Genomic DNA, 57144 nt, shown 5'->3' with positions numbered 1-57144 from the left:
TTGCTAAGAAGTAGTGCCAGTGCAGATTGTTGCGCTCCAAGTTCCATGCCATTATTTTTCACCTTCGGAGACAGGTTTGTCACCAATCAAGGTGCGAAGTTCTCGCTCAAGCTCAAGCTTTGCTTGCGGCGCTTTCTCCCGGAAGTATTTCCAGGCCGCATCCCAAGCTTCAAACTTCTTCTCCAGTGCAGCCTGTGGCAACTTGGACTCCTCGTACTTGATGAAGCCGCCGGCGCGACTTACGTGATCGCCCATTTCATCGATAACGGAATCAAGTGCTGAGCAAACTGCTTCGGGGAGATAAATTCGATTCTTGTCAAAAAATCCATTGAATGCGCCGAGGGCATTGATCGCGGCACCGAATTTAATTTTCATCTCAATCTCACCACCCGCGTCACTTCTAGATGCGAACTCAGTACCGCGCCAATAGGCCTCAACAAGCAATCCGTAAGCATCTCCAATGACGGTCGCCCGTCGTTCTTGAAGCTTAGAAAAAGTGATCTGACGCTCGCTCGCCACGAGTTGAAGATCGTGCCGCAATCGCTCAGTCGCTAACTGAGACTCGCGCGCTAGCTCCGCTTTATGCCGCTCAAGTTCGCGGCTGAGGGTCCCTTGCACATACTGTTGCCCCAGCCAGCCTAGAACGGCCAAGAGAACCGTATTGCCTCCAATTGCCAGCAGAACGGATTGCCAAGCTTCCATGACTATCTCTCATAGTGGATCGTGTGGGAAGTGACCTTCGACTACTAGGGAACGTCATAAAGCTGCCGAATAGACGGGCTTGCTGGCGCTGGTTGCAGGAGTTAATATCAGGACGCCTACCCGCTGAATTTACTCACGCGAGGTCAGGCATAGGATGTTGCTGACACACAAGGTAATCGACTAGATGCGATCTACATGTTCAACGGCCAAGTCGATTAAACGATCAAAATCAATCGCGAAGCGCTGCTCGCTCTCGGGGAAGTCACTGAACATCCATATCTGCTCCCAAGTTGCGACCAACCCCCAGCGAAGCCGCCGCATAGCATCTGATGGCAGCGCTGATTTTTCAACCGAAGATGAGTCCTTGAGTTGGTCCGCCGCTCCGTGTGGTATGTGAGTCCGAATCTTCTCAATTGCTGGACCAATTCCTTCGATAAAGCTCTCGGCCCATTGCGTCACCATTGAAGTAAGGCGCAACTCAACCTCTTCGGGGTTGAAGAGGTCGAGATTTGCCGCCTCAACTGCTAACCCAAGCTCCTTTTTGTCGATCAGTAGACCTCGATACAGTTCTAGAAGCGAGAACTTCAAAGACATCACGGAAACAGTACTGGTGTAGCCAATGGCGGCTACGAACGGAATGGGTTGGCCGGGGTGCGCACTTAGTAATAAGCCTTCGCCGTAGCACGCGGCTCCAACAACAAGGAGATTTAGTCTAGATTCGATGTTTAAGGGGCGAAGTACATCCCCCAAGTGCTCCCACGTGACAAGGGCGCTCCCCCCCAGCCCGTCAGGACCAATGAAGCCGGCGGGAATATCACCGGGTAGCGGCTCCTCACCATGCGCCTCAAAATGCACGATAGGGGGGCCCTTCAGAGACACGTCACGCTGCGCCTCGCCCAGGCTTTCCGCCAAGTCCTTCGGAGAATGGCACTTTACATACTTGACCTTCCCCTCTGGAAGCCTCTCCGATAGCCACTGATAAAGCGCAAGTCCAGTTTTCTCATCTTCATCGAACAACCATTCGATGATCAGAAGATAACCAAACCGCAGGCTTAGCACTTGGTTCTTCAGTATTCCGCCCAGGTCGAAGCTTGTTTCCTCTTCGCTAGATTCTTTTGGCATCTGAGTCATTCGTGGACAGGGATTCGCAATTGCGCAGGCAATCGGCTAATTGATTCACGTGGCCGGCGCTAGCCGTAGTGGCGGTCGTAGACAAGTGAGCAGTCTTCGCAGCCGAAGGCAGTTCTGGCTTGCTTCAGCACGTCGCGCGAACTCTCCGCTGAAATACCGGAAGCCCTCCGACCGTCCGACACCCCGGCTTTTCGCAGCCAGGACCATTCTTCGCCAGACCTCTTCTTGGTTAACCTTTCCGGACCATTCATTCAACATTTCCCTGTCGATCGATGACTTGCATTTCGGCGCCAGTGCGCTGGGACACTCTATCTCGACATTGCGCTTGCGGACATTGAGTTTGCCTGCCCCGAGCCGGTGTCATTGGTCGGATCAAGCAGTTTGATGTCGTGCCGGGGTCAAAGCGTCAAAAAAACTGTTGACTCAGACCATTGCTAAGTCACTGATTCGTATAGGCGCCCATTGGTCGGCCGACCACAGGTCCGGAGAAAACGGCCCGGAGAGAGGCGAAAAAATGGCCAAACAGCCCCCTGTGGATAACTCGCCGACCAATGGAAAACGCCAAAAGCCTCGGAAATAAGGCCTTTTTCGTCATTGCGACGAGGCGTAGAAAAAGTTGGAACGGGAAGTTTGGCGCGCCTGGAGGGATTCGAACCCCCGACCAATGGCTTCGGAAGCCACTACTCTATCCGGCTGAGCTACAGGCGCGTTGTCGGTGCGCACGGAGCAGATCGTCGTGCGGCCGGGCATTCTAACGGAATCCGGCGGTTTGGTGAGGGTCGGGTGCGATGAGGTGACTGCGCAGGCGCGCGGGGCCGGGCTCGCAGGGTCGCGGGGCTCGCGGGACAGGTCGTGGGGGCCGGGCCGAGGCGTCGGACGGGGCTTGGCCAGGCCTGCGCATCCGACCCGCGCGTTACTCTATGCGTCTATGGAACACGCCCATTCCCCCATCCCCGCGCCGGATTGGCGCCGCCGTTTGTCGCTGTACTGGAAACTGACCCGCGGCGACCGGCCGATCGGCTGGCTGCTGCTGCTGTGGCCGACCTGGTGGGGGCTGTGGATCGCCGCCGAGGGCGTGCCGCCGCTGTGGACCTGGTTCGTGTTCAGTGCCGGGGTCTGGCTGACCCGGGCGGCCGGCTGCGTGATCAACGATTACGCCGACCGCTGGCTCGATCCGCATGTCGAACGCACCAAGCATCGGCCGCTGGCGACCGGCGAGGTGCGCGGCCGCGAGGCGCTGGCGGTGTTCGCGGCGCTGATGCTGGCCGCGTTCGCGCTGGTGCTGACGATGAACCGGCTGACCATCGCGATGAGTGTCGTCGGCGTGGTGCTGGCGGCCAGTTATCCCTACCTCAAGCGCTACACCTATCTGCCGCAGGTCTACCTGGGCATGGCCTTCGGCTGGGGCATCCCGATGGCGTTCGCGGCGGTGCGCGGCGAGGTGCCGGCGCTGGGCTGGCTGCTGTACGCGGCCAACATCCTGTGGTCGACCGCGTACGACACCTGGTACGCCATGGTCGACCGCGAGGACGATCTGAAGATGGGTTCCAAGTCGACCGCGATCCTGTTCGGCGACATGGATCTGGTCGCGATCGGCGTGTTGTACGCGCTGATGTTCTGGACCTTGTACCTGGTCGGCCAGCGCGCCGAACTCGGGGGCTGGTACTACGCCGGGTTGGCGGTGGCGGCGGCGTTGGTGGCGTACGAATTCGTGATCACGCGCCATCGCGAACGCGAGCCGCTGTTCCGCGCGTTCCTGCACAACCATTGGGTCGGCTTGACGATTTTCGCCGGGCTGGTGACGGACTACCTGGTGCGTGCCCACGCGGCCGGCGGCTGAGCCCGGATGGGCGCCATGTGAATCTGGCGTGGTCAAGATTTCCAAACCGGTTTGGCACACTTCCGGCGTATGCCGATGATCCGGCGGCAGTCGCCGGGTCGCGGTTCGTGCAGGGCCCGCGTCCTGCCCGAGCATTCTGTCCAAGCCCGCCGGGAACACGTGATGCCAGCAGTCGCCGTATCGCCCACGCCGCGCCGTGGCGCGCGCCCGTTATCGTTGTTCGCCGTGATGGCGCTGGCCGGTTTGGCTGTCGCGTTGCCGCAATCGGCCCAGGCGCAGTTCGCGACCGGCGGGGCGGGGCGGTTCCGGCCCAACATCCTGTGGTTCGACTGGGGCAACAACACGGCCAATATTCCGCAGGCCGGCACCTCGGTGACCAACGTGTTCAACGTGTCCGGGCAGGAGCTGCGGGTCACCTGCGCGCTCAGCAACATCAGCGGCGGCACCGCGCCGTCGCTGCGCATCTACCGGCCCGGCGGCTGGAGCGGCGACGGCCTGGACGATCTGTACAACGTCGGCGGCACCGGCGGCGCCAACACCATGGACATCGGCCTGCGCAATCGCGTCGATGCGACCACGGTGAACTTCAACTTCGCCTGTTCGGCGACGATCGGCGCGCCCGGCCAGGCCAATCCGCCGACGTTTCCGCTCGACGGGCTGGTGGTGGCCGACGCCGAGCAATCGGCGGGCAGCGAGTACCTGCAGGCCACCATCGGCACCACCAACGGCGGCCAGCCGACCACCTGGCGCATCATCGATCGCTTCCGCACCGCCGGCTGCACCACCGGCACGCCGACCACGCTGACCAACAACGCCGGTTCCAGCACCCTGCGCTTCGGCGCCTCGACCAACTGCGCCAGCGGGCCGATGGGCGTGGCCTTCATGGAGAACGCGACCAGCGCGGCGGTCGAGTTCCGCGGCGGCGGCGGTTCGGCGGTCGCGCTGGGCGTGTTCATCGTCGACGCGAGCGATCGCGGCGACGCGCCGGCCAGTTACAGCGAGCCGGTGCATCTTTCGCAGTTCACCTGGAGCGGCGGCACGCTGACCGCGGGCACGACCACCGACATCAACGCCAGCGGCTTCACCCTCGCCAGCCTGGTGCCGCCGAGCACGCGGCTGGGCAACGCCTTGGATTCGGAAGCCAATACGCCGTTCTCGGCCAATGCCGACGGCGACGATCTGGTCGGTACGCCCGACGATGAAGACGCGTTCGCCGCGCCCTTGGGCACGATCGCGACGTTGCCCGGACAGACGTATACCTCGCCGGCGGTGGCCTGCACCGGCCCGGGCACGGTGCGCGGCTGGATCGACTTCAACCGCGACGGCGACTTCAACGATCTGGGCGAAGTCTCCAGCAACAGCCCGGTCTGCACGGGTACCAGCACGGTCGCGCTCAACTGGACCGTGCCGGCCGGCGTGCAGGCCGGCCTGAGCTATATGCGGCTGCGCATCGCCAGCAACGCGGCGCAGATCGCCACGCCGGTCGGCACCGCCAGCGACGGCGAAGTCGAAGATCACCTGCTGACCCTGGCCACCGCGCGCCTCACCCTGGTCAAGCAGGTCGCCGCGCGCGCCGATGCGGCCGACCAGTTCACCGTCAGCCTGTTGCAGGGCGCGAGCGTGCTCGGCAGCGCCGCGACCTCCGGCAGCGGCAGCAGCGCCAGCACCGCGGCGATCGCGATCAACGCCGGTACGGCCTACACCTTGCGCGACGCGCTCAGTGCCGGCGCGACGCCGTTCGCGCGTTATCTCAAGTCGGTCGCCTGCCTCGCCAACGCCGGCAGCAGCGGCGCCGTGCCCGCGCCGGGCGCGCCAAGCGGCAGCGGCCCGGTCGACTGGAGCCTGACCCCGAACGCCGGCAACGACCTGACCTGCACCATCACCAACCGCGCCGTACTGACCGCCCTGCAGATCAGCAAGGACGACGGTGGCCAGGCCAGTTACACGCCCGGTTCCACCCGCAGCTACGTGGTGACGGTGCGCAATACCGGGCCGGACCCGGTGGTCGGTGCGCAGGTCAACGATCCGCTGCCGGCCGGGGTGACTTTGACCGGCGCTTGGAGTTGCAGCGCCAGCGTGGGTTCGGCTTGCGGCGCGGTGTCCGGTGGCGCGGCCGGTGGCAACAGTGTGAGTCTCACCGTCGATCTGCTGCCGGGCGGTTCGGCGACGATTACGGTGCCGGTGGTGTACAGCGCGAATCCCGCGGATTACTGATTGCGGGTGGGTGCGGCGGGGCTTGGGGTTTGTCGCGATCCGGAGTATCGGGTTGTCCGCGCGCGGGCTTGGCGTGATTGCGCCGTAGTCGATGGGGCGCGGTCGCGGATGGTGACCGAAGGCAATCCAGTAGGACGCCGCTCCTACAGGGGGCGGGTGTAGTCGGTCTATCTGCGCGCGGGTTTGGTGTGATTGCGTTGTAGTCGACGGGTCGCGGTCGCGGCTTGCGCCGCTCCTGCAGGGGCGGGTGTGGGCGGCGACGGCGAGTGAGGTCAGGCGAAACCGCGATCGCGGGCAATGACGGCGCGGCGCGGGTGGCGTGCAATGCGGGTTCCCGTCGTTGCCGAGTGCTGCCATGCGCGATTGCCTGCGTCTGTTCGTCCTGCCCATCGCGCTGTGTTGCGCGAGCGCCGCGTCCGCCCAATCGGCAAGCACGCCGACGCGCGAGCATTTCGCGCCGAAGGATTGGGAAGGCTCGTACCACGATCTGCACTATTCGCCGGTGGTGAAGATCGGCGATCGGGTGATCGTGTCGGGCATTCCCGCGCTGGAGGGCGCCGACGACGAGGCCAAGGCGCGCTGGCTGTTCCAGCAGTTGCAAGCGCATCTGCGCGCGGCCGGGGCGAGCCTGGACGATGTGGTGGAACTGCAAAGTTTCCATGTCGCGCGCGATCACGAGGAGTTCCGCCGCCGGCTCGCGCCGGTGCTGAAAGTGCATCGCGAGTTCTTCAAGGATCACTACCCGGCGTGGACGGCGGTGGCGACGCCGGGGTTGTATTCGAAGGACGCGAGCTTCGAGTTGCGCGCGGAGGCGATCATCGGTTCGGGGCGGGCGGCGAGGGCGCAGATTGCGGCGCCGAAGGGGCCGTAGGGCGGGTTGGCATGGGGTGTGTCGAACGTCCAGGGCGCATCAATGTCATCCGTCGGAATTTCTTTCCTGCGCAGTTGGGAGCGAGGCGTCTTTAGCCTCCTCTTTCGAGGACGTCATCTCCGCGAAGCGGGATCGACAGTCACCAGCGTCATCTCACTGGAGCGTCATTCCGCGAAGGCAGGAACCCAGAGCCTTCAGCGCCATCTCCCCAGAACGTCATTCCCGCGAAGGCGGGAATCCAGAGCCTTCAGCGCCACCTCTCCAGTACGTCATTCCCGCGAAAGCGGGAATCCAGAGTCTTTAGCGTCATCTTTCCAGAACGTCATTCCCGCGAAGGCGGGAATCCAGAGCCTTCAGCGCCACCTCTCCAGTACGTCATTCCCGCGAATGCGGGAATCCAGTGACTTCAAGCGTTCTCGCACGAAAGACCCTGGATTCCCGCGTTCGCGGGAATGACGTTGCTTCGGATAACTTTCAAATTAGATGACTTATGGCAATGAGTGACTTGCGGAAGAAGCACAGAGCGCTACGCTCTAACCGATTCCCGATTCCCGATTCCCGATTCCCGATTCCCGATTCCCGATTCCCGATTCCCGATTCCCGATTCCCGATTCCCGCCAACCCGCACCCTGCGACTAAAGTCCAAGTGGTCCCGGCCGCGCGCGCCTCGACAATCGCCTGGCCCAAGTTGCGCCCTGTCGAAGGACTACCGCCATGACCCCAGCCGCCTCCGTCCCCGCCGACGGCCCGCTCGCGCGCTTTGCCCTGCGCAGCGCGGCCTGGGCCGAACGCTGGTTTCCCGACGCGTACGTGTTCGCCGCGCTCGGCGTGGTGATCGTCGCGCTCGCCGCGCTCGCGTTCGGCGCGACCCCGACCGCCACCGCGACCGCGTTCGGCGACGGCTACTGGAGCCTGATCCCGTTCACCATGCAGATGGCCTTCGTGGTGATCGGCGGCTATGTGGTCGCCACCGCGCCGGCGGTCGCGCGGGTCATCGATGCGCTCGCGCGGGTGCCGCGCAGCGGCCGCGGCGCGATCTGCTACGTCGGCCTGATCAGCATGCTGACCTCGCTGCTGAGCTGGGGGTTTTCGCTGGTGTTCGGCGGCCTGCTGGTGCGCGCGCTCGCTCGTCGCGACGATCTGGACATGGACTATCGCGCCGCCGGCGCGGCGGCGTACCTCGGCCTGGGCGCGGTGTGGGCGATGGGCCTGAGCTCCTCGGCCGCGCAGTTGCAGGCCAATCCGGCCAGTATGCCGCCGGGCCTGCTGGCGATCACCGGGGTGATTCCCTTCAGCGAAACCATTCTGCTGTGGCAGTCGATCGTGTTGACCGCGGTGTTGATCGTGGTGTCGCTGGTGGTGTGCTTCGTGACCGCGCCGCGCGGCGGCTCGGTGCGGCGCGCGCGCGATTTCGACGGCGCCGAGCGCTTCGCGTCGGAAGAGAAGAACGCCGCCACCCTGCCGCCGCGCCAGCGTCCGGGCGAATGGCTGGAATACAGCCCGCTGATTACCATCCTGCTGGCGGCGCTGAGCCTGGGCTGGCTCGTTTACGAGTTTTCCGCCAAGCCCGCGGTCAGCGCGATCGCCAACCTCAACACCTACAACTTCGTGTTCCTGACCGTGGGCCTGTTGCTGCACTGGCGCCCGCGCAGCTTCCTCAACGCGGTCGCGCGCGCGGTGCCGAGCACCACCGGCGTGCTGATCCAGTTCCCGCTGTACGGCGGCATCGCCAGCCTGCTGACCGCGGCCAAGGGCGGCGACGGGCAGAGCCTGGCGCATCATCTGTCGAGCGTGTTCGTGCATATCGCCAGCACCGAGACCTTCACTCTGGTGATGGGCGTGTACTCGGCGGTGCTCGGTTTCTTCGTTCCTTCCGGCGGCGGCAAGTGGATCATCGAGGCGCCGTACGTGATGCAGGCCGCCAACGACTTGCAGGTCCACCTGGGCTGGGCGGTGCAGGTCTACAACGCGGCCGAGGCGCTGCCGAACCTGATCAACCCGTTCTGGATGCTGCCGCTGCTCGGCGTGCTCGGACTGAAGGCGCGCGACATCGTCGGCTTCACCTTCATCCAGTTGCTGGTGCATATCCCGCTGGTGCTGGGCCTGCTGTGGCTGCTGGGCCTGACGCTTGCGTATCACCCGCCGGTCATGCCCTGAGCGCAGCGGCGCCCGCGCGACAACGGAAAAATCCTACCCGCGCCCGCGACGATGCCCGACTGACCCGGGCCGCGTCGCGGGCGATTCTATGGGCGTGGAAACGTCGCGTGGGATGACGCGGCGACAGGCCCGACACGGAGGTCGGGCTGGCTTCCACGCCGCGCGGCAACGCGGGGCATCGCGCTTCGCACGCTGGGTTTCTTAATGGGTGCGACGTGCGGACGCGATAATGGTTCACCGCAAAGGGAAGGGACGCCCAAGGTCGGGCACGGATCAGGGAAGCATCGCAAGCGACAAGCGTCCTCGTCGGCACAGGCGTTTGCGATCGAGATCCGTACCGACATGGCAGGGATCGCCAGTCAGGAACCCCCGCCCGATTCGATCAGGCTCGCCAGGAGGCGACGCGCAGGGAAACGACCGCCATGGACGGCGGACGATCGGAATCGGGGATGCGCCCGGGATGGCGCGCGTGGCGGAAAGGATTCCGCCATCGGGTGGGGGCTGGGGAGGGCTGTAACGGGAGGCGGACGACGCGCGGCCGAGATGCCGAATGTCATTCGACGGTTCGCGGGCCGGTTTGTGTTTATTCCGCCGTCGCGCTTTTCGCGTCCTTGGCCGGCACCGAGGTCATGCGTTGAAACAGGGCCTCGCGCTCGGGCAGGGTGTATCCGGTGAACACCACGGCGCCGGAAAACACGCCCCGGATCATGCTGATCCGTACCGGTTGGTCGCCGATCATCACCGCCATCTGGTGGCTGATATGCTCCAGGCTCAGGTTGCGGATCTTCGCATCAGCGTTCGGGGCGAAACGCAGTTCGATCCCCTTGTCGTGTTGCTCATCGTAACGGCGCAGACCGACGATGTCCTCGGCGCGGATATCCCGGCGTGGCAGGCCGTAAAACGTGGTCGAATTGCCCGGCTCGTGGAACTCGCAGCAACCGGTGCATGGTTCGGTGTACAGGATGCGGAAATTCAGGTCCGGATTCGGCGCGGTCAGCGCCGCCTCGTCGCGGTCGGTTGCACGCTGGCAACCGGCGCTGGTCAGCAGCAGGCCGATGAGGGCCGGTAGCAGCAGCTTGCACGCCATGCGATGGGTGCGGCCGTGAGCGCGGACGGCTTCGGTCTCGAGCGGGGAATCGGGCTGGTTCACGAGCAGGAATATCCGGGTTGAAGCGACGGATTGGGCGCATAGCCAACGATCGGGTGGACGCAGCGCGCCATGGTCGAGTCGACTGCTCATGCGGGTGCAGTGAACTCGAATTCTAGCGTAGACAGCGGTGTGTCGCCGTTCGGTGCAACTGCGCTGGCTTGGCACTCGGCGGGTGATCCGCCGGCGCGTGCGCCGTTGTGGCTGGTATTCGCATGCTGGCGGAGAAAGCCGGCGCGCCAGTGTTCTGTAGTGGCAGATCGTTGCCGCACATCAGGGTCATCCTCTGGACGCAGCGATAGGTGCGTTTCGCGAGAAACTCTGCGCATCAGGCATCCGCATCGCCAGTGGGCGCCTCGGGCGGGGTTTTATGTGAATTCCTGAGCACCCATCACAGATCGCCCTCCGCCGCGAGCGCCAATAGTGCGACCCGTGCGTGGATCGGTCCGTGCCGCGCGCGCTAGCGTGCAGCCACCGTCGGAGCGTCGATCGCGTCATCGGCGTCCGTCGCCGCCGGCCCGGGCCTGCCCGGGTCTTCCGACACCGCGCCGCCCAGGGATCGCCCATGAAACCTTCCACCTTGTTGCGCACCGCTGCCGTGTGGCTGCTGGCCAGTTCATGCGCCCATGCCGCCGTGCCGGCTCATTACGTCGTGTTCGAGATGGACGCGCAAGGCCGCGCCGAACCGGTGTTCTACACCCAGGTGCAGTTGTCGGACCCGCAACGCGACCGCCAGGGCGCGCGTCAGGCCGAACGCGGCGTGCAGCGCATCGCCTATCGCGCCTCGCGCAACGGCGCCAAGAGCGCGGAACTGTACGAAACCCAGGTGCCGAACTTCATCCGCGCCGAGTTCGCCCACGATCCCGAACACGGCGACGGCACGATCGACGCGCATCCGATGGTGCCCGATCCGCATCGTGCCTTCGTAGTGCGCGTGCCGCTGGCCGAAGCCGATGAAATCGAATTGATCGGCAACGGCGCGGCCAAGTCCGCGCAGCGCATCGATCTGCGCGAACTGGCGATCCGTTCCTCGCAGTTGCCGCTCGCGGCGACCGCACGCGCCAGCGCGCCGTGGTCGGCCGACTCGCAATCGGCCGCAGTCAAGGCGAACTCGGCCAACCGGCTCGACATCCTCGTGCTCGGCGACGGCTACACCAGCGCCGAGCAGACCACCTTCAACAACAACGTCGCGGCGCTGAAGACCGCGATGTTCAACGTCAGTCCGTACAAGGACTACCAGAGCTTCGTGAACTGGCAGGCGGGCTTCGTGGCCTCGGCCCAGTCCGGCGCCGACCATCCGCCCTACCAGGCTGGCTGCACCGGCACCAGCTGCTGCGCCGACACCGCCGCGCGCACCGATCCGCGCGCCGGCCAGTTCGTGACCACCGCGCTGGATGCGACGTTCTGCACCAGCCAGATCCATCGCCTGCTGACCGCGCGCTCGTCCAAGGTGATGGCGGCCGCGGCCGGGTTTCCGGACTGGGACAAGATCCTGGTGACGGTCAACGACCCGGTCTACGGCGGCGCCGGCGGATCGTTCGCGGTGATCTCGGCGCACAGCAGCGCGGCCCTGATCGCGATCCACGAATTCGGCCACAGCTTCCACGGCCTGGCCGACGAATACGAAACCGCGTATCCCGGGTTCCCGGCCTGCAGCGACATCAGCGGCAGCGCGCTGTGCGAAGCCAACGTCACCAACCAGAGCAACGCCAGCCTGGTGAAGTGGCGCAGCTGGTTCACCGCGGGCCTGCCGATCCCGACCCCGGACGGCACCGCCGGCACCGGTCTGTTCGAAGGCGCGCGCTACAAGAGCACTGGCATGTACCGGCCGGTCGACAACAGTTGCCTGATGCGCGCGCTGGGCACCAGTTTTTGCCCGGTGTGCCGGCAGGAATACGTGCGCATGCTGTACCGCGGCGGCTTCGGTTCGCCCGCGGCCGGCATCGATCTGATCGAACCGGGCACCGAATCGCCCTCGCCCGCGGCGGCGGTCGCCTACGCGCGCGGCAGCACCAAGCGCTTCGCCGCGACGGTGCTGCGGCCGAGCATCGGCACGGTGGCCTTGCAGTGGTACCTCGACGGCGTGGCGATCTCCGGCGCGACCGCGGCGAGTTACGACTTCCGCCAGGATGCCGCCACGCCCGCGACGCGCACGCTGGAACTGCGCGCGACCGACCAGACCGCGTTCGTGAAACCGGCGATGGCCGGCAGTCTGCTGGTGCATTCCCGGAGTTGGACGATTCGGGTTGGGGCGGCGCGTAAGGATGTGGCGGTGGTTGAGTGATGGCGCGCGTTCGGTGGGTGCGACGGGTAGAACAGGCCGCACGGCATCGATGCAATGAAATGCCGCGCGGTCGCAGATGATCGCGCGGCGCCGATTCCGACTGTAGGAGCGACGCGAGTCGCGACCGCGTTCCGACACGTTCGCCGCGATGGGTTGATCCATGGCCGCAGCTTCTGCACCAGGTACCGCCGAGGTGTATGGCGGAATTTTCGCCACACGGCCCTTTGTGGTCACGTGGTACCGATTGTAGGAGCGACGTAAGTCGCGACCGAGTTCTGGCACGTTCGCCGCGACGGATTGATCCACGGTCGCAGCTCGCGCAGCAGCTGTCGTTGAGGTGTATGGCGGAATTTTGGTCACATGGCCCTTTGTGGTCGCGTGGCACCGACTGTAGGAGCGACGTAAGTCGCGACCGCGTTCTGACACGTTCGCTGCGATAGGTTGATTCGCGGTCGCAGCTTGCGCAGCTCCTACAGTCTGGAGTGATGCATGCGTTGTTGGTCGTTGGGTCTGCGAGTAGCGACCGCGTTCTGACGCGTTCTGACGCGTTCGCCGCGATGGGTTGATTCGCGGTCGCAGCTTGCGCAGCTCCTACAGTCTGGGGTGTTGGATGCGTTGCTGGTGGTTGGGGCTGCTAGTCGCGATCGCGTTCTGACACGTTCGCCGCGATGGGTTGGTTCGCGGTCGCAGCTTGCGCAGCTCCTACAGTCTGGAGTGATGCATGCGTTATTGGTCGTTGGGTCTGCGAGTAGCGACCGCGTTCTGACGCGTTTGCTGCGATAGGTTGATTCGCGGTCGCAGCTTGCGCAGCTCCTACAGTCTGGGGTGTTGGATGCGCTGTTGGTGGTTGGGGCTGCTAGTCGCGATCGCGTTCTGACACGTTCGCTGCGATGGGTTGGTTCGCGGTCGCAGCTTGCGCAGTTCCTACAGTCTGGGGTGTTGGATGCGTTGCTGGTGGTTGGGGCTGCTAGTCGCGATCGCGTTCTGACACGTTCGCCGCGATGGGTTGGTTCGCGGTCGCAGCTTGCGCAGTTCCTACAGTCTGGGGTGTTGAATGCGTTGTTGGTGTTGAAGTGCGCTGCGGCTTGTGTTCACGGCACGCGCGCGCAGACCCACGCGTCGACTCGTAACGCGCCTGCACGCCGCAAGACGCGGGCGGCCGAATGCAGGGTGGCGCCGGTGGTCATGACGTCGTCGATCAGCACGATGTGGGCCGGCATCGCGACGTCGCCGTTCCAGGCGAAGGCGTCGCGCAGGTTGCGCCGCCGCTGACTGGCGTCGAGCTGGGATTGCGCACTGGTATCGCGCACGCGCGTCAGCGCCTGCGCTTGCAGCGGCAAGCCGAGCTGTCGCGCCAACGGTCGTGCGAGCTCCAGCGCTTGGTCGTAACCGCGCTCGCGCAGGCGGCTGCGGTGCAGCGGAATCGGAACCAGCACCGGTGGCGCGGCGCCGGCATGGTGCGAAGCCGCTGCGGCCTGGGGATGCGCTCGCGCCGCAATGCGAGGGTCGTTCATTCGGTGCGGGATGGCGTTCGCGATGTCCGCTCGCGCCGATGGGTCATGCGTCAATGCGGTTGTTTCCGGATCGGTGCAGCGGATCGCGAGCAGCGACGAATGCGGCTGCGATTGCCCATCGTCGAGCAACGGCGCGAACGCGTCGCCCATGATCGTGGCGAGCAGGCGTCCGGCGGCGAGGTCGCGGTGGAACTTGAAGCGCAGCAGCAGGTGATCGACCGGCGAGCGATAAAGGCAGGCGGCGTGGACGGCGTCCAGCGGCGGAGGCCTGCGTAGGCAGGCGCCGCAGAGTAATGGACCGGAGTGGGTGGCGGGTTGATCGATCGCGTCGTCGGTTTGCGGGTCGATGTGGCGATCCAGAATCGATCCATCGACATCGACATCGCCACCGCCACCGCCACCGCCATCGCCATCTGCCGACGCCGACGCCGATGCCGATGCCGATGCCATGCGCGCGACGCGCGGTCGCTCCGCGCAACCCGCCAGTCCGGTTGCAGCCCGCATCGGCGCAGCCCGCGAACTTCCAGCGCCCACACTCTCCTGCGACGAATCCCCACTGCCCACCACCGTTACACCCGGCAACGGCATCGCACAACGCACACACGCCGATCCCGATCGCGGCCACGCCGCGCGGCAGGCGCCGCACAGGTCGCGGCCTTGCAGCCCGGGTTCGGCGCAGATCAGGCAACGCGGCGGCCACAGCGACCAGCCCGCCCGCCGCCACAGTTCGTCGAAGCGTCGGGCGCGGCCCGCCAGGGCGTGGAGGATCATGTGCGCAGCATGGCGGCCTTGGCCGCTGACTTGTGTCGGCGAGGTTCTGGCGGGGATGTCGGAAAACGCCGCGGTCGGCGGTGTCGGGCGTGCCGTGCTCCCCCAGAGACTTCGTGGCGTTCTCGTCTCCCGCAGATGTCGTGGCGGTGGTTCGGCCGCTTCCGTATCTCGGCAGAAGCCGCAGTCGCCTTGATGATGCAGTCGCATCGCGTAAGGCCGACGGGCCAACCTGATCGGGTGGTGACTCGATACGGGGTCTAAGAGCGTCGGGGCGGAAAACCGTCCAGTCACATCACGATGGCGCCGCAGCGAATCCACCACCCGGAAGCGGTGAAGCCACGAAGTCCCTGTGGGAGGGCTTCAGCCCCGGCGCTGTCCGATCAGGGCTCCCGAATCTCCACCCCCCAACCCCGCCCGATCCTGTCAACCAGATTTGCCCCGGATCGGTTGACAGCAACCCGCCGGCTTCCCAGACTGCCGGCTCCGAGGCCCGCCTCGGTCTCCCCCTTTGCCCGCCGTCAGTGACGTCCCCGCTGTGGAGCCAGCCCCCGTGCAAACCCCGCCCCAAGCCCCGACTGTGCTCCGCCACGACTGGTCCCGCGCCGAAGTGCGCGCGCTGTTCGATCTGCCGTTCCCCGAGTTGCTGCACCGCGCCGCGAGCGCGCACCGGGAGAATTTCGACCCCACCGAGGTCCAGGTCAGCACCCTGCTGTCGGTCAAGACCGGCGGCTGTCCGGAAGACTGCAGTTACTGCCCACAGGCCGCGCGCTATCACACCGGCGTCGACGCGACCAAGTTGATGAGCACCGAGGCGGTGCTGGAGAAAGCCAAGCAGGCCAAGGCCGCCGGCGCCTCGCGTTTCTGCATGGGCGCGGCCTGGCGTTCGCCGAAGGACCGCGATATCCCGAAGGTCGCGGCGATGATCCGCGAGGTCAAGGCACTGGGCTTGGAGACCTGCGCGACCCTGGGCATGCTCTCGGGCGATCAGGCCAAGTCGCTCAAGGCGGCCGGGCTGGACTACTACAACCACAACCTCGACACCGCGCCGGAGTTCTACAACGAAATCATCCACACCCGCGAGTTCCAGGACCGCCTGGACACGCTGGAGCACGTGCGCGACGTCGGCATGAAGACCTGCTGCGGCGGCATCGTCGGCATGGGCGAGTCGCGCGGCCAGCGCGCCGGCCTGCTGCAGACCCTGGCCAACCTGCCGGCGCACCCCGATTCGGTGCCGATCAACCGGCTGGTCCAGGTCGAAGGCACCCCGTTGGCCGGCACCGCCGAGCTCGACCCCTTTGAATTTGTGCGCACCATCGCAGTTGCGCGGCTGTTGATGCCCAAGTCGATGGTGCGCCTGTCGGCCGGCCGCGAGTCGATGAGCGACGAGTTACAGGCCCTGTGCTTCCTCGCCGGCGCCAATTCGATCTTCTACGGCGAGAAGCTGCTGACCACCGGCAACCCGGACACCGAGCGCGACATGGCCCTGTTCGCCCGCCTGGGCCTGCGGCCGATGCAAATCGTCGAGACCGCGGGCACCGTCCATGCGAGTATTGAGGAAGACGAAGTACCCGCCCACACCTGCGCCGCCTGAAGCGGCGCAGCAACGCGACGAGCAGCCCGCGATGAGCAGCCAGCGAACCCTTTGGCGCGAACGGATTCAGGCGGCCCACGCCCAGCGCGTGGCCGAAGCGCGTACGCGCACCCATCGCGTGGTCACCCACCGCGACGGCGCGCGTTGCGAAGTCGACGGGCGCTCGCTGCTTAATTTCTGCAGCAACGACTACCTGGGCCTGTCGCAGCATTTCGCGGTGACGAACGCGTTTCAAGATGCGGCGTCGCGCGAAGGCACCGGTGGATTGGCCTCGCATTTGGTCTGCGGCCACCACGCCCAGCACGAAGCGCTCGAACGCGAACTCGCCGACTGGCTCGGTTCGCCGCGCGCGCTGCTGTTCGGCAGCGGCTTTCTGGCCAACATCGCCGCGGTGCAGGGCCTGCTCGGCGAAGAAGACGTGTGCGTGCAGGACCGCCTGAACCACGCCAGCCTGATCGATGCCGCGCGCCTGGCCGGTTGTCGCCTGCGCCGGTATCCGCATGCCGATCCCGAAGGCGCGATCCGCCAGTTGCGCAACGTGCCCGAAGGTTTGGCGATGCTCGCCACCGACGGCGTCTTCAGCATGGACGGCGACATCGCGCCGCTGCGCGACCTGGCCCTGGTGGCGCGCGCGCAGAAGGCGGTGTTCTTCGTCGACGACGCGCACGGTGTCGGCGTGACCGGTCCCGACGGTCGCGGCACGGTCGCCGCCTCGCGCCTGTCGACCCAGGAAGTGCCGCTGCAACTGGCGACCTTCGGCAAGGCGCTCGGCAGCTACGGCGCCGCGCTGCACGGCGATGCGGATCTGATCGGCCATCTGGCCGAAACCGCGCGCAGCCACCTGTACACCACCGCGTTGCCGCCGGCCCAGGCCGCGGCGACGCGCGCGGCGATCAAGCTCGCCCGCCACGATCATTGGCGGCGCGAGAAGCTCGCCGAACTCACCGCGCATTTCCGCGACCGCGCCGGCAAACTCGGTCTGGAAGTGCTGCATTCGACCACCCCGATCCAGCCGGTGATGTGCGGCGACGACCGCCGCGCGCTGGCGATGGCGCATGCGCTGGAGCAGCAGGGCTACTGGGTCGCCGCGATCCGTCCGCCGACCGTGCCCGAGGGCCGCGCGCGTTTGCGCGTGACCTTCTCGGCGCTGCACACGCGCGAACAGGTCGACGGCCTGATCGAGGCGCTGGCGCGCGCGGCCGAGCGGGTCACGATCGAACGCAGCGACAGCGCCGCCGCCGCGCCCGTCACGCTGGCGCGATGAGCGAGGGCGTCGCGTCCAACGGTTCCGATTCGGACGTGCGCGGCGGGCCGCAGACCGATCTGGCGCAGATGCTGGCGAGCCTGCAGGTTGATGTGCGCGAAGGCGAGTACGTGTTCGTCAGCGCCGCGCGATCGCGGAGCCTGCCGATCGAACTCGCGCATGCCAGCGTGGTCGAGGACGAAGGACTGACCTGCGTATTGCGCCGCGAAGATGCCGACGCGCGCGGCCTGGGCTACGACTTCGTCGCCGCGTGGCTGAGCCTGCGCGTGCATTCGGCGTTGCAGGCGGTGGGCCTGACCGCCGCGGTGTCGCGGGCGCTGGCCGAGCGCGGGATCGCCTGCAATGTGCTGGCCGGGTTTCATCACGATCATCTGCTGGTGCCGATGGATCGGGGTGAGGAGGCGGTGCGGGTGTTGCATGGGTTGCGGGGTGTGGAGCCGCCGCCGGATGCATGAGGCGAGCGGTTCGAGGCATGTGCTCCGCGCGAACCGGACAGTTGGATGGAACGATTCGATAGGCACCGCGCGAGTCATTCGGTGTGAATCGAAGTGCGATGAGTCCCCAAGGCCGTCATCCCCGCGAAGGCGGGGATCCAGGGCTTCATCCAGGCAGGACGCTGAAGTCTCTGGATCCCCGCCTTCGCGGGGATGACGAGCGAGAGAACATCGACGTGCGTGTTGTCGTAGGCAATGCGACATCGCAGTTCATGCGAAAGCTGTCGCGACAAAAAAACAAAACGAGCACGGCCCAACCCAACGCCACACCCAGCAATCCAGCAAGCCAAGCAACACGGACCACCTTCCCCCATGTACATCGAAACCACCGGCGCCCCTCCCGACAGCGGTCGTCCGGCCATCGCGCTGATCCACGGCTGGGCCATGCACGGCGGCCTGTTCGCGCCGCTGGTCGAACGCCTCGCCGCGCGATTCACCGTGCATCTGGTCGATCTGCCCGGCCACGGCCATGCGCGCGACGACGGCACGCCGCTGGACCCGCGCGCGCTCGCAACCGACCTGGTCGCACGCATTCCCGACGCGTACTGGCTGGGCTGGTCGCTCGGCGGCCAGGTCGCGCTGCGCGCCGGCCTGGATCATCCGCAGCGCGTGCGCGGCCTGATCCTGATCGCCTCCTCGCCGCGCTTCGTGATCGGCGAGGATTGGCCGCACGGGGTATCGCCCGATCTATTCCGCAACTTCGGGCAAGCGCTCGATCGCGATTTTCGCGGCACCTTGGAAGGCTTCCTGGCGCTGGAAGCGCTGGGCTCGCCGAGCGCGCAGGAAGAACTGCGCGGCCTGAAACAGCAGGCCTTCGCGCGCGGCGAACCGGCTGCGCGGACCTTGCAGGAAGGGCTGGTATTGCTGGACGAATTCGATGTGCGCGCCGAACTGCCGACGCTGCAAGTCCCGAGCCTGTGGATTTCCGGCCGCCGCGATCGCCTGGTGCCGTCCGGCGCGATGCCGGCCGCGGCGGCGCTGGCGCCGGGCGGCCGCAGCGAAGTCATCGCGCATGCCGGCCATGCGCCGTTCCTCGGCGCGACCGATCAGGTCGCGCAACTGATCGAAACCTTCGTCGACGACACCGGCGCCGCCGTATCCGCGCGCAGCGCGCGGGCCTGATCGATGCGCGTTCGCCGCTGATCGCTCGCTCCATCATCACCGACTCGCCTACCGCATCCCATTGATACCGACATGACCGATCTGTTCGACCACCGCCAGGTTCGCCGCTCGTTTTCGCGCGCCGCACACGGCTACGACGGCGCCGCCGCGTTGCAGCGCGAAGTCGGCGCGCGCCTGTCGGAAACCCTGGAATACCTCGACGATCGCGCGCCGCAGGTGGTGGTCGACGTCGGCTGCGGCCCCGGCCATCTGAGCGCGGCGATGCAGAAGCGCTGGCCGCGCGCGCAGGTGATCGCGCTCGATCTCGCCGTGCCGATGCTGCGCGAAGCGCGCACGCATTTCGGCGACGGCGGCTGGCGCCCGCGCCTGCTCGGCGGCGCGCGCCGGCCCGATCCGGTGTGCGCCGATGCGCGCGCGCTGCCGCTGCGCGACGGCAGCGTCGATGTGTTGTTTTCGAACCTGTGCCTGCAATGGGTCGAGGACCTGCCCGCGGTGTTCGCCGGTTTCCGCCGCGTGCTCAAGCCCGGCGGCTTGTTGTTGGTGTCGACCTTCGGCCCGGACACGCTGTACGAATTGCGAGGCGCGTTCGCCGAAGCCGATGCCGCGCCGCACGTGAGCCTGTTTCCGTCGATCGCCCAGTTCGGCGATGCGCTGATCGCCGCGGGTTTCAAGAACCCGGTGCTCGATCGCGACGAATTCACCCTCGGTCATCCCGACCTCGGTCATCTGATGCGCGAGCTGCGCACGCTCGGCGCGACCAACGCGATGAGCACACGCCGGCGCGCGCTGACCGGGCGCGAACGTTTCGCCCGCGCCGCGCAGGCGTACGAAGCCTTGCGCGGCGACAACGGACAATTGCCGGCGACCTGGGAAGTGATCTACGCGCACGCCTGGGGCCCCGAGCCGGGCACGCCGATCCGGGTGGGCGGGGTCGACGAAGTGCAGGTGCCGGTGTCGAGCATCCGGATCAGGCCGCGTTCGTGAGCGATCGTCGTCAGGCGTTGTGGGCGGTGCTGATCGCATTGGCCGCGGCCTTGTTCTTCACCTGCACCTACGTGCTCAACCGCGCGGCCGCCACCGGCGGCGGGCATTGGGCCTGGACCGCGGCGCTGCGTTACCTGTTGACGCTGCCGATGTTGTTGCTGGTGATGCCGTTGCTCGGCGGTGTGCGTCCGGTGTGGCGGGCGATCCGCGCGCATCCGGGGCCGTGGCTGCTGTGGAGCGGGATCGGTTTCGTCCTGTTCTATGTCTGTTTGAGTTATGCCGCATCGAGCGGGCCGTCGTGGCTGATCGCGGCGACCTTCCAGCTCACCGTGATCGCAGGGATGCTGTGCGCGCCGTTGCTGTACCGCGATGCGCGGGCGAAGGTGCCGCTGCCGGCGTTGCTGGTCGGCGCGGTGATCGTGGCCGGCGTGTTGCTGCTGCAGTTCGGTCATGGCGGCGGGACGCTCGATCGCGCCGGTTGGATCGCGCTGATCTGCGTGGCGGTGTCGGCGGTCGCCTATCCGCTCGGCAACCGTGGGCTGTTGCTGCACCTGGAGCAGGCGGGGATCGAGCTCAACGCGACCCAGCGCGTATTCGGCATGACCCTGGCGAGCCAGCCGCTGTGGTGGGCGTTGGCGGTGTATGCCGGGGTCGAGGCCGGCGTGCCGCCGATGGGTCAGGTCGGCCTGGCCGCGGGCGTGGCGCTGAGCGCGGGCGTGATCGCGACGGTGCTGTTCTTCCAGGCCACCGGCATGGTGCGCAACGATCCCACCGCGCTGGCCGCGGCCGAGGCCATGCAGGCCGCGGAAATCCTGTTCGCGACCGTGATCGGCGCGCTGTGGCTGGGCGAAGCCTGGCCGCAGGGGCGGGCCCTGGTCGGCGCCTGCGTGGTGATGCTGGGCATCGTGGCCTTCAGCGTGGTCGCCGCGCGCGCGGCGGCGGGCAACGAGCGACGGGTGAAGGCGTTGCGTAGCGATCGGGGTGGGTGAGGTGAGCTGATACTCGCTGGGCTCCGTCGTTTGTACGGCGGGGCGACTGCGCGGCGCGTTAGTCGGCGCCCACTTTGGAAAAGGGGGCGAGCGCCGGTGTGGGTGGGTTGCGCGGAAGTGATCGGTGCGCGGGGGATTCGCTTTTGCGGTGGCGCGGCGATCGGAACGAAAAGCAAATCCCCCCAGCCCCCCTTTTCCAAAGGGGGGAACAGCAAAAAGCAAAGGGCTTCAGTAGCGATGGATGCAGGGGCGACATCCCGTCGCCGCTGCGCGTGCAAGTCGGCGCCCACTTTGGAAAAGGGGGCGAGCGCCGGTGCGGGTGGGTTGCGCGGAAGTGATCGGTGCGCGGGGGATTCGCTTTTGCGGCTGGCGCGGCGATCGGATCGAAAAGCGAATCCCCCCAGCCTCCCTTTTCCAAAGGAGGGAACAGCAAAGGCGTTTCATCGACGTCGGTTCGGATGGGGCGACCCGGTGCATACGCCGATATGGCCGCATCCCAAGCACATCCAAGCCACCCCAAAGCTGCATCGACTCGGGCTAGACTGCGACGCTCACCGATACGAGGGCGGACCGGGGTATGCGTATTGGCCTGTGGGCGCTGTTGATCGCGTTGGCCTGCCTGTGTCTGCCGGCCGCGGCGCAATCGCTGAAGGTCGAGGTGTTGCTGACCGATACCGACCTGCAGGCGCCGCCGGTCGGGGCGCCGGTGATCCGCAGTCTGGTCGCCGAACGGCCCGAGGACGTGATCCGTTTCAGCCTGCCGCGGCGCGATGCCGGGTATTGGCTGCGCTTGACCAGCCAACGCTCGGTCGGCGCCCAGGACGGCCAGCTGCTGGTCCTGCGCGGGCCGCGTGCGATGGGGCCGCTGCTGTATTACCCGCCCGGCGCCGGCGCGCGCGAAGTCGAAGACGCCGAGCACGGCGGCGTGCCGCTGATGCGGCGCGGCTGGGTGTTGGCGCTGCCCAACGGCTGGCCGCCGTCGTCGGTCGCCTATCTGCGGATCAAGGGCCGCGCGGCGATGAGCGAGATCCGCCTGTCCTTCGCCAGCATTCCCGATCTTGCCCGCCAGGAGCGCGGCGACGCGCGCTTCATGGCCGCCGCGTTCACCGCGATGATGCTGATGGCGGTGGCCATGGTCGGGGTGTGGGTCGCGTTCCGCGATTTCGTCTACCTCGGCTACGGCGCCTACCTGGGCTGCATGGCGACCTACCTGCTGCTGTTGTCCGGCGATGCCTCGGAGATGTGGGGCCTGGCCAGCCTGGCCAGCGAACCGGCGGTCGGCTGGGCGCTGGCGACCCTGGCCACGATCTTCCAGATCGGCTTCAGCCTGCGCTTCCTCGACTTGCCGCGGCTGATGCCGCGCACCACCTGGGTGCTGCGCATCATCCAGTGGGCCAACATGGCCTGGCTGCTGGTGCTGCTGGTATTGCGCGAACAGTCCTACGGCTGGTGGTACATCGGCGGCAACGCGCTGTTGCTGCTCGGCGTGCCGCTGATGCTGGTGATCGCGGTCGCGGCCTGGCGCAAGGGCGCGCCGTACGCCGGCTACTACCTGCTCGGCTGGACCCCGATGCTGGTGTTCGCCGCCGCGCTGGCCGCCAATACCCTGGGCCTGCAGGACGCCGAGTGGGCCGAGCGCGGCTTGGCCCTGACCGCGGTGCTGGAATCGGCCGTGCTCGCGCTGGCGTTGAGCCAGCACGCCGCCAACCGCCACCGCATCCTGCTGCTGGCGCGGCAGTCGGTGGAACGCGATCCGCTGACCGGCGCGCTTAACGCCCAGGTGCTCGAACAAATGCTCGAGGCCTGGTCCTCGCCGGGCAGCCTCAACGTCAATACCTACGGCCTGCTGCTGGTCGACCTGGACGGCTTCGGCGAGGTCAACGCGCGCTACGGCCGCGCGGTCGGCGACGCGCTGTTGCAGCAGGCGCTGGCACGCATGCGCGGGGTGCTGCGTCCGGACGACACCATCGCGCGCATCGACGGCGATTGCTTCGGCATCGTCAGCGAATGCGAGCGGGTCGAATGCGAACTGCTCGCGCGGCGCATCGCCGACACCTTCGCGCAGCGGCCGTTCCGTATCGACAGCCACGAAATCGTCATGAGCGTGAGCATCGGCCTGGCCATGTCGCAGCGCGGCGAGCAGGTGGCGGCGCTGTTCGAACGGGTGCGCGTGGCGCTGCGCAGCGCGGCCTCGGCCGGGCGCAACGCGATCAGCGTGGCCCAGAACAGCGGCCGCGATGTCGCGGTGATTCTGCATTCCGAGTGACCTGCCGGCACAGGCCGCCATCACGCGGCCGTGACGCTGCTGAGCGGGCCGCCCGCTCAAGCTGAATATCGCCGCGATCGCGGCGAGTCTTCACCTGCATTGCATCCGCCTGCGCCTAGCGTGGGGCGTATGGACGTACGCGCCGTATACGGAAGCTGATGCACACCATGACCCAGCACGACCAACACGGCATCGGCGCGGAGGTCGCCCAGGCGATCGATCCGCGCGAGTACCGCGAGTATTTCCATCGCGAGTTCCGCTTCGCCGCGTACTACAGCGCCGGTCGCGAATGGCCCGACTACGAACCGGCCTATCGCTACGGTTACGAAAGTTTCCTGGAGTGCGGCGACCGTCGTTTCGAGGACGTCGAAGCGCAGCTCGCCCGCGGCTGGAGCCGCGCCCGGGCCGCGTCGCGATTGCACTGGACCGAAGCGCGCGAAGCGGTGCGCGACGGATGGCATCACATAGAGCGCAACCTGCCGCACGCGCTCGATCGGCCCTTGCGCTGAAAGCATGCGCGCCGGCCACCCTCCCTAGGCCTCTCTCCCCCGGGGAGCTTCTGGTCGCCCTGGTACATCGGGGCGGCCTTTTTTATTTTGGGGATTGGGGATTGGGGATTCGCAGGCGCCTTGGGGCTTGCGCGGTCGGGCGGTACGGCGGCTGGAATCCGGCGTTGCGGCCTGCGCACTCGGCGCGAACGGCCCGGTGGAGTAGGATGCCGGTCCCACCCGCAAGAGGCCGCGTCATGGCCGACAACGACAACAAGCCCTCACGCGAGCAGGCCGAAGCCGCGGTCCGCATCCTGCTCAGCTGGGCCGGCGAAGACCCGAATCGCGAAGGGTTGCTCGACACGCCCAAGCGCGTGGTCACCGCCTACGGCGACTGGTTCAGCGGCTACACCGACGATCCGCGCGAATACCTGGCGCGCACGTTCGAGGAAGTCGCCGGCTACGACGAAATGATCGTGCTGCGCGACATCGAGTTCGAAAGCCACTGCGAGCACCACATGGCCCCGATCATCGGCAAGGCGCATGTGGGCTACCTGCCCAACGGCAAGGTGGTCGGCATCAGCAAGCTGGCGCGCGTGGTCGAGACCTATGCGCGGCGCTTCCAGGTGCAGGAAAAGATGACCGCGCAGATCGCCCAATCGATCCAGGACGTGCTGCAGCCGCTCGGCGTGGGCGTGGTGATCGAAGGCGCGCACGAATGCATGACCACCCGCGGCGTGCACAAGCGCGGCGTGAGCATGATCACCTCGAAGATGCTCGGCATGTTCCGCGACGATGCGCGCACGCGCGCGGAGTTCCTGCGCTTTATCGACGTGGGGCCGGGGCGCTGATTCAGCAGCGCTGATACGACGAGGTTGATCTGCTCCCTCTCCCGCTTGCGGGAGAGGGCTGGGGTGAGGGCAAACGCGATAGCGATCTCGCGTCGTAGCGTGGATCGCGCACGCCCTCATCCGCCCTTCGGGTACCTTCTCAGCCCTGCAATCCCTCCGGTCGCCGCAAGCGGGAGAAGGGAAAGCCTCTAGCCGACCTTCGCCAACGGCGAATCCTGCCGCACCGCCACCGGCGCCCGCTCGCTGAGCAGCGACACGATCCCCGCCGCCGCCTCGCGTCCTTCGAACGCCGCGGTCACCACCAGATCCGCGCCGCGCACCGCGTCGCCGCCGGCGAACACCTTCGGATTCGTAGTCTGATACGGCAAACCCGCCGCCGCCTTGCGCTTGGTCGCGCAGTTGCCCGAGGTCGCCAGCACCTTGATCCGGCCGTTGTCGGCCAGTTCGATGCCCTGCTGCGCCAGCCACGCCGGCGGATCGGGCTGGAAGCCGAACGCGATGATGACCACGTCGGCGTCGAGCACCGATTCGCTGCCCTCGATCGCCTCGGCGCGCTGACGACCGCGCGCGTCCGGCGGGCCGAGCCGGGTCTCGGCGACCCGCACCGCGTTGACCGTGGTGCCGTCGCCGAGCAGTTCCAGCGGTTGCCGGTTGAACAGGAACTCCACGCCTTCCTCGCGCGCGTTGGCGACCTCGCGCGCCGAGCCGGGCATGTTGGCCTCGTCGCGCCGGTACACACAGCGCACCTGCGCCGCGCCCATGCGCACCGCGCTGCGCACGCAGTCCATGCCGGTGTCGCCGCCGCCGAGCACGACCACGCGCTTGCCGCGCAGGTCGGGCAGTTCGAGTTGATCCTCCCAGCCGGCGATCGGCGCCGAGCGCAGGCTGTCGCCGTCGCCCTGGACGACGCGGCCGTTCTGCACCAAGAAGGGCAACGCCGGCAACACATTGCGCAGATCCTGCCCAGGCAGGCCGCCGTCGGTGTAGCGGTACGAACCCAGGCCCAGGAACACCGCGTCGAATTCGGCGGTCAGCGCATCGAGCGTGATATCGCGCCCGATCTCGACCCCGAGCCGGAACTGCACGCCCATGCCTTCGAGCACCTCGCGGCGCTTGACCATCACCGACTTCTCCAGCTTGAAGCTGGGAATGCCGAAATGCAGCAGGCCGCCGATCGCTTCGTAGCGGTCGAACACCACCGCCTGGATGCCGGCGCGCGCGAGCCGATCCGCGCACGACAGCCCGGCCGGGCCGGCGCCGACGATGGCGACGCGGTGGCCGGTGGCCTTCACCGTCGACAGATCCGGGCGCCAGCCGTCGGCGAGCGCGTTGTCGACGATGTACTTCTCGACCGCGCCGATGGTGACCGCGCCGAAGCCGTCGTTGAGGGTGCAGCTGCCTTCGCACAGGCGGTCCTGCGGGCAGACCCGGCCGCACACTTCGGGCAGCGGATTGGTTTCGTGGCACAAGGACGCGGCTTCGTGCAGGCGGCCTTCGCGCGCCAGTTCGAGCCACTGCGGAATGTAGTTGTGCAGCGGGCAGGCCCAGCCGCAGTAGGGATTGCCGCAGTCGAGGCAGCGGCCGGCCTGCTTCTTGGCTTCGACTTCGGCGAAGCGGCCGTACAGTTCGCCCCAGTCGCCGTTGAGGCGCAGTTGCAGCGGGATGCGCGAGGGCATTTCGCGCGGGGCGTCGCGGAATTGGAAGACTTGCTTCTTGGTCATTGCGGCGTGCCTGGTTGGCGTTGTCGATGGGTGGCGGTCGCGTTAGAAGCAACGGCCAAAGCAAATCCCCCCTGGCCCCCCTTTTTCAAAGGGGGGAACCCGATCGGTTTTTTCGATCGGGGGTGGAGGTGTTCGCTCGGGTGCTCCCTACGTGGCATCACGCGCATCGTCTTGTTCTCTACCGCCTTTGCCTTTGCCGTTCCCCCCTTTGAAAAAGGGGGGCAGGGTGGATTTGCTTTGACCGTTGCCGTCGAATGAGCCGCCAGAGCCATCACGCCGCACTCCTCAACGTCTCAGCCAGCGATTCCAGACTCGCCGCCTTGGGCTTCACCAGCCAGAACTTGCCCAGGTAATCGCGCATCTCATCGAGAATCCGCCGCGCCCACACGCTGCCGGTCAAGGCGACATGCGTCTCCAGCAGATCGTGCAGATGCGAGCGGTGATGCTCGAACCCGTCGGCCGAGATGCGCAGGATGTCGATGAGCTCGTGGTTGTAGCGGTCGACGAAATCGCGCTCGGTATCGAGCACATAGGCCATGCCGCCGGTGAAGCCCGCGCCGAAATTCAAACCGGTGCGGCCCAGCACCGCGACCACGCCGCCGGTCATGTACTCGCAGCAGTGATCGCCGGCGCCCTCGACCACCGCGGTCGCGCCGGAGTTGCGCACGCCGAAACGTTCGCCGGCGCGGCCGGCCGCGTACAGCTCGCCGCCGGTGGCGCCGTACAGGCAGGTGTTGCCGAGGATCGGCGTCTCGTGGGCGACATAGCGCGCGCCGACCGGCGGACGCAGCACGATCCGCCCGCCCGCCATGCCCTTGCCGACGTAATCGTTGGCTTCGCCCGACAGTTCGAAGTGCAGGCCGCCGGCCTGGAACGCGCCGAAGCTCTGGCCCGCGGTGCCGCTGAAGCGCAGGGTGATCGGCGCATCGTTCATGCCGCGATCGCCGTGCGCGCGCGCGATCCGTCCGGACAGGCGCGCGCCGATGCTGCGGTCGGTGTTGCGGATCTTGTAGCTGTAGTCGCCGCCGGATTTGTTTGCGATCACCTCGGCCAGTTCGGCTTCGAGCTGCGCCGACAGACCGTCGGGTTCGGCCGCCGGCGCCGGCATGCCGCAATGGCCGCCGTGAGCGAGCCCGGAACCGGCGAGCAGCGGCGACAGGTCCAGCCGCTGCTGGCGCGCGCTGTCGCCTTCGCTTTGCTTGAGCAGATCGGTGCGGCCGACGATTTCGCCGAGCGTGCGCACGCCGAGCGAGGCCAGCCAATGCCGCACTTCCTCGGCGAGCAGGCGGAAGAAATTCTCGACCCGTTCGGGCAGGCCGGTGAAATGCTCGCGACGCAGGCCGGCGTCCTGAGTGGCCACGCCGGTCGCGCAATTGTTGAGATGGCAGATGCGCAGGTACTTGCAGCCCAGCGCGATCATCGGCGCGGTGCCGAAACCGAAACTCTCCGCGCCGAGCAGCGCGGCCTTGATCACGTCCAGGCCGCTCTTCAAGCCGCCATCGGTTTGAAGGATCACCCGTTCGCGCAGGTCGTTGGCGATCAACGCCTGGCGCGCCTCGGCCAAACCCAGTTCCCACGGCGTGCCGGCGTAACGGATCGACGACAGCGGGCTCGCGCCGGTGCCGCCGTCGTGGCCGGACACGGTGACCAAGTCAGCGCCGGCCTTCGCAACGCCCGTGGCGATGGTGCCCACGCCCGCGTGCGACACCAGCTTGACCGAGATCAACGCCTGCGGATTGACCTGGCGCAAGTCGTGAATCAATTGCGCGAGGTCTTCGATCGAATAGATGTCGTGATGCGGCGGCGGCGAAATCAAACCGATGCCCGGCATCGCATAACGCAGCCGCGCGATCAGTTCGTTGACCTTGTGGCCGGGCAACTGGCCGCCTTCGCCGGGCTTGGCGCCCTGGGCGATCTTGATCTGCAGCACTTCGGCGTTGACCAGATACTCCGGCGTCACCCCGAACCGGCCCGAGGCGATCTGCTTGATCTTCGAGACCTTGTCGGTGCGATAACGCGCCGGATCTTCGCCGCCTTCGCCCGAGTTCGAGCGGCCGCCCAACCGGTTCATCGCGATCGCCAGCGCTTCGTGCGCTTCGGGCGACAACGCGCCCAGGCTCATCGCCGCCGAGTCGAAGCGGCGCACGATATCGGCGATCGGCTCGACCTGATCGAGCGCGATCGCCTTGGCCGGATCGGCATTGAGTTCCAGCAGATCGCGCAGCGCCGCGGTCGGGCGTTCGTTGACCGCTTCGGCGTAATGCTGCCAATCCGCCCATTCGCCGCTGCCGACCGCGCGCTGCAGGCGCGTGACCACATCGGGATTGAACAGATGGTATTCGCCGCCCGGCGTGTACTTGAGCAGGCCGCCGATTTCCGGCAGGCGGTTCGCGTCCCAGCCGATGTCGGCCAGGGTCTGGTTGTCTTCCTGCAACAGGTCGAACCCCGCGCCGGCGATGCGCGAGGGCGCGCCGGTGAAGCACAGGTCGACGACTTCCTTATCCAGGCCGATGATCTCGAACAGCTGCGCGCCGCGGTAACTGCCGATGGTCGCGATGCCCATCTTCGAAATGATCTTCAGCAGGCCCTTCTTGATCGCGCGCCGATAGCTGCGGCCGATCTGCGCGACTTCGCCGTGCTTGGTGCGCAGGATGCCGCGCGCGCCCAGGTCGTGCAGGGTCTGATAGGCGAGATACGGATACACCGCGGTCGCGCCGAAGCCGATCAGGCAGGCGAAATGGTGCGGATCGCGCGCGGTGCCGGTCTCGATGATCAGGTTGGCTTCGCAGCGCAGGCCGACCTTGCTCAGGTGCTGGTGGATCGCGCCGGTCGCGAGCAACGCATGCATCATCAGCGCGTCGCGGCGCGGGCGCCGGTCGGTGACGATCAGCAGCACGATGCCATCGCGGGTGGCTTCCTCGGCTTCCAGGCACAGGCGCACGATCGCCGCCTTGAGCCCTTCCTCGGCGGTGTAATTCAAGTCGATGTAGCGATGCGACTGATCGTACGGCGCCATCGACAGCAACTGGCGCAGCTTGCGTTGCGCGAGCACCGGCGAGTTGAGGTGGATATGGCCGACATTGTTCGGCCCGTCGACGAACACGTTGCCCTCGCGCCCGATCTGGGTCGCCAGCGACATCACGCAATCCTCGCGGAGCGGGTCCATCGGCGGGTTGGTGACCTGGGCGAAGGCCTGGCGGAAGTGGTCGTACAGCGGCCGCACCTGTTGCGACAGCACCGCCATCGGCACGTCGTCGCCCATCGAGCCGGTGGCTTCCTGTTCGATTTCGGCCAACGGGCGCAGCAGCACTTCGCTCGCGTTCTCGCGGGTTCTGGAACGGCGAGGCCGGCGAGGTTCGGCGGCGACTGTTGGTGTCGCGCGTCGCTGTTGCGATGAGTCGAGTCGCCCATCGCTGGCTTCCAGCGATTTCGCCCGGGCGCGCGCTTGTCGCGATTTTCGCGGCGCGCAGTTCGGCGGCGCTTCCGGATCGCGGTCGCGCGAACGCGCCAACGCGCCGGCAGCGCGGCCCGCCAGCCAGGGCGGCGCGCGCGCGCGGTTGATGCGGTCGATGGCGTCGGAGTCGAGCAACTCGCCCTGATACAGATCGGCGGCGATCATCTCGCCCGGGCCGAGCTTGCCCTTGGCCTCGATTTCCTCGACCGGCAGTTCCCACACGCCGGCTTCCGAAGCGATCAGGAAATGGCGGTCGCGCGAACGCAGCCAACGCGCCGGGCGCAGGCCGTTGCGGTCCAGGGTGCAGGCGGCGTAGCGGCCGTCGCAGGTGACGATGCCGGCCGGGCCGTCCCACGGGTCGGTGTTGAGCGCGTAGTACTCGTAGAACGCGGCGAGGTCGGCGTCCTTGTACTCCAGCGATTGCGTCGCCGGCGGGATCAGGATGCGCATGGCCTTGAGCAGGTCCATGCCGCCGGCCTGCAGCACCTCGAGCATGTTGTCGAGGCTTTGCGAATCCGAACCGTCGGTGCTGACGACCTGGTCGAACTCGCGCAGGTCCAGGGTCGGCGTGCGCCAGGCGTGCGCGCGCACCTGCGCCCAGGCGCGGTTGCCAGCGATGGTGTTGATCTCGCCGTTGTGGGCGAGCAGGCGGAACGGCTGCGCCAGCGGCCAGCGCGGCGTGGTGTTGGTGGAAAAGCGCTGGTGGAACACGACCGCGCTGGCGGCCAGTTCGGCGCGCTGCAGGTCCGGGTACAACTGCATCAGCCGATCGGGCAGCACCATGCCCTTGTAGCCGATGCTGGCCGAGGACAGGCTGACCACGTAGAAATCTTTGACGGCATGCAGGCGCTGTTCGGCGCGGCGGCGCGCCAGGAACAGCGAACGCTGGAAGCCGGCCGGATCGAACGGCGCGGCCGCGTCGACGAAGATCTGTTCGATCCGCGGCATGGTCTTGCGCGCCAGATCGCCGCAGGCGTCCAGATTGATCGGCACCACGCGCCAACCGGTGACGCGCATGCCTTCGGCGCGCAGGGTGTCGTTGAGGGTGTCGCGGGCGGCGGTGGCCTGTTCGGGATCGTGCGGCAGGAACACCAGGCCGGCGGCGAAATGCGGACCGGGCCGGATGTTGGCTTCGCGCGCGATCAGGCGCAAGAACGCATCGGGATGGCGAATCAGCAGGCCGCAACCGTCGCCGCTGAGCCCGTCGGCGGCGACGCCGCCGCGATGGGTCATGCGCGACAGCGCCTCCAGGGCGCGGTCGACCAGGGCGCGGCTGGGGCGATCGTCGAGTTGCGCGATCAGCCCGAAACCGCAGGCGTCCCGCTCGTCGCGGGGGTCGTAGAGGCCCTGTTGGCTGGGGCTTTGTTGCTTGGCTTGCATCGCATCTCCGGGACCGTGGGTGTTCCGTGGATCGCTAGCTCGCTACCGCTACGCATTGGGTTGTGTGCTGCCGATGGCCTTAGTGCCGATTTATAGGTGCCGGTGTCCTAAGTGGTTCCCAATGCGAAGTCTTCGCGATATCGCTGTGTCGTTCGAAGCGCGGCCGTGTGGCCCGCACGCAGGGCGCATCCGCCAATGGCAAGGGAGACGATCCCGTACCGACGGCCTTGAAACCGAGCGTGCTCCGAATAAATCACAAATTGTGCGATGCGGCAATTCACTCCCGGGCGCGGGAATTGCGATCCCGGCACGGGCCCGGTTTTGTGAGCGCACGCGCTCACAGCGGTTTTTCCAAGTCGATGATCGCAATGGAAAAATCACCGGCCCGCGAGACAATTGGTAACGCGCGAAACCATCTGCGCATGACAAACGTCCCTGCCGCTTGCGCGGCCGCGCGCTAGACTGCGCCGACTGTTATCCCCTCAGGCGGCCGCCTCCCCCATGACTACGTCTTCCGCTCCCGCCCCGGGCGCGCGTCGAGCCGCGCTCGTCTTCATTTTCATCACCGTGCTGATCGACGTGCTGTCGTTCGGCCTGATCATTCCGGTGCTGCCGCACCTGATCGAGCGCTTCGTCGACGGCGACACCGCGCGCGCGGCCTATTGGGTCGGGCTGTTCGGCACGGTGTTCGCGCTGATCCAGTTCGTGTTCTCGCCGATCCAGGGCAGCCTGTCGGACCGTTTCGGCCGGCGCCCGGTGATTCTGCTGTCGTGCCTGGGCCTGGGCCTGGACTTCGTGCTGATGGCGGTGGTCGACACCCTGCCGCTGCTGTTGATCGGCCGGATCATCTCCGGCATCACCGCGGCCAGCTTCACCACCGCCAACGCCTACATCGCCGACATCACCCCGCCCGAGCAGCGCGCCAAGAGCTTCGGCATGATCGGCGCGGCGTTCGGCGTGGGCTTCGTGGTCGGGCCGCTGATCGGCGCTTACCTGGGCGAAGTCGACCTGCGCCTGCCGTTCTGGTTCGCCGCCGGCTTGGCGCTGCTGAACTTCTTCTACGGCCTGTTCGTGCTGCCCGAATCGCTGCCGAAGGAAAAGCGCACCGCGCGCTTCGACTGGGCGCACGCCAATCCGTTCGGCTCGCTGATGCTGCTCAAGCGCTACCCGCAGGTGTTCGGCCTGGCCGCGGTGGTGTTCATCGCCAACATGGCGCACTACGTGTACCCGAGCATCTTCGTGCTGTTCGCCGATTACCAATATCACTGGGGCCTGCGCGAAGTCGGCTGGGTGCTGCTGGTGGTGGGCGTGTGCAACATCATCGTCAACGTCGGCCTGATCGGGCGCGTGGTGGCCAGGCTCGGCGAACGCCGCACCTTGCTGCTCGGCCTGGGCTGCGGCGTGGTCGGCTTCGTCATCTACGGATTGGCCGATGTCGGCACGATCTTCCTGATCGGCCTGCCGATCAGCGCGCTGTGGGCGATGGCCGCGCCGGCGACCCAGGCGCTGGTCACCCGCCAGGTCGGACCCAGCGAGCAAGGCCGCATCCAGGGCGCATTGATGAGCCTGATCTCGCTGGCCGGCGTGCTCGGCCCGGCGCTGTTCGCCGGCAGCTTCGGTTATTTCATCGGCAAGACCTCGCCGATCCATCTGCCGGGCGCGCCATGGTTCATCGCCGCGATTCTGCTGTGCATCGGCCTGCTGATCGCATGGCGCTATGCTCGCGTGCCGGCGACCGCGCCCGCGCCGGTGGAAGCCGAAGCGGCGGTGTGAACGTGACACCCCTACCTGACCGATGGCACAGGTAGGCGCGGCGCGCGGCCGGCAAGGTCGCTGGTATTGGTCAGGAGACTCCTCATGCGTGCTTTGATCGTTCCGATCCTGGCCGCCGTGGCGCTGAGCGCCTGCGGCGGCGTCGAATACCGCGACACCAACGCCGCCGTCGATGCGCGCCCCGAATGCGCCAGCGGCCCGAGCCGCCCGGGCGAAACCCCGCCGGCCTGGTGCGAGCGCAAGACCGAGGCCAAGTGGAACAGCGACAGCAAGGGCGAGAAGGTCGACTTCAAGAAGAAGGACGACGCGCCACGCTGAACCGTTAGGGTTCGGCGGCGGCCAGACCGCATCCTTGTCGCGACCTTGACGCGGCGGCCCGTATTGCTGGGCCATGAGCGAATCCAAATCGTCTGGGGCGTTGCCCGCGGTGGCCAACCGCCGCGCCGCGCGCGCGGCCGGGTTGCGTTACGTCAACGACGGCGAGCCGGGCATCGCGCGCCGCCGCGCCGGCCGCGGCTTCGCCTATCGCGATCCGCGGGGGAAAGCCGTCAGCGCGGCGAAAACCCTCGAACGCATCCGCATGCTGGCGATCCCGCCGGCCTACACCCAGGTGTGGATCTGCACCGATGCGCGCGGCCACCTGCAGGCCACCGGCCGCGATGCGCGCGGGCGCAAGCAATACCGCTATCACCCGCAATGGCGGCAGACCCGCGACGAAGGCAAGTTCGAACGCGTGATCGCCTTCGGTCGCGCCTTGCCGGCGCTGCGGCGCAGAGTGCGGCGCGATCTCAAGCTGGCGGGCTTCCCGCGCGACAAGGTGCTGGCGATCGTGGTGGCGGTGATGGCCGAAACCCTGTTGCGCGTGGGCAATCACGAATACGCGCGCAGCAATCGTTCGTTCGGCCTGACCACCTTGCGCAACCGCCATGTCGATTTCCTGCGCGGCGGCCGTGCGCGGTTCCGCTTTCGCGGCAAGGGCGGGCTGGCGCTGGAGGTGGAACTCGACAACGCCAAGCTGGTCGCACAGGTGCGTCGTTGCCAGCAGCTGCCGGGGCAGGCGTTGTTCCAGTACCGCGACGACGACGGCCGCCTGCAGCCGGTGGATTCCGGCGCGGTCAACGCCTACCTGCACGAGGCCATGGGCGCGGACTTCACCGCCAAGGACTTCCGCACCTGGGGCGGCACCCTGGCCGCGTTCCGGCGTCTAGCCGAGTTGCCGCTGCCGGAGCCGTCGCGCACCGGCAAGCCGAGTGAGCGCGCGCTGCTGCTCGCGCAGAACGCGGTCATCGGCGAAGTCGCGCAGGCGCTGCGCAACACGCCGAGCGTCTGCCGCAAGGCCTACATCGATCCGGCGGTGTTCAGCGCTTGGCGCGAAGGCCGTCTGTCGCGTTACGCCGACGGCGCGCGCAGCGAGTTGCAGTGGGAAAGCGCGGCGCTGCGGTTTCTCAAGCAGGCGCGCAAGCACGCCGGCTGAGCGCGGGCGCGGCCAGCGCCGGCAGGGCGATCACGGCGCCATCTGCGCCAGTTCGGCCTGCGGCAACGGCAGCAGCGCCCAGAACGCGGTGCGCGCCTTTGCCCAATCCTGCGCGGCGTCGTTGAGGATTTCGATCAGCGTCGCCGCGTCGTCGCTGTGCTGCGCCTGCCACGGGCCGGCGTGTTCGATCAGCAGCACGTAGCCAGGCGCCGGCCACCACGACAGGTCGTTGACGCTGTCGTTGAGCGCATCCCAGTTGCCGCCGAACCAGTCGGGAAAACGCAGCGCGCGCGCGATGCGTTCGAGCGCGTCGTCCTTGCTCGCGCAACCGCTGAAATCCACCCGCGCCAGCGCGAACTCCAGCTCGATCGCGGCATCGGCCAGCGCGCGCGCGTCGCGCGCATCGATGAAGTAGGCGCCGGCCTGGGCCGGGTCGGCGAGCAGTTCGCGCGGATCGATGGCGCTCATCGCGAGGCTCCTTCAGCGGCGACGTCGAAGCGCCGGAAGCTGCGGTAGTGATCGTCGCTGTAGAAATACTCGCTCGGCGGGTCGCCGCCGGTGACGATGCGGCGCGCGCCGCGATCGTCCGAGCCGGGCGTTTCCACCGTGTACTCGCGGTAGTAGCCGCGCGGCTGTTTCGGCAGGCGGTTCTCGCGGTTCTGGAAGGTGCTGCCGTCCTGGCGATGGTCGAACGGGCCGCCGGCGGCGATGCGGCGCAGGACGTCGTGGGCTTCGCGGGGCAGGAAGGCGGGGTAGGTGTCGCTGCGCGCGGTACTGACGCTGGCGGTGACGTTGACGGCCGGTCCGGTGCGTTCGCGCTGCGGCGCACTGTCCGGTGAGGATGTCGCGACCGGCGTGCGCGCGGAATGCTGCGACCATGCCCACAGGCCGATCAGGAGGACGGCGGCGATCAGCCACAGGTTGCGGCGCATGGTCATGACCCTCGCAGACGATGGCTGCAGTTTAGAGCACGAGGATCGTCGGTGGTGTTTCGATGCGGCCCCGCCGTTATGGTCCGATCGGTTCGCGGTGTGTTTGGCGAAGTGCGGGGGCGTTGTCGTGGCGCTGCCGCAGAGCGCGCTTGGTTGCGAGGTTGGCGGGCTTGATGTTTGGGGTGGTGGCGCGATGCCGCAGGTTGCGCCGTGGTTGGCAGGTCGCGGTCGCGGCTCGCGCCGCCCCTACAGGGAGCATCAATGCAACGACATCGATGGGTGGAACGCCGCGCGTGGGAGCGGCGTTCCACCGGGATTTCCTGCGGTCAGGCGGGCCGAATGCCGCGGCTCATGTGGCGGCCGCGGAGTGCATCGTTATCGTCGACGCCTTGCGTACCGCGCTGCGTTCGCGGGCGTTCTCAGCCGCAACCCACATCGACGATCACGTTGTTCTCGTCGACATGCACGTTGACCCGGCCGTCCATGTATTCCTTGGTGATCATCTGGCCCGGCTTGAGCACGCGCACGGTGTGGCCGCCGGCCTGGGTGCGGGCGCGTTCGACGGTGGCGGTGTCGGCGGTCTTGCCGACCAGCGCGGCCTTGGCCGCGTCGGCGTTGCAGGTGCGCGGCGCGGGCATGGGATGCGGTTCGCCCACTGCAATGGGTTTGACGGCGGCGCCTTGGTCGTCCGAATTGGGCGCGGAGCTGGACATTTCGTCGGCGCCGCGTGGTCCGGCGCAGGCGGCCATCGCCAGGGGCAGGGTCGCGGCCAATACCGCGCCCGACAGCAGGCGGGCGGCGGGCAGGTGGCGAAGGCGCAGCGGGAATAGGGGGCCGATCCGGTTCGACATGGCGATCTCCTTCAGCGACGACGCGCATGGCGGAATGCCTGCGCGGCACGATGGGGCGAGCCTGCACCGCAGCGGCTGTGTCCAGGGTTAACGCGAAAACCCGATCGCGCGATCCGCGACCTCGTTCACAGCGCGTGCGGCCTTATCCGCGTCGGGGTCGTGCGGACGGCGACGATGCGGCGCGATACGCACCGATTCGGATCGGTGCGTTCGCGCCTGTCATCGCGCCTGCAAGGCGATGGAGAAACTCAGCCGCAACGCAGGCCGGTGATCGCGCCGCGTTCGTTGACGTCGATGTTCAGGCGGTCCTGCTGGAAGTCCATCGTCGCGGCCATGCCGGGCTTGAGCACGCGCACCGAGCGGCTGCCGGTTTCGGCGCGGGCGCGCTCGATGGTGGCTTCGTCGGGGGCGCGGCCGATCGCCCAGCGCGCGGCTTCGGCGTTGCAGCTGGCCGGGCTGATGTTGGTCGGCGGAATCGGCGTGGCGCAGGCGGCCAGGGCGAGGCTCAGCGCGGCGATCGGAAGGGCGGTGCGAAGGACGGTATTCGGGGACATGGCGATGCTCCTGACGGCTCGGCAGATCGGTGCCGCGAGCCTGCGGGCGGCGGCGTGTGCGGCGCATGAAGGCCGGGGCGCGCAGTGTAGCGGGGCGATGCGGCGGGGCGATGGTCGCGATTCGGCGGGATGCGCGGTGTGTTCATGCGCGGGTTTGGTGCGGCGGCGATCGCGATCGCGATTGCGTTGCTGTCGGAGTCGGAGTCGGTGTTGGCGATTGCGTCGGCGTTGCGGATGGTGGCGGCGTGGTCGTTGCGGCGCGGTCGCGGCTTGCGCCGCTCCTACAGGGGGATACACACATCGCGAAGGTCGGGTGCCTACCTGTAGGAGCGGCGCAAGCCGCGACCGCGTTGCGACAGATCGCATCGTCATGACGAGGTCGTGATTCGCGCCAGCGCTACACCGAAGCCAACGCACGTTCGTCGTAGGCCTCGACCAACTTGAGCATCAGCTGCGCCAAGGTCACCACGTCCTGATGGTTATGCGCGGCCACGCGCCGCAGCAATGCCGACGATCCACCGCGCAGGTAATGCAGCCACGCCGCCGGCGCCTGCGACCCGGGCAGGTCGTCCTCGCGCACGATGTGCAGCAATTCGCGCTCCATCGTCGCCAGCCGGCAGTTTTCCCACACGCCGCGGTACATCCGCCGGGTCGGGAACAGCAGGTCGACGTGATCCAGCCCGCTCAGCGGATTGGCGATGCGCGCCAGGCGGTAACGGGTGTTCAACAGCGGCGTGTCGTAGCAGCGGCCGTTGTAGCTCGACAGCACCGTGTCCGGCTCGATCCATTGAGAGAACGCGCGCAGCATCGCCGGTTCGGCCGACAGGGTGGAGATCATCAGTTGGCGGATACGCAGGCCGTCGCCGAGCTGTGGGTCGTGATACCAGTCGGCGGCGCCGATCATGAAGGCGCGGGTGCCGGTGCCGCCGGCCAGGCCGGTGGTTTCGGTGTCGAAGAACAGCAGGCGGCGCGGGTCGAGCGCGTCGTCGGGGCGCTTGGCGAACGCCAGCGGCAGCGATTGCGCGGGCGCCGGCAGCGGCAGGTGCGCCTGGATCAGATGCAGGCCGGGGGCGATTTCTTCGCCTGGGAGCGAGCGCTCGGCGGGCAGGGCGCGCAGGTTGTTGTTGGGTGTGGCGCTTGCGTTGCCGGAATGGGCGGGGACCGAGCGCGGGAACGTGCGGGCGGGTGAGGTTTGCGGCGCCGTGGCTGCGTTGGTGGCCGCCGTCGGCGTGATGGGTTTGCGTTCGCGCAAGGCGATCAGGCGGCGCAGGGCGTCGATGTCGGGGCGCGAAGATCTGGTTTCCCCAAGCCCGTCTTTTCCAAAGAGCGGAGCGTTTGCGTCGCTGCTTTGGGGTGCGTCGGTGGGCGTGATTGAAGATGCCGCGACCGGGAGTGTGTCGACAGAAATGTGCGAAGAGCGAATCTCCCCCAACCCCTCGTTTCCAAAGAGGGGAGTGCTTGCGTCGGAGCGGGGGAACGCGGCCTGTTTCGGGGAGGTGTTGGCAACGTCGCCGTTGCCGGCAATTTCGCTGCGGCACTGCGCATCCGACGCATCCGCTTGTCTCCCTTCCTTGGAAAACAGGGGTCGGGGGAGATTCGCTTTTCCCTCCGGCGCAGATGCAACCTCCGCCTCCGCCCGCCCGGCCTGCCGCTGCAACGCACGCAATTTGGCCAGGGTCAGACTCATGCCGCGTCGCCGTCGTCGCGCCCGCTCAGCAGGCGCAACACCTGCAAGGCCAGCGAGCGCGGCGTCGCCTGCTCGCGGTCTTCGTCGGCAGCCAGCACCGGGCCGACGCAGGCCGGGCAGCCGGCGCGGCAGTCGCAGCGTTCGACCAGTTCCAGCGCGCGGCCGACCAGTTCGGCCTGACGTAGCCACAGCGGCTCGCTCAAACCCACCCCGCCGGGGAAGTTGTCGTACAGATACACGGTCGGCACGAATTGCTGCACTTCCAGCATCGCCACCGGGCCGCCGAGCGGCGCCTCGTGTTCGCCGCCGCGCAACTGGCCGCGGCCGTTCGCGTCCTGGGTCGCGAACCAGGCGCCGTCGCCGTTGCCGACCGACTTCTGCAGATCGCGCGCATCGGCCATCACCGCGACCGTGGCGACGATGTGCAGCGCATGCGCGGCGCCGAGAAACCCGTCGAGCGCCTCGTGCTTGGACTCGAAGCGCGACAGCAGTACGCCCTGCGGCAACTGCCACCACACTGCGGTGGTGTGCAGCTCCTGATCGGGCAGATTGACCGGGCCGTAGCCGATGCTCTCGTGGGTGTAGTAACGAATCTTCTTGTAACCGGCCACGCGCCGGACCACGTGCACTTCGCCGTGATGACTATCGCCGCGCCCGGCCTCGCCGCCGTCGAAACGTTCGAGCACCTTGAGCTTGGTGTAGTCGATCGAGTCGGTGTAGTAGTCGACATGGGTGCGGGTCACGTAGGCCTTGCGGCCGTCCCAGTCGAGGCGTTCGACCTGGTACGGCACCGACTGGATCATGTGGATCGCGCCTTCGTACAAGGTCAGCGCGGCGGCCGAGTAATCGACCTCGGCGATGATGACCTGGCGGCCGTCGCTGCGATCGACCACCACGAAGTTGCCGTCGGCGACCGAGCGCAGGCTCACCGCATTGGCCGGATAGCTGTCGGCGATCCATTCCCAGCGCTCGCCTTCGCGATGCACCACGCCGGTTTCGGCCAGGGCTTCGAGGAACACTTCCGGATCGATCGGGCCGAAATTCTCGCCGTGCTGGAACGGCAGTTCGAACGCGGCGCAGCGGATGTGATCGAACAGGATCAGCGGCTGGTCGGGCGCGATGCGCGCGTGCTCGGGCGAGGCATCGGCGAAGAAATCCGGATGCCGCACCACGTATTGGTCCAGCGGCTGCGAGCTGGCGACCAGGATGCCGAGCGACGGTTGCTGGCGACGGCCGGCGCGGCCGAAGCGTTGCCAGGTGGCCGCGACCGAGCCCGGATAGCCGTTGAGCACGACCACGTCGAGACTGCCGATGTCCACGCCGAGTTCCAGCGCCGAAGTCGAGACGATGCCGTCGATGCGGCCGTCGCGCATCGCACGTTCGGCCTCGCGGCGTTCGCTCGGCAGATAGCCGCCGCGGTAGGCGCGGATGCGCGCGGGTTTGCGCGGATCGTGATCGAACACGTCCTTGAGGTACTTGGTCAGCACTTCGACCATCAGCCGGGTCTGGGCGAAGATCAGGGTCTTCAACCCGGCCTTGATCGCGATGCGCGCGATCCGGTTGCTCTGCGAGCGCGCCGACGCGCGCAGGCCCAGGTCGGCGTTGACCACCGGCGGGTTCCACAGCAGCACGTGCTTGTCGCCGGTCGGCGCGCCCGAATCGAGGATCGCGCGCACCGGTTGTTCGATCAGCGCCTCGGCGTGGGCCTGGGGATTGCCGATCGTCGCCGAGCACAGGATGAATTGCGGGGTGACGCCGTAGAACGCGCAGATCCGCTGCAGCCGCCGCAGCACCCCGGCGACGTGGCTGCCGAACACGCCGCGGTAGGTGTGGATCTCGTCGATCACGATGTAGCGCAGGTTCTCGAAGAACTGCGCCCACTTGGTGTGATGCGGCAGGATCGCCTGGTGCAGCATGTCGGGATTGGACACGACGATGTCGCCGTGCAGGCGGATCGCCTGGCGCGCGTCGCCGGGGGTGTCGCCGTCGAAGGTGAAGGCCTTGACCCCCAGATCGCCGGCGCGGTTGAGCTCCAGCAGCTCGGCGACCTGATCCTGCGCCAGCGCCTTGGTCGGAAACAGGTACAGCGCCTTGGCGCCGCGGGTCATCGCCGCGGCCACCACCGGCAGGGTGTAGCACAGCGACTTGCCCGAGGCGGTCGGGGTGACCACGGCGACGTGTTCGCCGGCCTGGGTCGCGTCCCAGGCCTGCGCCTGGTGGCTGTAGAGGCGGTCGATGCCGCGCGCGCGCAGCGCGGCCTTGAGCGATTCGGGCAGGTCCTCGGGCAGCGGCGCGTAGCGGCCTTCGCGCCCGGGCAGGGTGAAGCTGCCGGTGATGCGGTCGCGGTAGCGGCGTTGCAGACGCTGCGCCAGCGCGCCGCCGTGGCGGGCGTCGATGGCTTCCTCGCTGTCGCTACGGGCCAGCGCGCGGGCCGCGGCGGGCGAGGGGACGAGATCGCGCGAGGACGGGTCGATCAGGGCGGACATGGCGGCAAGGACAGGGGCGGAGTCTCGTTGTACGCGACGGCGATCTCAGTGTGTGAGACGGTGCCGTGCCGGATCGGCGGCGACACGGCAGTGCCGGGCCTCGCGGCCGGCGGCATCCACGGTGAAGGAGACAGGATCGTGAGCGAATCGGAAACGCGGCACCCGGTGGTGTACACGCAAGCCATGGTGCGCGACGCGGTGCGCACCTTCGTGTGGCGGCGGGTGGTCGTCGCAGAGAAGGGCCTGTGGCTCGCCGCGTCGGCCTTGCTCGCGTTCGTGGTGTTCCTGCTGTGGCGCGGGGATCGGAGCTGGCTGGTGGGCGCGCTGAGCATCGTCGTGTTGCTGCCGCCGCTGTTGCTGGCGCTGGTGTGGCGCGTGCATCACCGCAATACGGTGGGCAAGTTCCGCAACATGCCGGCGCCCGAGGCGACGTTCGTGTTCGCCGAGGACGCCTTGATGATCGAATCCGGGCTCGGCTCGGCGTCGATCCCGTGGTCCAGCCTGGTCGAAGCGTGGGAGCGTCCGGGCTATTGGATGCTGTTCACTTCCAAGGCGCAGTTTTTGACTTTGCCGGTGGCGGATTTGTCCGAGGATGATTTGGCGCGGTTGCGGCAGAGATTGGAGAAGGTTTAGTCGCGCTGGCGCGGTCGGGAATCGGGAATCGGGAATCGGGAATCGGGAATCGGGAATCGGGAATCGGGAATCGGGAATCGGGACGACTTTGCCGAATTTGCTTTTGCTCGTCATCCCCGCGAAGGCGGGGATCCAGGGCTCCACCGCGACATTCTTTCCGGCGTCATTCCCGCGAACGCGGGAATCCAGCGACTTTCGTGCGGCTACGGTTAAAGACACTGGATTCCCGCGTTCGCGGGAATGACGGCTGTAGCGACGCGGAAATCGGGGGCAGCGGCCTTCAATAATTCCCACTGACCCCGAAGCAAGCCAGACAATTCAGGTCGCAGCGACGCGCACCGAGTATCCTTGCGCGCCGCACCCCAGACCCTGCGCGTCATGAAGATCGGCATCGATTTCGGCACCAGCTATTCCGCCGCCGCGGCGGTGATCGACGGCGCGGTGCGCACCGTTGCCTTCGGCGAGGAGCGCCAGTTCCGCACCACGGTGTATTTCCCCGAGGCCGTGCCCGACCCGAGTCAGTTCGAACTGACCGATGCGCTCGAGGCCGAGGTCGACGCGCTGGTGCGCAGCGCCCGCGCCCAGCAGACCCGCGCCGCGAGCGAAGCGCTGGCCGCGCGCCGCGAGCAGGCCGCGCGCCTGCCGGCCGATCAGCGCGACACGGCGCTGGCGTTGATCTCCGCGCCGGTGCAGCGCAGCGAGACCGACCTGCGCCGCGACGCCGTCCGCGCGGTGCGCCGGCAATGGCTGGAGCAGCAGGTGCGCGAGGCGCGCGCGTCGGCGGCGAGCCTGCAGAACGCGGTCTATGGCGAGGACGCCGTCGAGGCTTACTTGAGCGAAGGCTTCGGCAACCTGGTGCAATCGCCCAAGTCGATGCTGGGCTATCAGCTCGCGCCGCACGTGCGCCAGACCATCGTCGGCATCGCTGGCTACATCCTCGAACACATCCGCCTGAGCGCGAGCCAGCAGCTCGGCGCCAACGTGCGTTCGGCGGTGCTCGGCCGGCCGGTGCAGTTCCGCAGCTCGCTCGGCGCGGCCGGCGGCGACCAGGCGCTGGCGATCCTGACCGAAGCCGCGGCCGGCGCCGGTTTCGACGAGGTGGAATTTCTCGAAGAACCGGTCGCCGCGGCGCTGGGCTACCACGCGCAGAGCGCGCACCGGCACCGCACCTTGGTGGTCGACATCGGCGGCGGCACCACCGACATCACCCTGGCCGAAGTCGGCGGCGCGCAGGCGCCGGTCGTGCTCGGCTCATGGGGCATCGCGCGCGGCGGCGTCGACGTCGATCTGTCGCTGAGCCTGTCGCGGTTCATGCCGCTGTTCGGCAAGGGGGCGACCCGCGTGCCCGCGCACCATTTCGTCGAAGCCGCGACCGTGCACGACGTGGTCCGGCAGCGCGATTTCCAGCGCCGCGACGCCTACCGCGAGGTCGACGCTCCGTTCGGCCCGCGGCTGATCGCGCTGCAGCAGACCGGCAACACCACCCGCCTGAGCCGGGCGGTGGAGTCGACCAAGATCGTATTGAGCAGCGCGTCGGACAGCCGCGCCGAACTGGATTACATCGAACGCGGTTTGTCGCTGGCCTCCAGCGCCGACGACCTGGCCCAGGCGGCCGATCCGTTCCTGGGCTATCTGACCGAACTGCTGGCCGAAGTCGGCGCGCAGATCGGCGAACCGCCCGCGGCGGTGTTCCTGACCGGCGGCATGTCGCGCGCGCCGTACGTGCGCGAAGCGGTGCGCCGCTGTTTCCCGCAGGCCAAGCAAGTGGCCGGCGATGCGTCGCTGGGCGTGGTGTCGGGGTTGGCGTTCGCGGCGGCGCGGGCGAGCTAAGGTACGAGTCCGCCCGCGGCATGACCCCATGCGCGGGTTCCTCGAGAGGTGCCGTCATCGCCGTGAAGCCGCATTCCCCGTCCTGCGAGCGCAACCGCGAGCCGATCCTGGCGGTGTTGCGCGAGCACTTCGCCGATCGCCGCCATGTGCTGGAAATCGGCAGCGGCACCGGTCAGCACGCGGTGCATTTCGCCGCGGCGATGCCGTGGCTGGTGTGGCAGTGCTCGGACGGTGCGCCGTATCTGCCGGGTATTGGCGCTTGGCTGGATGAGGCGGCCTTGTCGAATACGCCGGCTGCGATCGAGTTGCAGGCGGTGACCGCGCCGCAGGCGGGATTCGCGCCGCTGCCGGTGCTGCCGAATGCGGGCGACGACGGCGCGGTTGGTTTCGATGCGGTGTTCAGCGCCAACACCTTGCACATCATGGGATGGCCGCAGGTCGAGGCGTTGTTCGCCGGATTGGCCGGCGTGTTGGCGCGCGACGCCGTGGTCGTGGTGTATGGACCGTTCAACTACGGCGGACAGTTCAGCAGCGACAGCAATCGCGAGTTCGATGGCTGGTTGAAGGCGCGCGATCCGGTCTCGGGCGTGCGCGATTTCGAGGCGGTGGATGCGCTGGCCGCGGGCATCGGTCTGCGGTTGGTGGCGGATGTGGCGATGCCGGCGAATAACCGGTGCCTGGTGTGGCGCAAGATCGCCGCGGTTGGTTCGGAGCAGGCCGCTGAAGTCTCTGGATCCCCGCCTTCGCGGGGATGACGGGCAAATGCATCGCGGGCGCTGGAGGTCTTTTGTGGGAGGGCTTCAGCCCCGACGCTCTTTTCTCAGATCGCATCGAAACTTCACCACTGCTGGCCGAAAAGCGTCGGGGCTGAAGCCCCTCCCACAAAAGACCTCGGGGCGGCGCTGTGTGCATGAGCGTCGTCCAGCCAAGGCGATGCAGTGAGCCAAGTAAGACGATGCCGCGAAATCCAAATAGTCGGCGACCCGAAGCTCAGTTCGACACCACCGTCGTCAACAACGGCGAGTCGAACATTGCCACCGGCGAGATCACCGGCTCGTTCAACGGCACGCGCGCGCCGTAGCGCTCACGCAGCTTGGCCTTCACCGCGGGATCGTCGAGGTTGAAGCTGCGCAGCTGCTGCAACTCACCGACGCGGATACCGAGCGCGCGGTCGTACATTTTCCACACCACTTCCGAGCAGTACAGCTTGCGATCGGACCACTCGAAGGTCAGATCGTAGGGGCGGCCGCTCAGCGCCTTCGCCTGCGCGCGCAGTTTCGCCTGCTGCGGCGCGCTCAGCGGCGCGCGCAGGCGCTTGAGCACGTAGTGGCCGCCTTCGCCGCGCGCGATCCAGCGCGCCAGCGGGGTGTAGACGGTCGGCCCGATCGCTTCGAACACATAAGGTTGGCCGCCGCGATGCACGATCACGCCCATGTGGCTGTAGCGCGAGCCGGTCGCGCGCTGGATCGCCAGGCTCTGCGCCGAGCGCGAGGTCTGGAAGATCAGGTCGCCGTCGCGGGTGGCCGGCGCCTGCGCGGCGGCGCAGCCCGCGCACAGCAGGGACAGCGCCATCGCGACAGCGACCAGTGCGCGCACTCAGGCGGCCGCGTCGGTGGTGAACACGTGCAGGTCTTCCTCGCCCATGCGCAGCTCGCGTTCGAAGCGCAGGCCGAGCCGTTCGAGCACCTTGATCGAGGATTGATTGGCCGGGTCGACGATGCCGAGCACGCGCGGCAAGGCCAGCACCTCGCGCGCATGCCGCAGCATCGCGCTGCCCGATTCGATCGCGTAGCCGCGCGACCAGTGGCGCGGCAGGAAGGCGTAGCCCAGGTCGGCGTCGGGCAGGGTGTCGCGCTTGAGCAGCCCGCACATGCCGATCGATTCGCCGCTGTCGCGCAGCGACACCCGCATCAGGCCGAAGTTGTTGCGTGCGTAGCTGAGCACCGGCCCGTCGAGGATGTAGCGCACCGCGCTTTCGAGATCGCGCACGCCGCGGTCGCCGATGTTGTCGAGGAAGGACGGTTCGTTGAGCAGTTGCAGGATGAAACCGGCATCGTCCGGGGTCAGTTCGCTCAACAGCAGGCGTTCGGTCTGGATCGTGGGCATGGGCGGATCGGTCGGTGGGCGGTGCGGTCAACGATACGACAGCGCGGGCGCAGCGTGACCGGCCCGGGTGAGGCGACGATGAAGCCGCCGCGCGCGGCTACACTGGCCCGCCCCGAATACGCGTCGCCGTCATGCCCGATCCGTCCCGCCACCACGAGATTCACCCCATCGCCGACGACAAGCGCCGGGCCGTGCTCGACGCGCTGGCGGCGATCGAGCGCGACCACGACGTGCGGATCGTCTATGCCTGCGAATCGGGCAGCCGCGGCTGGGGGTTTTCCTCGCCCGACAGCGATTACGACGCGCGCTTCGTCTATATGCACAAGCAGCCGTGGTACCTGACGGTCAACGAGCGCTGCGGCCCCAGCGAGCCGCAGCGCGACGTGATCGAGCTGCCGATCGACAGCGAGCTGGATGTCAGCGGCTGGGACCTGCGCAAGGCTCTGCGGCTGTTGTCGAAATCCAATCCGACCCTGTCGGAATGGCTGCGCTCGCCGATCGTGTACCGCGAGGACGGCGCGCTCAGCGCCGGACTGCGGACCCTGGCCAACGAGTTCTATTCGCCGGTCGCGGCGTGGCATCACTACTTGAGCATGGCCAAGGGAACGTTCCGAGGTCATCTACAGGGCGAGGAGGTGCGGACCAAGAAGTATCTGTACGTGCTGCGCCCGGTGCTGGCCTGCCAGTGGATCGAGCGCGCCGAGGGTCCGCCGCCGATGGCGTTCGAGGATCTGCTGGCGCGGCTGCTGCCCGACGGGCCGGTGCGCGAGGCGGTCGATGCCTTGCTGGTGCGCAAGCGGCACAGCGCCGAGGTCGCGGCCGGGCCGCGGATCGCGGCGATCAGCGATTTCCTCGAGGCTGAAATCGAGCGGATGCAGACGCAGGCGCCGGTGTTGGCGGCGGGATCGGGGAATGCCGACCGGCTGGACGAATTCTTCCGCGCCGCGTTGGCCTGAGCGCGGATGGTTCTACTGGGTGAGGCGGCGAGGTCTTTTGTGGGAGGGGATTTATCCCCGATGCTGTTCGGTCAGGCCAAGAAGATGCATCGCGATCGGAACGAAAGGCATCGGGGATAAATCCCCTCCCACAAAAGACCTCGAGCGACTGTGAGTCCCACAAAAGACCTCGAGCGGCTGCGAGCGACTGCAATGTTTTTGCTCGTCATCCCCGCGCAGGCGGGGATCCAGAGACTTCGGCGTCATGCTTCGGTGAAGCCCTGGATCCCCGCCTTCGCAGGGATGACGAGCGAAGGGATCGGGTTGCGTGTCCTGGCTCACTCCGACAACGCCAACGACCGCTGCAACGGCTCGATCGTCCCTTCGCCGCGCATCACCTTCTTGTACTCGGCGCGCGACACCGAAATGTAGGACTCGTTGCCGCCGATCTCGACCTGCGGGCCGTCGAGCACCGCGCGTCCGGCTTCGTCCACGCGCACGGTCATGGTCGCCTTCTTGCCCGAATGGCAGATGGTCTTGATCTCGGTCAGCTCGTCGGCCCAGGCCAGCAGGTACTGGCTACCTTCGAACAACTCGCCGCGGAAATCGGTGCGCAGGCCGTAGCACAGCACCGGGATGCGCAACTGGTCGACGATCTCGCTGAGCTGCCAGACCTGCGAGCGGGTCATGAACTGCGCCTCGTCGACCAGCACGCAATGCAGCGCGCCGCGCGCGGCGATGTCGGCGCGGATCAGCGCTTCCAGGTCCTGGTCGTGCTCGAAGGCGATGCCGTCGGCGCGCAGGCCGATCCGCGAGGCGACCGTGCCGCTGCCGGCGCGGTGGTCCAGGCGCGGGGTCAGGATCGCCACGCGCATGCCGCGTTCGCGGTAGTTGTGCGCCGACTGCAGCAGGGTCGTGGTCTTGCCGGCGTTCATCGCCGAATAATAGAAATAGAGCTTGGCCATGCGGCCAGTTTAGGCCGCGCGGGCGCGGCGCTACAGACTTGACGCGGCGATCGGCGCGGTTTTCGGCCAGGCGCAGAACCCCGGATGGGTCGGCCGTACAGGCTTGCGCGCCGATCCGGTCGCTCAGCCGTCCGGCGCAATCCGCGCTACTGGCTGCGCGGCGCGACCTCGGCCGGCCCGACCTCGACATTGCCGTGGCGCCAGATCACGTCCTCGGCGGCCCAGTAGCGGCCGCTGTCCCAGCGCCACTCGTTCAACATCTGGTTGAGATCGACCGTGCCCGGATCGGTCCAGCCGGTCGGGCCGGGCGCGAACACCTGCAGTTTGCCGACATCGCCCAGGCGGCTGCCGGTGATCTGCCGCCTGGACTGGGCCACGGCGCGTTCGAAGCGCGGCTTGGCGGCCTGGTCGCCGTAGCGGTCGTAGATCGCCTGGCCCTCGCGCAGCGCGCGGGTGCGTTCGGCTTCGTCGAGCTCCAGCCACATCTTCTCGCGCAGCAGCAGGAACTGCGGGTACTGGCGCTCGGCGGCGACGTCGGCCCAGGCGTAGGCCAGCGCGCGGTCGCGCGGGGCGCCCACGCCGTGCCAGTACATCAGGCTCAGGCGGTGCTGCGAATATTTGTCGGCGAAACCGGCGGCGCGGCGGAAATGCCGGAACGCGTCGTCCCAGTCGCCGCGCGCGGCGGCGCGGCTGCCGTACAGGCGCCACAGCTCGTTGGGATGGGTCAGCGCGACGCGGCTGCGCTTGTCGTATTCGTCGCGGGTCATCAGATCGCTCTCGGCGCCGACCGCGGCGGCCTGCGGCGGCGCGTCGTCGGCGGCGAGCGCGGCGGGGCTGTACAGACTCAAGCCGCACAGACCCAAGCTGCACAGGCCCAATGCGATGGCGGCGAAGCGTTTCATGACGTCCCCTCGGTCCGCGCGGACCGTCGCTGCGATGCCGCCAACCATACGCCGCGGCGTGTGCGCCGCCAATCGCATCGGTTGCGAATATCGCCCGGTTCGTCCCGGCGGCCGGCGCGACCGGATCGGACACGGCCCAACGGTCTGCGTCATATAAACTGCCGCGCCGGGCCGGCCTTCCGTCGGCGACGTAGACCTCATGCACGGCCTCAATCCCCCCCAACGCGCCGCCGTTCTCGCAACCGAGGGCCCCTTGCTCGTGCTCGCCGGCGCCGGCAGCGGCAAGACCCGCGTGATCGTCGAGAAGATCGCCCACCTGATCGCCTCGGGCCGGATGCCGGCCAAGCGCATCGCCGCGATCACCTTCACCAACAAGTCGGCCAAGGAAATGCGCGAGCGCGTGGCCCGGCGGATCAAGGGCGACGGCGCCGAAGGCCTGACCATCTGCACCTTCCACGCGCTGGGGTTGAAATTCCTGCAGTTCGAACACGCCAAGCTCGGCCTGCGCCGCGGCTTCAGCGTGTTCGACAGCGACGACAGCAACGCCCAGATCAAGGACCTGCTGCCGGCCGGCACCAAGCCCGACGTGATCGACGACATGCGCAACCTGATCTCGCGCGCGAAGAACGCCGGCCTGTCGCCGGAACAGGCGCTGGCCGAATCGCGCAGCCCGCGCGAGATGGAAGCGGCGGTGCTGTACCAGCTGTACCAGGCGCGTCTGAGCACGTTCAACGCGGTCGATTTCGACGACCTGATCCGGCTGCCGGTGCAGTTGCTGGAAGCCGACACCGACGTACAGCTGGCCTGGCGCGAACGCATCGGCTATCTGCTGGTCGACGAGTGCCAGGACACCAACGACGCCCAGTACCGCCTGCTCAAGGCGATCGCCGGGCCGCGCGGCCTGTTCACCTGCGTGGGCGACGACGACCAGTCGATCTACGCCTGGCGCGGCGCCAACCCGGACAACCTGCTCGAGCTGGGCAAGGACTATCCGAGCCTGGAGATCATCAAGCTCGAACAGAACTACCGTTGCAGCAACCGGGTGCTGCGCGCGGCCAACGCGCTGATCGCCAACAACCCGCACGAATACCCCAAGACCCTGTGGAGCGACCAAGCCGACGGCGAGCGCATCCGGGTGTGGGAATGCCGCGACAGCGCGCACGAGGCGGAGAAGGTCGCCGCCGAGATCCAGTTCCTGGCGCAGAAGAACGAAGCGCCGTGGCTGGATTTCTGCATCCTGTTCCGCGGCAACCACCAAAGCCGCGCGCTGGAAAAAGCGCTGCAGTTGCTGCGCGTGCCGTATCACCTCAGCGGCGGGACCGCGTTCCTGGAACGGCATGAGGTCAAGGACGCGCTGTCGTGGCTGCGGCTGATCGCCAACCCGGACGACGACGCGGCGTTCCTGCGCGCGGTCACCTCGCCCAAGCGCGAGATCGGCGCGACCACCCTGGCCAAGCTGGCCGAGATGGCCCAGCACGCGCAGATGCCGATGTCGCGCATGGCCGAATCGATCAACGCGATCAAGCAGCTGACTCCGCGCGCCGGCAATGCGCTCGACGGCTTCGTGCAGATCGTGCGTTTCCTGCGCAGCGAAGCGCAGAAGATCAGCCCGGCCGAACTGGTCGGCGTGCTGGCCGAACGCAGCGGCCTGCTGGCGTCGATCCGCGCCCAGTGCAAGGACGAAGCCTCGTTCCAGCGGCGCAAGGAAAACCTCGCCGAACTGTCGGGTTGGTTCGACGGTGGCAAGGGCTCGGGCCCGGGCGAACTGGCCGCGCAGCTGGCCTTGCTGTCGCATGCCGACAAGGGCGACGCCGGCAATCAGGTGCGGCTGATGACCTTGCATGCGGCGAAGGGCCTGGAGTTTCGCTACGTATTCATCGTCGGCGTGGAAGACGGCAACCTGCCGCACGACGCCAGCCTGGACGAGGGCCATCTCGACGAGGAACGGCGCCTGATGTACGTGGGCATCACCCGCGCCAAGGAAGCGTTGTACCTGTCGCATGCGCGCGAAACCCAGCGCTGGGGCGAGCGCATCCGGCTCAAGCCGAGCCGCTTCATCGACGAACTGCCGGCCGACGAGGTGCAGCGCGACGGCGCCGATCCGGTGGCCGATGCGGCGCGCAAGCATGAGCGCGCTACGGCGGGGTTTGCGGCGATCAAGGCGTTGTTGGACGGGTGAGGGGTTTGGGTTGCTTTGCGGCTAACTGCAGAGCAAGAGCAAATCCCCTCTGGCCCCCCTTTTTCAAAGGGGGGAATGCTTGCGTAGCGGGTGGTGGATGCGTCGGACTGGCGCGGTAAACGCCGTTGGCCGTTGGCTTTGGTTAGAGTTCCGCTCACCGCTCACGAGCCTCAAGCCAGCGCCGTATGCCTGCGTCCTTCGATCCACAGAACCCGCAGACAACTAGCCCACTTTGAAAAAGGGGGTGGGCGCCTGCGTCATTGCAACGAAGCGGCGCAAACCACTGCGCCGGGGGATTTGCTTCTCGTCCCACAACACAACCGATCCCCACGAACCCACGCCCCGAATCGGCTAGTCTTGCTCGCATCGTCCCCCGACCGTGCAACGCCATGAGCCTGCTGATCAACGCCTACTCCACGCTCGCCTCGCCGCCGGAACCGCGGTTCCTGCGCGAACCGCCGGCCCGCCGCGACCGCAGCGATCCGGAACTGGTGCCGCACCTGCAAGGCTTCGTCGGCTACGTGCTCAGCACGGTCGAAGGCATGGACGCGCGTACCTTCGGCGTGTTGCGCCATCTGCAACGCGTGCAGACGCACTACAGTTTCGAAGTCGAGGACCAGGACTTCGATGCGCTCGCCGCCTGGGGCGAAGCCGCCAACGTGCTGTGCTTCCTGCCCGACGGCAGCGTGCGCGACGCCGCCGGCAACGTGCTGGCGAGCCAGGGCGAACCGGCGGTCGAAGCCGATGCGGCCCTGCCGTACCCGCCCGATGCGCGCGAACGCAAGGCGCGCAGCGAGGCCGAACTCGAACGCCTCGGCGCGCATTCGCCGGCGCATCTGCCGCCGGTGCTCGGCGCGGGCGAGGTCCGCCTGCGCACGCCGGAGGAAACCATGCGCCGCATGCTCGCGCTGTGCGCGGTCGCGGTGCGCGCCGAATCGTTGAGTTCCGAGCCGCTGTCGTTGCAGGACATCGCGACCAAACTCGGCGCCGGCGTGGCCGCGTTGACCCCGGTCGAGCGCAGCTTCATCGAACACGACGCGCCCGACGAGGAAACCTGGGCCAACCACGGCTGGCGTTACGAAAGCGCCGCCTTGCTGCAATGGGCCCTGGGCCTGAGCGACGGCCTGCCGCCGCCGACCGCGATCTGCGATGCGGGGCAGATCGCGCGCGTCGCGATCGATCATGCCGATCAAGCGCAGATCGCCCGGGCGAGCTTGCGGCCGTTGCCGGAGTTGCTGGACGCGCTCGACGGCCTGTACCGGCGACATTGGCTGGTGCGGCAGGCGCGTCTGGACGAACGCGAGCCGCCGATCGGTCTGCATCCCAGCGTGGTGTACGAGCGTCATTACGCGTTGAATTGGCTGTTGCGGTTCGATGAGCAGGATTGGGACGAGGTGGGGACGCCTACCTGAGTGGAGCGGGGCATCCTGGCGCGTAGTCGTTCGGATGCGATCACGTCGTAGTCGAGGTGGCGCGGTCGCGGCTTGCGCCGCTCCTACAGGCAGCAGCCGTGCTTCGATCGCGCCCTGTAGGAGCGGCGCAAGCCGCGACCGCGTAACCGCATGCCCCGGCGCGATCATCAACCCCCGCATTGCGCGCACATGCCGCCAACCCCCATGCGCACACGCAGCGACCGCTCGCGCATACTGCCCGCATGAGCCTGCATATCCGCCCCGTCACCGCCGCCGACTACCCGGCGATCCTCGCCCTCAACCTCGAATCCGAAGCGCTGATGAGCCCGCTCGACGCGCAGCGCCTGGCCCGGCTGGATCGCGAATCGGTCTATCACCGCGTCGCCTGCGACGGCGACGCCGTGGTCGCGTTCCTGCTCGCGTTCGCGCAGGGCGCCGACTACGACAGCCCCAATTACCTGTGGTTTTCGCAGCGCTATCCGGCCTTTCTCTACGTCGACCGCATCGCCGTGGCCGGCCGCCACCAGGGCCGCGGGCTCGGCGGCCTGCTTTACGACGACCTGTTCGCGTTCGCGCGCGAACGCGGCTTCGCGCAGGTGACCTGCGAGTTCTACATCGTCCCGTTCAATGAAGTGTCGAGCCGCTTCCACGCGCGCTACGGCTTCGATGAGGTCGGCACGCAGTGGGTCGCCGACGGCGCCAAGCAAGTGTCCTTGCAGGTGGCATCGGTGCCGGGCGCACCGCCGGCATGATGCCGCGGCTGCATCGCGTCGGCCTGCACCTGCGTCCGATGACGATGGCCGATGCGCCGGCCTGGTTCGCCTACTTGTCGCTGCCGGGCGCGGTCGAGCACACCAGCTGGAAGCTCGACGGCATCGAGGTGTTGTACCCGGAGATCATCGCGTCCAAACCGTTCGATCGCGACGCGCCAGCGTTGTTCGCGATCGTCGACGACCTGGACGAACTGATCGGCACGGTCGGTTTCCACACCGTCTGGGAGGCGCCGCGCGGCGGCGAGATCGCCTACAACCTGCATCCCGAACACTGGGGCCGCGGGATCGCCAGCGAAGCCTGCATGGCGATCGCCGACTGGGGCCTGGACATTCGCGGTTACGACTACGTCGAGGCGTATTGCCTCGACGTCAATGTGCCCAGCCAGCACGTGCTGGAGAAATGCGGCTTCCAGCGCGATGAACTGGTGCGCGGGTTGCGTATCGTGCAGGGACGCACGCGCGATTTCTGGCGTTTCCGGCTGACTCGCGATGCGGCCGAAGGCGACGCCGGTTGAGCGCGGACACGAGCCCCGGCGACGTTCGTGTCGATGATCGCAGTACCGTAGCCACCACCCCGTATCGAATCGGAGTTCGCATGCGCCTCGTCCCGTCGATGACATCCACCGCGATCCATTGCGTTTCCGTCGTCCGTCTCGCTATCGCCGCGCCGCTGCTGTTCGCGGCGCAGGCCGCGTGCGCCGGCGACGCGCGCGCGCCGGAATTCCTCGGCTCGCCCGATCCGGCCGCGGCCACGCTGCCGTTCTCCGAAGCGGTGCGCAGCGGCGATCTGTTGTTCCTGTCGGGGCAGATCGGCACCGTGCCGGGCAGCGGCAACGCCTTGGCGAAGGGCGGCATCCGGGCCGAGGCCGAGCAGACTTTGGTCAATATCCGCAGCGTGCTCGAACGCCACGGCGCGTCGATGCGCGATGTCGTCAAATGCACGGTGTTCCTGGCCGACATAGCCGAGTGGCCGGCGTTCAACGAGGTCTATCGCACGCATTTCAGCGCGCCGTTCCCGGCGCGCAGCGCGTTGGCGGCCTCGGGCCTGGCGATGGGCGCGAAGGTCGAGGTCGAATGCATCGCGCACGTGGCCGCGCCCGCCGCGTCGCCATCGCGCAAACGCTGATGCCTGCGACGCTTCGCACTGGCGCTGCGGCGCGACGCGCGGCGCGCCCGACTCAGTCCGGATCGCGCTGCGCCAGCAAGGCGTCGAGCGCGGCGTAGCTCGCGCGCATGCCGTGTTCCATCGGCGATTGCAGCGCGCCGTCGCGCGCGGCCTGGCTGGAATACCGCACGGTGTTGCGCAGGTAGGTGCGGCCGTCGCGTTCCTCGAACACGGTGGTGCCGATGGCTTCGTCGGAGACGAAGGGCTGGACGAACTGCTCGCTGCCGAAGATGCGTTCGGGCGCCTGGATCTCGCTGTAGCTGCCGCGGATTTCCAGGTTCGCCTCGGCGTTGCGCCACAGGTAGCGGAACGCGCCGCCCGCGCGCAGGTCGATGTCGCAAACCTCCAGCGACCAGCCGCCGAACACGCCGAGCCAGCGCTTGAGCAGGGCCGGCGTGGTCCAGGCTTCGAATACGAGTTCGCGCGCTGCATCGAACTGGCGGGTGATGACGATTTCTTGGTCGCCCTGGGCGACGATCTTCAGGCTGTCGGTGCTCATGGGGTTTTCCTCTTGGTCGATGGGGTGGTGGCTGTGGCGGCGCCGCGCGCGGGTTTCGCGGCGGGCTGGTTTTCGGGGCGGACCGCGCCGGCGGCGCGCTCGCGTTTCATCTGTTCCAGCACGGCATCGAGCTGGCCGAAGCTTTGTTCCCAGAAGCGGCGGTAGGTCTCCAGCCAGGCGTTGGCGTCGCCGAGCGGCTGCGCCTGGATCCGGCACGGCCGCCGCTGCGCATCGCGGCCGCGCGCGATCAGGCCGGCGCCTTCGAGCACCTTGAGGTGCTTGGAAATCGCCGGCTGGCTCATCGCGAACGGCTCGGCGAGCTCGTTCACCGAGGCGTCGCCGAGGGCCAGGCGGGCGAGGATCGCGCGTCGGGTCGGATCGGCCAGGGCGGCGAAGGTGGCGTCGAGGCGGCTGGTGGCGGGCATTTAATAACTCAATGGTTATAGAACGTATTGGCTATATACGACGCCGGCCGCACCGGGTCAAACCCGGGCCGACGAACGGTCGAGAATCGACACCGTTTTGCGCCGCGGCCTACACTCCCCGCCTTTCCCATGGACCGACCGCGCATGCACATCCGCGCCCTGCCCCTGACCACGCTCGCCTGCCTGCTCGCCCTGGCCGCCTGCAAACCGGCGCCGCCGAGCGCGGCGTCCGCCACGCCCGCCGATGCCAGGCCCGCGGCGGCGCCGGCCGCGGCGGACGCCAAGCCGAGCGGCGCCGACGACAACCTCAACGCCGTGCTGTGGATGCAGCGTTCGGTCGAATACCGTGCGACCACCGAGACGGTCTACCGCGCCGCCGCCGACAAGCTCGACGTGGCGCTCAAGCAGCCCAACTGGGACGCGCTGGTGCCCGAGGAGCGCGGCAATTCGGCCAAGGGCCTCAAGCCGGCGGTGGTGATGGACGTCGACGAGACCGTGCTCGACAACTCGCCGTATCAGGCGCGGCTGGTCCGCGACGGCAAGGAATACGACGAAGTGACCTGGGACGCCTGGGTCGCCGAGAAGAAGGCCAAGCCGCTGCCGGGCGTGGTCGATTTCGCCAAGGCCGCGCAGGCCAAGGGCGTGACGGTGCTGTACCTGTCCAACCGCGCGGTGCATCTGAAGGACGCGACCTTGGCCAACCTGCGCCAGGCCGGCCTGCCGGTCGCCGACGATTCGGTGTTCCTCGGCCTGGGCACGGTGGTCGACGGCTGCGAGCAGAACGGCAGCGAAAAGAACTGCCGCCGCCTGCTGGCCGGCAAGCAATACCGCGTGCTGATGCAGTTCGGCGACCAGATGGGCGACTTCGTCCAGGTCGTGGCCAACACGCCCGAGGGCCGCGACGCGCTGCTGGCGCAGTACCACGACTGGTTCGGCGAACGCTGGTGGATGCTGCCGAACCCGAGCTACGGCTCGTGGGAGGCGATGACCTTCAACAACGACTACAGCCAGTCGCGCGATGCGCGCCGTCAGGCCAAGCGGGCCGCGCTGGATGTGGCGCCCTGAGTCATCTCAGGCGCCAAGGCGACTGGTGGTCAATTAAAATCAATGAGTTAAATCGCAATACTTCAGGTATTGCATTAACTAGGCCCCGCCGGTAGTCTGCGTCCATCCCGGTGCCAGCCGGGGCCATGCCACAACTCGAAATCTATCGGCGCAAGCCGATTTGCAAGGAGGCCTCGGCCTCCTTTTCTTTTTTCCGGCGATCGCTTGGCGGCCGTTGAAGTCCTGCGTCAGTAGGTGACCGTCACCACGATCGTGTCGCTGTAGGTCCCCACGTTCGGCGTCTGCGGCGCGACTCGCCCGTACACGGTCAGCGATTGCGCGGTGCCGCTGCCGGTGCCGGCCAGGGTGTCGCTGCCCAGGGTGTTGCCCCAGCGCAGGCTGCGCGGGCTGTTGCGGTACAGCTCGTAGCTGACGAACTGGCCGCCGGCGCTGCGCATGCGCCGCACCGTGCCGCTGGCGTTCAAACCGTTGTTGAGGCCGATCTGCCAGGCGGTGCGGCCGGTGCAGACCAGGCCGATCGCGGTGGTGCGGTCGACGTTGGCGGTGATCAGGCCCGGTACGTTGCCGAAGGCGAGGTCGGGCACCGGTTTGGGCGTGAGCGTGCAGGTGTTGGGCACCGGACCGTTGACAGTGAAGGGAAACTGGCTGGGCGTGCCGGTGCTGCCGCCGGTGATGCACGAGGTCGGCATCGGCGGCGTGCCGAGCACGGGTTCGGCGTATTGGTATTCGATCAGGGTGTCGGACGCGCCGGTGAAACGATTGGTGTAGCTGCCGGCGTTGAGCGCGGTCTGCGCCGGGATGCGGCCGTACAGGGTCGCGGTCAGGGTCTGGCTGCCGCCGAGCAGGACCACGGGGTAGTCGAACTGCAACGGCAGGTAGTTCGGCACCGTGGCGTTGCCGCGCGCGCCCCAGATCGCGCTGCGCGCCGCGTCGGTGTACAGCTGCATCTGCAGGGGATCGTTGAAGCCGTTGAGCATGCGCCGCGGGTTGAGGGTGCCGCCGCCGTCGGTGCCGCTGAAGATGCTCACGCACATGTTGACCCGGACTCGCGCCAGCACCGCCACCGCGCCGGTGGTGCAGGTCACGCTCAAGCTTGCGCTGCCGTCGCTGATCGCGCCGGTGGTGGCGGGAAAGGTGAGGTTGGTCATCGACGCGGTGCAGGTGGTCGCAGCAAACGCCGGCGGCGAAGCGGCCATCGCGAGCAAGGCGAACACGACGATCAGGCGGCGCAGATTCATGGCGATCGCTCCGGTGCACAGGTCA

General features: G+C 67.6%; 49 protein-coding genes, 1 tRNA gene and 1 pseudogene (2 of these 51 only partly in view). 28 read left to right on the top strand and 23 right to left on the bottom strand.

The window, feature by feature from the left end; translation table 11 throughout:
- The 4 genes from KME82_RS24760 to KME82_RS24745 all read right to left on the bottom strand — a co-directional run.
- Positions 1-52, bottom strand: partial view of a hypothetical protein gene (locus KME82_RS24760; protein WP_215496387.1) — the start only. It extends 527 nt beyond the left edge of the window; 52 of the gene's 579 nt are visible here — the first part of the coding sequence; its start codon is at positions 50-52; its stop codon lies off the left edge, out of view.
- Complete coding sequence (locus tag KME82_RS24755; RefSeq protein ID WP_215496386.1) at positions 52-702, bottom strand: hypothetical protein; 651 nt, start codon at positions 700-702, stop codon at positions 52-54. The genes KME82_RS24760 and KME82_RS24755 overlap by 1 nt, the downstream gene beginning before the upstream one ends.
- Before the next feature lie 180 nt (positions 703-882).
- Positions 883-1824 carry a hypothetical protein gene (locus KME82_RS24750; protein WP_215496385.1) on the bottom strand — a complete coding sequence of 314 codons (942 nt, stop codon included), beginning with the start codon at positions 1822-1824 and terminating at the stop codon, positions 883-885.
- A 640-nt stretch (positions 1825-2464) separates the two neighbouring features.
- A tRNA-Arg gene (locus tag KME82_RS24745) sits at positions 2465-2541 on the bottom strand.
- 220 nt (positions 2542-2761) lie between these two features.
- Here KME82_RS24745 and ubiA point away from each other — a divergent pair.
- From ubiA to KME82_RS24725, 4 genes are all read left to right on the top strand, one after another.
- On the top strand, positions 2762-3673 hold the full coding sequence (gene ubiA / locus KME82_RS24740) for a 4-hydroxybenzoate octaprenyltransferase (protein ID WP_215496384.1): 912 nt from the start codon (positions 2762-2764) through the stop codon (positions 3671-3673).
- 162 nt (positions 3674-3835) lie between these two features.
- Complete coding sequence (locus tag KME82_RS24735) at positions 3836-5887, top strand: CshA/CshB family fibrillar adhesin-related protein (RefSeq protein WP_215496383.1); 2052 nt, start codon at positions 3836-3838, stop codon at positions 5885-5887.
- Between the two features lie 355 nt (positions 5888-6242).
- On the top strand, positions 6243-6758 hold the full coding sequence (locus KME82_RS24730; RefSeq protein ID WP_215496382.1) for a Rid family hydrolase: 516 nt from the start codon (positions 6243-6245) through the stop codon (positions 6756-6758).
- A 714-nt stretch (positions 6759-7472) separates the two neighbouring features.
- A complete protein-coding gene (locus KME82_RS24725) occupies positions 7473-8915 on the top strand; it encodes a short-chain fatty acid transporter (protein WP_215496381.1) in 1443 nt (480 codons plus the stop codon).
- Positions 8916-9498: 583 nt separating this feature from the next.
- On the opposite strand, the gene KME82_RS24720 is transcribed toward KME82_RS24725, so the two are convergent.
- The gene (locus KME82_RS24720) at positions 9499-10065 is read right to left on the bottom strand and encodes a hypothetical protein (RefSeq protein WP_215496380.1); all 567 of its coding nucleotides are present in this window, start codon (positions 10063-10065) and stop codon (positions 9499-9501) included.
- A gap of 562 nt (positions 10066-10627) precedes the next feature.
- On the opposite strand from KME82_RS24720, the gene KME82_RS24715 reads away from it, so the two are divergent.
- Positions 10628-12346 (top strand): M64 family metallopeptidase, encoded by a 1719-nt coding sequence (locus KME82_RS24715; protein ID WP_215496379.1) that lies wholly within the window; start codon positions 10628-10630, stop codon positions 12344-12346.
- 1091 nt (positions 12347-13437) lie between these two features.
- Here the strand turns inward: KME82_RS24715 and KME82_RS27320 are convergent.
- A complete protein-coding gene (locus tag KME82_RS27320) occupies positions 13438-14208 on the bottom strand; it encodes a ComF family protein (RefSeq protein ID WP_430538872.1) in 771 nt (256 codons plus the stop codon).
- Positions 14209-14445: 237 nt separating this feature from the next.
- Positions 14446-14631: pseudogene (locus KME82_RS27315) on the bottom strand (double zinc ribbon domain-containing protein); the annotation flags it as partial.
- A gap of 577 nt (positions 14632-15208) precedes the next feature.
- On the opposite strand from KME82_RS27315, the gene bioB reads away from it, so the two are divergent.
- The 9 genes from bioB to folE all read left to right on the top strand — a co-directional run bounded on the left by bioB (position 15209) and on the right by folE (position 24680).
- Positions 15209-16222 (top strand): biotin synthase BioB, encoded by a 1014-nt coding sequence (gene bioB, locus KME82_RS24705; protein WP_215499203.1) that lies wholly within the window; start codon positions 15209-15211, stop codon positions 16220-16222.
- A 31-nt stretch (positions 16223-16253) separates the two neighbouring features.
- On the top strand, positions 16254-17486 hold the full coding sequence (bioF, locus tag KME82_RS24700) for an 8-amino-7-oxononanoate synthase (protein WP_215496378.1): 1233 nt from the start codon (positions 16254-16256) through the stop codon (positions 17484-17486).
- Positions 17483-17941 (top strand): ACT domain-containing protein, encoded by a 459-nt coding sequence (locus KME82_RS24695; RefSeq protein ID WP_215496377.1) that lies wholly within the window; start codon positions 17483-17485, stop codon positions 17939-17941. The genes bioF and KME82_RS24695 overlap by 4 nt, the downstream gene beginning before the upstream one ends.
- Before the next feature lie 351 nt (positions 17942-18292).
- Positions 18293-19102, top strand: coding sequence for a pimeloyl-ACP methyl ester esterase BioH (bioH, locus tag KME82_RS24690; RefSeq protein ID WP_215496376.1), 810 nt, complete (start codon positions 18293-18295; stop codon positions 19100-19102).
- Between the two features lie 72 nt (positions 19103-19174).
- Positions 19175-20086 carry a malonyl-ACP O-methyltransferase BioC gene (gene bioC / locus KME82_RS24685; protein ID WP_215496375.1) on the top strand — a complete coding sequence of 304 codons (912 nt, stop codon included), beginning with the start codon at positions 19175-19177 and terminating at the stop codon, positions 20084-20086.
- Positions 20083-21075: a multidrug resistance efflux transporter family protein gene (locus tag KME82_RS24680; RefSeq protein WP_252255522.1), complete on the top strand. Its 993-nt coding sequence runs from the start codon at positions 20083-20085 to the stop codon at positions 21073-21075. The genes bioC and KME82_RS24680 overlap by 4 nt, the downstream gene beginning before the upstream one ends.
- A 577-nt stretch (positions 21076-21652) precedes the next feature.
- Positions 21653-23341, top strand: coding sequence for a sensor domain-containing diguanylate cyclase (locus KME82_RS24675; protein WP_215496374.1), 1689 nt, complete (start codon positions 21653-21655; stop codon positions 23339-23341).
- A gap of 167 nt (positions 23342-23508) precedes the next feature.
- Positions 23509-23850: a hypothetical protein gene (locus KME82_RS24670; RefSeq protein ID WP_215496373.1), complete on the top strand. Its 342-nt coding sequence runs from the start codon at positions 23509-23511 to the stop codon at positions 23848-23850.
- A gap of 236 nt (positions 23851-24086) precedes the next feature.
- On the top strand, positions 24087-24680 hold the full coding sequence (gene folE, locus KME82_RS24665; RefSeq protein ID WP_215496372.1) for a GTP cyclohydrolase I FolE: 594 nt from the start codon (positions 24087-24089) through the stop codon (positions 24678-24680).
- A 188-nt stretch (positions 24681-24868) separates the two neighbouring features.
- Here folE and KME82_RS24660 read toward each other — a convergent pair whose 3' ends face one another.
- Positions 24869-26401 carry an FAD-dependent oxidoreductase gene (locus KME82_RS24660; protein WP_215496371.1) on the bottom strand — a complete coding sequence of 511 codons (1533 nt, stop codon included), beginning with the start codon at positions 26399-26401 and terminating at the stop codon, positions 24869-24871.
- A 271-nt stretch (positions 26402-26672) separates the two neighbouring features.
- Positions 26673-31235 carry a glutamate synthase large subunit gene (gltB, locus tag KME82_RS24655; protein ID WP_215496370.1) on the bottom strand — a complete coding sequence of 1521 codons (4563 nt, stop codon included), beginning with the start codon at positions 31233-31235 and terminating at the stop codon, positions 26673-26675.
- 501 nt (positions 31236-31736) lie between these two features.
- On the opposite strand from gltB, the gene KME82_RS24650 reads away from it, so the two are divergent.
- The 3 genes from KME82_RS24650 to KME82_RS24640 all read left to right on the top strand — a co-directional run bounded on the left by KME82_RS24650 (position 31737) and on the right by KME82_RS24640 (position 34482).
- Positions 31737-33008 carry a TCR/Tet family MFS transporter gene (locus KME82_RS24650; protein WP_215496369.1) on the top strand — a complete coding sequence of 424 codons (1272 nt, stop codon included), beginning with the start codon at positions 31737-31739 and terminating at the stop codon, positions 33006-33008.
- Positions 33009-33092: 84 nt separating this feature from the next.
- Positions 33093-33326, top strand: a complete 234-nt coding sequence (locus KME82_RS24645) for a hypothetical protein (RefSeq protein ID WP_215496368.1) — start codon at positions 33093-33095, stop codon at positions 33324-33326.
- Positions 33327-33399: 73 nt separating this feature from the next.
- A complete protein-coding gene (locus tag KME82_RS24640) occupies positions 33400-34482 on the top strand; it encodes a DNA topoisomerase IB (RefSeq protein ID WP_215496367.1) in 1083 nt (360 codons plus the stop codon).
- A gap of 30 nt (positions 34483-34512) precedes the next feature.
- On the opposite strand, the gene KME82_RS24635 is transcribed toward KME82_RS24640, so the two are convergent.
- From KME82_RS24635 to KME82_RS24610, 6 genes are all read right to left on the bottom strand, one after another.
- Entirely contained in the window at positions 34513-34950 is a 438-nt protein-coding gene (locus KME82_RS24635) for a barstar family protein (protein ID WP_215496366.1), read from the bottom strand.
- Positions 34947-35414, bottom strand: coding sequence for a ribonuclease domain-containing protein (locus KME82_RS24630; RefSeq protein WP_215499201.1), 468 nt, complete (start codon positions 35412-35414; stop codon positions 34947-34949). The genes KME82_RS24635 and KME82_RS24630 overlap by 4 nt, the downstream gene beginning before the upstream one ends.
- A gap of 419 nt (positions 35415-35833) precedes the next feature.
- Entirely contained in the window at positions 35834-36265 is a 432-nt protein-coding gene (locus tag KME82_RS24625) for an I78 family peptidase inhibitor (RefSeq protein WP_215496365.1), read from the bottom strand.
- Between the two features lie 248 nt (positions 36266-36513).
- A complete protein-coding gene (locus KME82_RS24620; protein WP_215496364.1) occupies positions 36514-36819 on the bottom strand; it encodes an I78 family peptidase inhibitor in 306 nt (101 codons plus the stop codon).
- A 397-nt stretch (positions 36820-37216) separates the two neighbouring features.
- The gene (locus tag KME82_RS24615; RefSeq protein WP_215496363.1) at positions 37217-38506 is read right to left on the bottom strand and encodes a ribonuclease H-like domain-containing protein; all 1290 of its coding nucleotides are present in this window, start codon (positions 38504-38506) and stop codon (positions 37217-37219) included.
- On the bottom strand, positions 38503-40992 hold the full coding sequence (locus KME82_RS24610) for a DEAD/DEAH box helicase (RefSeq protein WP_215496362.1): 2490 nt from the start codon (positions 40990-40992) through the stop codon (positions 38503-38505). The genes KME82_RS24615 and KME82_RS24610 overlap by 4 nt, the downstream gene beginning before the upstream one ends.
- A gap of 27 nt (positions 40993-41019) precedes the next feature.
- Here KME82_RS24610 and KME82_RS24605 point away from each other — a divergent pair, with 27 nt between their 5' ends.
- The 4 genes from KME82_RS24605 (at position 41020) to KME82_RS27310 (ending at position 44369) form a co-directional block, all read left to right on the top strand.
- On the top strand, positions 41020-41625 hold the full coding sequence (locus tag KME82_RS24605) for a YcxB family protein (RefSeq protein WP_215496361.1): 606 nt from the start codon (positions 41020-41022) through the stop codon (positions 41623-41625).
- Positions 41626-42003: 378 nt separating this feature from the next.
- Positions 42004-43455: an Hsp70 family protein gene (locus KME82_RS24600; RefSeq protein ID WP_215499200.1), complete on the top strand. Its 1452-nt coding sequence runs from the start codon at positions 42004-42006 to the stop codon at positions 43453-43455.
- 20 nt (positions 43456-43475) lie between these two features.
- On the top strand, positions 43476-44210 hold the full coding sequence (locus KME82_RS24595; RefSeq protein WP_215496360.1) for a DUF938 domain-containing protein: 735 nt from the start codon (positions 43476-43478) through the stop codon (positions 44208-44210).
- A gap of 21 nt (positions 44211-44231) precedes the next feature.
- On the top strand, positions 44232-44369 hold the full coding sequence (locus KME82_RS27310; protein WP_430538871.1) for a DUF6053 domain-containing protein: 138 nt from the start codon (positions 44232-44234) through the stop codon (positions 44367-44369).
- 76 nt (positions 44370-44445) lie between these two features.
- Here the strand turns inward: KME82_RS27310 and KME82_RS24590 are convergent, their stop codons facing one another.
- Both KME82_RS24590 and KME82_RS24585 read right to left on the bottom strand, forming a co-directional pair.
- Positions 44446-45027, bottom strand: a complete 582-nt coding sequence (locus KME82_RS24590) for a YiiX family permuted papain-like enzyme (protein ID WP_215496359.1) — start codon at positions 45025-45027, stop codon at positions 44446-44448.
- A 24-nt stretch (positions 45028-45051) separates the two neighbouring features.
- Positions 45052-45561: a GNAT family N-acetyltransferase gene (locus tag KME82_RS24585; protein WP_215496358.1), complete on the bottom strand. Its 510-nt coding sequence runs from the start codon at positions 45559-45561 to the stop codon at positions 45052-45054.
- Positions 45562-45692: 131 nt separating this feature from the next.
- On the opposite strand from KME82_RS24585, the gene KME82_RS24580 reads away from it, so the two are divergent.
- Positions 45693-46517 (top strand): nucleotidyltransferase domain-containing protein, encoded by an 825-nt coding sequence (locus tag KME82_RS24580; RefSeq protein ID WP_215496357.1) that lies wholly within the window; start codon positions 45693-45695, stop codon positions 46515-46517.
- A gap of 317 nt (positions 46518-46834) precedes the next feature.
- On the opposite strand, the gene KME82_RS24575 is transcribed toward KME82_RS24580, so the two are convergent.
- Complete coding sequence (locus KME82_RS24575) at positions 46835-47461, bottom strand: thymidine kinase (protein ID WP_215496356.1); 627 nt, start codon at positions 47459-47461, stop codon at positions 46835-46837.
- Positions 47462-47607: 146 nt separating this feature from the next.
- Positions 47608-48363, bottom strand: a complete 756-nt coding sequence (locus KME82_RS24570) for a hypothetical protein (protein WP_215496355.1) — start codon at positions 48361-48363, stop codon at positions 47608-47610.
- Positions 48364-48562: 199 nt separating this feature from the next.
- On the opposite strand from KME82_RS24570, the gene KME82_RS24565 reads away from it, so the two are divergent.
- The 5 genes from KME82_RS24565 to KME82_RS24545 all read left to right on the top strand — a co-directional run bounded on the left by KME82_RS24565 (position 48563) and on the right by KME82_RS24545 (position 53853).
- A complete protein-coding gene (locus KME82_RS24565; RefSeq protein ID WP_215496354.1) occupies positions 48563-50542 on the top strand; it encodes a UvrD-helicase domain-containing protein in 1980 nt (659 codons plus the stop codon).
- A gap of 389 nt (positions 50543-50931) precedes the next feature.
- Positions 50932-51954 (top strand): DUF4272 domain-containing protein, encoded by a 1023-nt coding sequence (locus KME82_RS24560; protein ID WP_215496353.1) that lies wholly within the window; start codon positions 50932-50934, stop codon positions 51952-51954.
- Positions 51955-52196: 242 nt separating this feature from the next.
- The gene (locus KME82_RS24555) at positions 52197-52706 is read left to right on the top strand and encodes a GNAT family N-acetyltransferase (protein ID WP_215496352.1); all 510 of its coding nucleotides are present in this window, start codon (positions 52197-52199) and stop codon (positions 52704-52706) included.
- Positions 52703-53242, top strand: a complete 540-nt coding sequence (locus KME82_RS24550; RefSeq protein ID WP_215496351.1) for a GNAT family N-acetyltransferase — start codon at positions 52703-52705, stop codon at positions 53240-53242. The genes KME82_RS24555 and KME82_RS24550 overlap by 4 nt, the downstream gene beginning before the upstream one ends.
- Before the next feature lie 80 nt (positions 53243-53322).
- Entirely contained in the window at positions 53323-53853 is a 531-nt protein-coding gene (locus KME82_RS24545; protein ID WP_252255519.1) for a RidA family protein, read from the top strand.
- 52 nt (positions 53854-53905) lie between these two features.
- Here KME82_RS24545 and KME82_RS24540 read toward each other — a convergent pair whose 3' ends face one another.
- Positions 53906-54391, bottom strand: a complete 486-nt coding sequence (locus KME82_RS24540; protein WP_215496350.1) for an SRPBCC family protein — start codon at positions 54389-54391, stop codon at positions 53906-53908.
- Positions 54388-54816 (bottom strand): ArsR/SmtB family transcription factor, encoded by a 429-nt coding sequence (locus tag KME82_RS24535; RefSeq protein ID WP_215496349.1) that lies wholly within the window; start codon positions 54814-54816, stop codon positions 54388-54390. The genes KME82_RS24540 and KME82_RS24535 overlap by 4 nt, the downstream gene beginning before the upstream one ends.
- A 129-nt stretch (positions 54817-54945) precedes the next feature.
- Here KME82_RS24535 and KME82_RS24530 point away from each other — a divergent pair, with 129 nt between their 5' ends.
- On the top strand, positions 54946-55881 hold the full coding sequence (locus KME82_RS24530) for a 5'-nucleotidase, lipoprotein e(P4) family (RefSeq protein ID WP_215496348.1): 936 nt from the start codon (positions 54946-54948) through the stop codon (positions 55879-55881).
- Positions 55882-56108: 227 nt separating this feature from the next.
- On the opposite strand, the gene KME82_RS24525 is transcribed toward KME82_RS24530, so the two are convergent.
- Together KME82_RS24525 and KME82_RS24520 are read right to left on the bottom strand one after the other, a co-directional pair.
- On the bottom strand, positions 56109-57119 hold the full coding sequence (locus KME82_RS24525) for a Csu type fimbrial protein (RefSeq protein WP_215496347.1): 1011 nt from the start codon (positions 57117-57119) through the stop codon (positions 56109-56111).
- A protein-coding gene (locus KME82_RS24520; RefSeq protein WP_215496346.1) for a fimbria/pilus outer membrane usher protein crosses the window boundary here: on the bottom strand, positions 57116-57144 show its final stretch. 2392 nt of this gene lie beyond the right edge of the window; 29 of the gene's 2421 nt are visible here — the last part of the coding sequence; the start codon falls outside the window, past its right edge; it ends in the stop codon at positions 57116-57118. The genes KME82_RS24525 and KME82_RS24520 overlap by 4 nt, the downstream gene beginning before the upstream one ends.

It is taken from the genome of Lysobacter capsici, from assembly GCF_018732085.1.
In the GTDB taxonomy this organism is placed as follows: Bacteria; Pseudomonadota; Gammaproteobacteria; order Xanthomonadales; family Xanthomonadaceae; genus Lysobacter; species Lysobacter capsici_A.
This window is presented reverse-complemented; position numbering and strand designations above follow the sequence as displayed.

Bases quoted from the DNA above. Each gene is read 5' to 3' on its own strand.
- KME82_RS24555 (WP_215496352.1), top strand. From the start codon at position 52,197: ATGAGCCTGCATATCCGCCCCGTCACCGCCGCCGACTACCCGGCGATC.
- KME82_RS24660 (WP_215496371.1), bottom strand. From the start codon at position 26,401: ATGACCAAGAAGCAAGTCTTCCAATTCCGCGACGCCCCGCGCGAAATG.
- KME82_RS24755 (WP_215496386.1), bottom strand. From the start codon at position 702: ATGGAAGCTTGGCAATCCGTTCTGCTGGCAATTGGAGGCAATACGGTT.
- KME82_RS24590 (WP_215496359.1), bottom strand. From the start codon at position 45,027: ATGGCGCTGTCCCTGCTGTGCGCGGGCTGCGCCGCCGCGCAGGCGCCG.
- KME82_RS24580 (WP_215496357.1), top strand. From the start codon at position 45,693: ATGCCCGATCCGTCCCGCCACCACGAGATTCACCCCATCGCCGACGAC.
- KME82_RS24595 (WP_215496360.1), top strand. From the start codon at position 43,476: ATGACCCCATGCGCGGGTTCCTCGAGAGGTGCCGTCATCGCCGTGAAG.
- KME82_RS24545 (WP_252255519.1), top strand. From the start codon at position 53,323: ATGCGCCTCGTCCCGTCGATGACATCCACCGCGATCCATTGCGTTTCC.
- KME82_RS24715 (WP_215496379.1), top strand. From the start codon at position 10,628: ATGAAACCTTCCACCTTGTTGCGCACCGCTGCCGTGTGGCTGCTGGCC.
- KME82_RS24525 (WP_215496347.1), bottom strand. From the start codon at position 57,119: ATGAATCTGCGCCGCCTGATCGTCGTGTTCGCCTTGCTCGCGATGGCC.
- KME82_RS24535 (WP_215496349.1), bottom strand. From the start codon at position 54,816: ATGCCCGCCACCAGCCGCCTCGACGCCACCTTCGCCGCCCTGGCCGAT.
- KME82_RS24530 (WP_215496348.1), top strand. From the start codon at position 54,946: ATGGACCGACCGCGCATGCACATCCGCGCCCTGCCCCTGACCACGCTC.
- KME82_RS24695 (WP_215496377.1), top strand. From the start codon at position 17,483: ATGAGCGAGGGCGTCGCGTCCAACGGTTCCGATTCGGACGTGCGCGGC.
- KME82_RS24615 (WP_215496363.1), bottom strand. From the start codon at position 38,506: ATGAGTCTGACCCTGGCCAAATTGCGTGCGTTGCAGCGGCAGGCCGGG.
- KME82_RS24625 (WP_215496365.1), bottom strand. From the start codon at position 36,265: ATGTCGAACCGGATCGGCCCCCTATTCCCGCTGCGCCTTCGCCACCTG.
- folE (WP_215496372.1), top strand. From the start codon at position 24,087: ATGGCCGACAACGACAACAAGCCCTCACGCGAGCAGGCCGAAGCCGCG.
- KME82_RS24750 (WP_215496385.1), bottom strand. From the start codon at position 1,824: ATGCCAAAAGAATCTAGCGAAGAGGAAACAAGCTTCGACCTGGGCGGA.
- gltB (WP_215496370.1), bottom strand. From the start codon at position 31,235: ATGCAAGCCAAGCAACAAAGCCCCAGCCAACAGGGCCTCTACGACCCC.
- bioF (WP_215496378.1), top strand. From the start codon at position 16,254: ATGAGCAGCCAGCGAACCCTTTGGCGCGAACGGATTCAGGCGGCCCAC.
- bioH (WP_215496376.1), top strand. From the start codon at position 18,293: ATGTACATCGAAACCACCGGCGCCCCTCCCGACAGCGGTCGTCCGGCC.
- KME82_RS24725 (WP_215496381.1), top strand. From the start codon at position 7,473: ATGACCCCAGCCGCCTCCGTCCCCGCCGACGGCCCGCTCGCGCGCTTT.
- KME82_RS24670 (WP_215496373.1), top strand. From the start codon at position 23,509: ATGACCCAGCACGACCAACACGGCATCGGCGCGGAGGTCGCCCAGGCG.
- KME82_RS24585 (WP_215496358.1), bottom strand. From the start codon at position 45,561: ATGCCCACGATCCAGACCGAACGCCTGCTGTTGAGCGAACTGACCCCG.
- KME82_RS24675 (WP_215496374.1), top strand. From the start codon at position 21,653: ATGCGTATTGGCCTGTGGGCGCTGTTGATCGCGTTGGCCTGCCTGTGT.
- KME82_RS24610 (WP_215496362.1), bottom strand. From the start codon at position 40,992: ATGTCCGCCCTGATCGACCCGTCCTCGCGCGATCTCGTCCCCTCGCCC.
- KME82_RS24550 (WP_215496351.1), top strand. From the start codon at position 52,703: ATGATGCCGCGGCTGCATCGCGTCGGCCTGCACCTGCGTCCGATGACG.
- KME82_RS24565 (WP_215496354.1), top strand. From the start codon at position 48,563: ATGCACGGCCTCAATCCCCCCCAACGCGCCGCCGTTCTCGCAACCGAG.
- KME82_RS24730 (WP_215496382.1), top strand. From the start codon at position 6,243: ATGCGCGATTGCCTGCGTCTGTTCGTCCTGCCCATCGCGCTGTGTTGC.
- KME82_RS24570 (WP_215496355.1), bottom strand. From the start codon at position 48,363: ATGAAACGCTTCGCCGCCATCGCATTGGGCCTGTGCAGCTTGGGTCTG.
- KME82_RS24645 (WP_215496368.1), top strand. From the start codon at position 33,093: ATGCGTGCTTTGATCGTTCCGATCCTGGCCGCCGTGGCGCTGAGCGCC.
- KME82_RS24735 (WP_215496383.1), top strand. From the start codon at position 3,836: ATGCCAGCAGTCGCCGTATCGCCCACGCCGCGCCGTGGCGCGCGCCCG.
- KME82_RS24540 (WP_215496350.1), bottom strand. From the start codon at position 54,391: ATGAGCACCGACAGCCTGAAGATCGTCGCCCAGGGCGACCAAGAAATC.
- KME82_RS24635 (WP_215496366.1), bottom strand. From the start codon at position 34,950: ATGAGCGCCATCGATCCGCGCGAACTGCTCGCCGACCCGGCCCAGGCC.
- KME82_RS24640 (WP_215496367.1), top strand. From the start codon at position 33,400: ATGAGCGAATCCAAATCGTCTGGGGCGTTGCCCGCGGTGGCCAACCGC.
- KME82_RS24620 (WP_215496364.1), bottom strand. From the start codon at position 36,819: ATGTCCCCGAATACCGTCCTTCGCACCGCCCTTCCGATCGCCGCGCTG.
- KME82_RS24600 (WP_215499200.1), top strand. From the start codon at position 42,004: ATGAAGATCGGCATCGATTTCGGCACCAGCTATTCCGCCGCCGCGGCG.
- KME82_RS24650 (WP_215496369.1), top strand. From the start codon at position 31,737: ATGACTACGTCTTCCGCTCCCGCCCCGGGCGCGCGTCGAGCCGCGCTC.
- KME82_RS24575 (WP_215496356.1), bottom strand. From the start codon at position 47,461: ATGGCCAAGCTCTATTTCTATTATTCGGCGATGAACGCCGGCAAGACC.
- bioC (WP_215496375.1), top strand. From the start codon at position 19,175: ATGACCGATCTGTTCGACCACCGCCAGGTTCGCCGCTCGTTTTCGCGC.
- KME82_RS24560 (WP_215496353.1), top strand. From the start codon at position 50,932: ATGAGCCTGCTGATCAACGCCTACTCCACGCTCGCCTCGCCGCCGGAA.
- ubiA (WP_215496384.1), top strand. From the start codon at position 2,762: ATGGAACACGCCCATTCCCCCATCCCCGCGCCGGATTGGCGCCGCCGT.
- KME82_RS24630 (WP_215499201.1), bottom strand. From the start codon at position 35,414: ATGCGCCGCAACCTGTGGCTGATCGCCGCCGTCCTCCTGATCGGCCTG.